We start from the raw sequence: 52,746 nt of genomic DNA on the forward strand, positions 1-52,746 counted from the left end.
TACTCGATCTTTTATTATTTCATGAATTTGTTCAACTTGTGGATCTTTTGATCCAGTTATTAGTACTTCAGGATAAAACAAACTTTCATACGCAAACTTATTACTCCCCATCTGAGCAGGTAAAGATAAAAAATGAGACAATTTCTCAATTTCTTCTTCATTTCCTAGCAATCCTTTCAAAACAGTTTGAGGAATATCTCCTGCATAAGAAATTTTTCCTTCATCAATATACCAAATACATGAAGGATCAAAATGAGCCAACACATTAATCGAATGTGTTGCAATCCATAATTGTCCATTTTTGATATGCGGAATAATTTTATCAATAACCTCAATTAAAGCTGCTGGGTGTAAGTGATTTTCAGGTTCATCCATAAATATGACTACATTTTCTAAATTAACTTCTTGCCCATAAAGTGCCATACAAAATTGCAATAGAATTATTTGACCATTAGATAGCTTTGCTTCACCAATACGTTTACCAAAAACTTCAGGATAACCATCTTTAGTTCTTTTTAAATCTGTATTCAGAAATAATTTTATGTAACTTTTTAATTTTTCATACTGAAATAATATTTCTTTCCTGTCCTCTTCACTTACATTTGAATCTTCTGGAACACTTGCTTCTACAAAATTTCTTTGAATCTTTTCAATTGCTGAAATAGCACCCATTGAGATATTGTTCATACCTACATTATAAATTAATTTAGCATGACCATCACGTTGCTGAGCAGGAATTGTATAACTATCCGTTAAATTCAAAGATTGTGGTACAAAATCAACCAAAACTTTATCTTCCTTTTCAGGAAATAAAGAAAAATAATTTATACTTTTTAATTGTTCTTCCCTCTTACTAATTTCTTCTTTGTAACTTTTAATAATCTGTTTACTTCTTTCAATTGAATCTATTGTTGAATGTGAATTATGTTGGACTCCTTCTTCACTTAATATTCCGCCATTATAATTTTTAATTTCATTCTTTAATTTTATTACTTGTTCAGTATTCGGTACAATTGCAATCTGCTCTTTAATTAATCTTAATGTTCTACTTTTTCCTGAACCATTTTTACCGGCCAATAAAACTACACTACCTAAACGATCCATGGAAATTGGCTGGAGATCTATTTTTGATGTAATCTCTTCGCCTAAATTTATTTTTTGTATCTTCATTTATATATTAATTAGATTGATTACTGAAATTGAAAATTATAAAAATAAATCTACTAAAATTAATTCTATAATAATTGATTTGAAAAAATTTAAAACAAAAAAAACTCTCATTTCTGAGAGGTTTTTCCAAAAATTTTAAAATAGTAAATTCTACATATTCCTTCTATATTGCCCACCAACTTCAAACAATGCCGAAGTAATTTGACCAAGTGAACAAATCTTTGTAGCTTCCATTAAATGGTCGAATAAGTTTTCGTTTTTTATCGCGGCTTCTTGTAGTTTGTTTAAGTGCTCGTTTACTTTTGCTTCGTGAAACTGGTGTAAGTTATCGAGCATTGTAATTTGATATTGTTTTTCTTCTTCGGTGGCGCGAATTACTTCTGCCGGAATAACCGTTGGAGAACCTTTTGAACTTAGGAACGTGTTTACACCCACAATTGGGAAATCTCCGTTGTGTTTTAGGGTTTCATAATACAAACTTTCTTCCTGAATTTTCGAACGTTGGTACATCGTTTCCATTGCACCAAGAACACCGCCACGCTCTGTAATTCGGTCGAATTCTTGTAAAACGGCAGCTTCAACCAAATCTGTCAATTCTTCGATAATGAACGAACCTTGAATTGGGTTTTCGTTTTTGGCCAAACCTAATTCTTTATTAATAATCAACTGAATTGCCATTGCTCTACGCACAGATTCTTCGGTTGGTGTTGTAATGGCTTCATCGTAAGCATTGGTATGCAATGAATTACAGTTGTCGTAAATTGCATACAAAGCCTGCAAAGTCGTTCTAATATCGTTGAAATCGATTTCCTGTGCATGTAGAGAACGCCCTGAAGTCTGAATATGATATTTTAGCATTTGTGCTCTTTCGTTGGCTCCGTATTTGTTTTTCATGGCTTTTGCCCAAATTTTACGTGCCACACGACCAATTACTGAATATTCTGGATCTACTCCGTTTGAGAAGAAGAACGATAAATTTGGTCCAAAATCGTTAATGCTCATTCCGCGGCTCAAATAATATTCCACGTAAGTGAAACCATTCGAAAGCGTAAATGCCAATTGTGTAATTGGGTTTGCTCCCGCCTCGGCAATATGATATCCCGAAATCGAAACCGAATAAAAATTACGAACGTTTTTGGTAATAAAATATTCCTGAACGTCACCCATTAATCTTAGTGCAAATTCGGTCGAGAAAATACAAGTGTTTTGCGCCTGATCTTCTTTCAAAATATCGGCTTGAACTGTTCCACGAACTTGCGATAATGTTTTGGCTTTAATATCGTTATAAACTTCCAAAGGTAAAACCTCATCGCCCGTAACGCCCAAAAGCATTAAACCAAGACCATTATTTCCTTCGGGTAAATCGCCTTGATATTTAGGGCGTTCCGTTCCTTTTTCCTTATATATTTTGTTGATTTTAGCCTCAACTTCTTTTTCCAGTTCGTTGGCTTTAATGTAATATTCGCATTGCTGATCGATCGCCGCATTCATAAAAAAGCCTAACAACATTGGCGCTGGTCCATTTATGGTCATACTTACAGAGGTTAAAGCATGAACCAAGTCGAAACCTGAATATAGTTTTTTAGCATCGTCAAGACAACAAATAGAAACTCCTGCATTACCAATTTTTCCGTAAATATCCGGACGCAAATCTGGGTCGTTTCCGTATAAAGTTACACTATCAAAAGCGGTCGAAAGTCGTTTTGCAGGTAATCCCGCGCTCACATAGTGAAAACGTTTGTTGGTTCTTTCCGGTCCGCCCTCACCCGCAAACATTCTTGAGGGATCTTCGCCTTCACGTTTAAACGGGTATAATCCTGATGCAAACGGAAATTCTCCAGGAACATTTTCCTGTAAATTCCAACGCAAAATATCGCCCCAAGCTTCATATTTAGGCAAAGCTATTTTTGGTATTTGCAAGTGCGATAAACTCTCTGTATGTGTCGCGATTTTAATTTCTTTATCACGAACTTTAAAGGTATAAACCGGATTTTTGTATTTGTTTACCTTTTCATCCCAATTCAGGATAATTTCCCAATTGTACGGATCTAAATCCATTTTTACTTTATCAAACTGATTTAGTAAAAGATTCAGAAATATTCTATTTTCGTCGTGTGCTTCGACTGCGCTTGGTAAAACGGTCGAATCGTCGATTCCTGCTTTATTAATTTGTGGTATTTTCCCTGAAACCGATTCTATGGTTTTAAAAATTCCGTATAATTTTTGTGCTACTTTTTGTTGCGAAAGGGCACTTTCGTCATACGATCTGTTGTTCTCTGCAATTTCAGATAAATAACGAGTTCTGTGAGGCGGAATCACAAAGATTTTCTCGCTCATTTCTTTCGTAATCTGAAAAGTCGATTTTAATTCAGATGCAGTTTTCTCTACAATTTTATCCATGATCGCTTTATAAAGCGTGTTCATTCCCGGATCGTTAAACTGCGAAGCAATGGTTCCGAAAACCGGCATTTCATCAGGATTTTTATCCCAAAGATTATGGTTGCGTTGGTATTGTTTTTTAACGTCACGAATGGCATCAAGAGCTCCTCTTTTATCAAATTTGTTTAAAGCTACCAAATCAGCAAAATCAAGCATGTCGATTTTTTCTAATTGTGTTGCAGCTCCAAATTCTGGTGTCATTACATATAACGATACATCAGAATGATCCATAATCTCGGTATCAGATTGTCCAATTCCCGAAGTTTCCAAAATAATCAAATCGTATTTTGCAGCTTTTAAAACCTGAATCGCTTCGGATACATATTTAGACAATGCCAAATTTGATTGTCGTGTTGCCAACGAACGCATATAAACGCGAGGATTATTTATGGCATTCATACGGATTCTGTCTCCTAAAAGTGCTCCTCCTGTTTTTCTTTTTGATGGATCGACAGAAATTAATCCGATTGTTTTTTCAGGAAAATCAATTAAAAATCGACGAACCAATTCATCAACCAAAGACGATTTTCCGGCTCCACCAGTTCCTGTAATTCCAAGAACCGGAATTTTAGAATTAGCATTGCTTTCGTGAATTTTATCAAAAACCGGTTTTGCAATTTCAGGAAAATTCTCAGCAGCCGATATTAAACGTGCAATTGCCGTTGGAACTTTATTTTCGATATGATCAATTTCTCCGTTTAGTTTATCTCCAATAGGATAATCTGAACGTTCTACCAAATCATTAATCATTCCTTGTAAACCTAAAGAACGTCCGTCATCTGGAGAATAAATTCTTGTAATACCATATTCATGTAATTCTGAAATTTCACTTGGCAAAATTACTCCACCACCGCCGCCAAATATTTTAATATGCCCCGCTCCTTTTTCATGAAGCAAGTCATACATATATTTAAAGTATTCGTTGTGTCCGCCTTGGTACGATGTCATTGCAATTGCATTGGCGTCTTCCTGAATGGCAGTATTTACCACTTCTTCGACACTTCTATCGTGTCCTAAATGAATTACTTCAACTCCAGTTGACTGAATTATACGGCGCATGATATTGATCGCTGCATCGTGCCCGTCAAAAAGAGAAGCTGCTGTGACAATTCTTACTTTATTTTTAGGAATATATGGTATTTGTTGTTCCATTTTATGAATATGATAATTTTAAGGGAGCAATTTACAAAATATTTTAATATTTGATTATCGTAATAGCTTTATGTTAACATAAAAAATAATTATTTTTTTATTATAAGGGTAACAATTTACGCAATGAGTTGATATATAGATATAAAACCTACAAACATGGCAATTTCGCAACTTTAAAACATAATCTAATAACCTGTAAAGCAGTACAGTAAAGTAATTTAGCAGTATATAAAAACCCCCAAATTTTTACTAAAACTAAAACAGAAAAGCAACAACGTAAAAATTTTAAAAAATGAAAACTTTATATTCACTTAGCCTAATTTTATCTCTTAGTTTTTTCATTTCCTCTTTTAATGGTATTGAAAAAGAGAATTTAAACAACAGATCTTCAAAATCTAATTTAGATACTTTATCTACTAAATCTACTTTAGAAGAAGAAAACAATACTGTACTTTTTAATCAGTACAACAAATTGCAAAATGCTCTAAAAAAATATAAAAAAATAGCGGCCGAAGACTCTTGGAAACCAATGACTCTTGCTACTCCTTACAAAGATATCAGACCTGACGAGAAATCAATTACGGTGGCCGAGATTAGAAATAGACTATTTATAATGGGGGATTTAAAAAATGATTCTAAAAGTGATTTTTATGATCAGGAATTAATGGATGGTGTAATGAAATATAAATTACGTAATGGTTTAAAACCAAATTATATTATTACCGAAGATCATATTAAAGACTTGAACGAAAGTATCGAGGAAAAAATAAGAAGAATCAACATTAATATGGAACGTTGCAAATCAATTTCTCAAAAATTGCTAACGAATAAAGAATACATTATGGTGAATGTGCCATCATATGAGTTGGTTTATGTAAAGAATGGCAAAATCGAACTTGAATCTAAAGTTTTTGTTGGAGCTCCTTTAACTAAAACCACAATTTTTGACGGAAACATTGACAAAGTTGTTTTTAGTCCTTATTGGACAGTTCCGCAAAGTATTGTTGACAACGAATTAAAATCTAAGATTGCCGCAGACAAAAATTATTTAGCCGACCACAATATGGAAATTATAAATGGTCAGGTGAGACAAAAACCCGGTCCTGACAATTCATTAGGTTTGGTGAAATTTATTTTCCCTAATCCAGATGATATTTATATGCACGACACACCTGCCAAAACATTATTTGATTTCGATAAAAGAACTTTTAGCCATGGTTGCGTTAACGTAAGTAAAGCCAAAGAACTTGCCATTGCGATGCTACAAGATTATCCTGAATGGACTGCTGAAAAAATTGATAAAGCTATGGAAGGTACCGAAGAAACAACTTTTAAATTGCCCAATAAAGTTCCAATCTACATTACATACTTTACAACTTGGGTAAATGATTCTGGCGAAATTTGTTTCTATCAAGATGTTTATGATAGAGATGGCGATTTAAATAAAATTACGATCTCAAAAGAAATACTTGCTTCAAACAAATTCTAAAATTAAAAAAGTCTATACTATAATCGGAAACCATTTTCACAATGAGTTTCCGATTTTTTTTATTTAAAAAATAACCTAAGTTGTTAATTTTAAATCTTTTACAGACTAAAAATAAAACCAAATCGACTGACCTTTGCTTCATAATAATACCACTAATTTTTAATTAAAATTAATTATCATGAAAACAGAGAATATAGACGGATTAACCCTTTTCGAAATAAATTTATTGATTCAGCAAGGTGGTCGATTTATAATGTTTCCAAATTTAATGACTAACGTTAAAAGTTCAACTATTTATTTTGTACGTCCCGAAGAAAAAATATTCAAATACGTCATAAAACACTTTTTAAAGAGTTTATTAAAAAGTTGGCGCACATTTCCTTTAAGACCTTTTTATGTCTCCAAATCTTTATTTTATTTAGCGATTGGCGGTAACAATAATACCTATAATATATTAGCCGATTTAAAGCAAATGAATCCTGTGCATAATCCTAATTTATATTGCTTAGAATACGTTTAAATCTTATTTTTTTTAAATTATTAAAGCGAAAATATCCTGCTATATTTTCGCTTTTTTTATTTATAAAACCCATAACTTCAAAAAAATATGTACTTTTAAATTTCAATTTCAATGGTAAACAAACTCAAGACTTTAAACTAAATTATGGAAGACTCAAACGAATTAATCGCTAGAAAAAGTTGGTGGGACAGAAACTGGAAATGGCTTGTACCAACAGGATGTTTAAGTATTATACTTCTGTTTGTTTTATTTATTGTTGGAATTTTCTTTGGCGTTACCTCAATGATGAAAGATTCTGATGTTTATAAAGAGGTTATGACCGAAGTACAACACAATACTACTATAATTGAAAAACTTGGAAAACCCATCGAAGAAGATGGAATGACGTCGGGCAATATCAGTCTTAGTAATGATACCGGAAATTGCGATTTACAAATTCCTATAAAAGGCTCTAAAGGAAAAGGAACGATTTTTATTGTTGCCGAAAAAAGAGGAACCTGGAAATACAGCGTAAAATCTGTTTATATTGAGAACACAAAAGAGGAAATTGATTTGCTGAAGAAGTAAGTAATATGAACAAATACATCATTATAACATTCTTATTGTTTCTTTCTTCTTGTAACAAAATTGAGAATCATAAAACTTTATCTCAAGATGATATTAACCGTATAAAAAGTTTAAAAATTCTAGACGACGACGAAACTATTTATCAATTTTATAGTCAGTTTAAAAATCAATTTGCGGGAAACTTTTATACGAATAAAAGAATTGCATCTTATTGGATCGACAAACGAGATGCAAAGAAAAACCAAACAGACTTTGCCTATTATAAGGATATTATAAAAATTGACACAATATACAATTCCGGATTAACTTACTCACCGTATATGTTGATTACTACAAAAGGCAACAAAACATTTCAGGTTAGTGTTGATGGCGAAAAAGACCTAATTAAATCTTTCTTTGAAAATAGTCTTCGAGAGTGGAGAAAAAGAAAAAACTGATTTACTGGTAAAACAACAAATTACTGTACCCAATATTTATGCTATTTAGTTTTTAATGAACTTCGTTTGCAACGAATAGTAAAACTATTGTTAATTATAAAACAAATTGTATCTACCGCTCAAATAAAATTGTGGCTTTGTTTTTGAATAAGTAGTATTTTTGAAACTTATAAAACTACTTAATGAAAAAGATTTTAATTTTAGCGCTTGTATTTTCCCTTGGTTCTTATGCTCAGGTAAAAGAAACTTTAACTCAAAAAATAACAAAATTATCTACGCAAATTTCTGGAGTTGGCGGTGTTGATATTGCATCTGGATTAAAAGAAGCGCTCAATAAAGGAATTACACAACAAGTAAGCAAGCTAACGGCTGTTGATGGTTTTTATAAAAATGAAGCCGTTAAAATTCTTATGCCTGCCGAATTACAAAAAGTCGACGCTACTTTACGAAGAGTTGGTTTGGGCTCATTGGCAGATGAAGGCGTAAAAGTTCTAAATCGCGCTGCCGAAGATGCTGTAAAAGAAGCTACTCCAATATTTGTTTCGGCGGTTAAAAATATGTCGTTTACCGATGCCAAAAACATTCTGTTAGGAAATCAAAACGCAGCAACAACTTATTTACAAAATAGTACCACAACGGCTTTATACGGAAAATTTAATCCGGTGATCAAAACCTCTTTCGAAAAAGTGGGTGCCGATGTGGTTTGGAAAAACATCATTAACAAATACAATACAATTCCGTTAGTTAAAAAGGTAAATCCAGATTTAACTGATTATACAACAAATCAAGCTTTGGCAGGAGTTTTTAAAATGATCGCTGTCGAAGAAAAAGATATTCGTACTAATATCAATGCAAGAACAACACATGTGCTAAAAAGCGTGTTTGCAATGCAGGATAAAAAGTAACTTTTACGAAGGTTCTAAGGGACAAAGATGCAAAGGTTCTGAGGTTGAAAAACTTTGCGAACTTTGCGTAAATCCTTGCGGACTTTGCGGTTAACTAACCAAAAAAACTTAAAATGCAAAAAATAACCATTCTGATTCATTGTAAGGATCAAAAAGCAATTATTGCAACAGTGACTACTTTTATTGCTAAAGTAGAAGGAAATATTACCTACATTGACCAACATGTTGATGTAGAGCAAAATGTATTTTTTATGCGATTGGAATGTGAATTTACCAATCCGGACACTACACTTGAAGGATTTAAAGCAGACTTTGAACAAAATATAGCTTCGACTTTTGATATGTCATGGGATTTGTACAATCAGGAACAAAAACCAAAAATGGCTTTGTTTGTATCCAAATACGATCATTGCTTGTTTGATATTTTAGGGCGTTACAGCGCAGGCGAACTTAATGTCGAAATTCCGGTTATAATAAGTAATCACAATGATTTAAGATCTATTGCAGAGCGTTTTGATATTCCTTTTCATTGCGTTCCTTTTACTAAAGATATTAAAGAAGAAGGCGAAGCAAGACAAATTGAATTATTAGAAAAATACCAAATTAACTTTATTGTTTTGGCTCGTTACATGCAAATTATAACGCCTAATTTGATTTCGCTTTACAAAAATAGAATCATCAATATTCATCATTCGTTTTTACCGGCATTTCCGGGTGCAAAACCTTATCATTCGGCTTTTAAACGCGGTGTAAAAATTATTGGTGCAACAAGTCATTATGTTACTGCCGAATTAGACGAAGGTCCAATTATCGAACAGGATATTGCGAGAGTTTCGCACATACATTCCGTTGATGATTTTATTATGAAAGGTCGTGACTTGGAGCGTATTGTTTTGGCTCGCGCTATCAAATTACATGCAGAACGTAAGACTATGGTTTATAGTAACAAAACAGTTGTTTTTTCTTAGGTTCAAAGTTACAGAGTTACAAAGGCTTTTTCTTAAATAAAACAAACCCGACAGGTTTTAAAAACCTGTCGGGTTTACTATTTAAACAATTTTTAAACTTAACTTCTTAGTAACTTAGTTCCTCAGAACCTTATTACCTAACCTTAATCAACAATCTTGGATCATCAAAAGTATTTACTTCATCCATTGTTAAGCCAAGAGCATTTGCTACACCTTCTCCATAAGCTGGATCCGCTTTAAAGCAGTTTCTAATGTGACGTATTTGAATAAACTTTTGCGCTCCTCCTACTTGTCCGGCTGTATTTTTAAACAACAATTGTTTTTTCTCATCTGTCAGTAAATTGAATAATAAACCTGGCTGAGTAAAATAGTCATCATCGTCTTCTCTGAAATTATGTGCCCAGGCATCGCCATGAAGTGCTAATGGTGGTTCTTTAAATTCAGGTTGTTCTTGCCATTCGCCAAAACTATTTGGCTCATAATGTATACGGCTTCCGTTGTTTCCGTCAACACGCATTGCACCATCTCTGTGGAACGTATTATAAGGACATCTTGATGAGTTTACGGGAATTTGATAATTGTTAACCCCTAAACGATAGCGATGCGCATCTCCATAAGAAAACAAACGCGCTTGTAACATTTTATCTGGCGAAAAACTTATTCCCGGAACAATATGCGCCGGATTAAAAGCAGCTTGTTCTACTTCGGCAAAATAATTTTCTGGGTTTTTGTTTAGTTCGAATTCTCCAACTGGAATTAGTGGATAATCTTTTTTCAACCAAACTTTAGTTAAATCAAAAGGATGGAAACGATAATTAGCAGCTTGTTCTTCAGTCATTATCTGAATAAACATTTTCCATTTTGGAAAGTTTCCTTCTTCAATAGCATCAAATAAATCTCTTTGGTGACTTTCTCTGTCGCCACCTACTAATTTTGCAGCTTCTTCATCAGAAAGGTTATCGATTCCTTGTTGTGTTACAAAATGAAATTTAACATAATGTCTTTCGTTTTGAGCATTTAAGAAACTAAAGGTATGACTTCCAAATCCGTGCATTTGTCTGTACGATCTCGGAATTCCTCTATCACTCATTACAATTGTAATTTGGTGTAAAGCTTCGGGTAATAATGTCCAAAAATCCCAATTGTTATCAGCACTTCTCAAATTGGTTTTTGGATCACGTTTTACAGCATGATTTAAGTCCGGAAATTTCATTGGATCACGGAAAAAGAAAACTGGCGTATTATTTCCTACCAAATCCCAATTTCCCTCGTTTGTATAAAATTTCAGGGCAAAGCCACGAATATCTCTTTCGGCATCAGCGGCACCTCTTTCTCCTGCAACAGTTGAAAAACGTGCAAACATTTCGGTTTTTTTACCAATTTGCGAAAACAAATCAGCTCTTGTATATTTTGTAATGTCATGAGTAACAGTAAAAGTTCCGTATGCACCAGAACCTTTGGCATGCATTCTACGCTCCGGAATTACTTCGCGATCAAAATGAGCCATCTTTTCTAAAAACCAAAAATCTTGTAATAAAACAGGTCCACGAGGTCCAGCTGTTTGAATGTTTTGGTTGTCTGGAACGGGTGTTCCTGTTGCAGTTGTTAATTTTTTCTTTGATTCCATATTGCTGATATTTAATGTTTTATCAAATATACAAACTTATCCTTAGCATATTCATAAACAAAATTGATTGTTATTATATTTTAATAACCAAAAGCTATTTATAGTCATAGAATCCTCAGAATGGCATCTTAAAAAATCTTAACTTATGTCCAACAAAGTAATAACAAAACCTTAACAGCAAAACATTCATATATGTTAGATCTTTGTAGAGTAATAAACTGGTTATTTATTATTTTGGTTTTGGTTAGTTAAATGATGCCGGCGTCTTCGAGATGCCGGCATTCTTTCTTTATATCCATTTCTGTTTTTTCATTTCAAATTTTCTTTGTGAAAGGTTAGTTACTTTGTGGTTAGTTTTATCACAAAAAGCATAAATTTTACTCATCAGAAAATATACTCTAAGTCATAAATTTAGACATTAACTTATATCCAACAAAGTAATAACAAGACCTTAACACTATTAGATTCATATAAGTCGGATCTTTGTAGTGTAATAAACTGGTTATTTATTATTTTGGTTTTGGTTAGTTAAATAATGCCGGCGTCTTCGAGATGTCGGCATTCTTTTTTTATATGCGTTTTTGTTTTATCGGGCGTAATTTAACCGCAAGGTGCGCAAGAGTTTACGCAAGGTTCGCAATGTTTTTTGATACAAAGCTTTGCGAACTTTGTGTTTTATGCAAACCCTCACATATACAAAACCTTTGGGCACTTTGCGGTTAAATTACGTTTTAATAAAACTACATTTTGGATACAACTACACGGGATTTAGATACTTTATACAAATATTACTCTCGGATCTTTGTCTCATAATTTTCAATCTAAAATTTAAAAACGAAATTATGAGTGATATTAAAAAAATGAAATTAGGAAATCAGGGACTTATTGTTCCAAATATTGGTTTAGGCTGCATGGGAATGACTCAAATTGCCGGCGCAGATATATATGGTAAAGCAGATGAAAAAGAATCAATTGCTACCATTCACCGTTCACTTGAATTAGGCGGAAACTTTTTGGATACAGCAGATTTATACGGACCACTGCACAACGAAAGATTAGTTGCAAAAGCTATAAAAGGCAATCGTAATGCTTATACTATTGCTACTAAATTTGGTTTTGAAATTGACGATAACGAACAACTTACCTGGAATTTTAATGGTAAAAAAGAGTATGTTAAAAAAGCTGTAGAACGCTCTCTTAAAAACTTAGGAACAGATTATATTGATTTGTATTATCTACATAGACTTGATCCTAATACACCAATTGAAGAAACAGTTGCTGCAATGGCAGAATTGGTTCAGGAAGGAAAAGTAGGTTATATTGGTCTGTCAGAAGTATCATCAGAGACCATTCGAAAAGCGCATAAAATTCATCCTTTAACTGCTGTACAAACTGAATATTCTTTGTTTGAAAGAAGTGTTGAAGAATTTGGAATTTTAAATACGTTAAACGAATTAGAAATTGGTTTTGTGGCTTATTCTCCACTTGGCAGAGGTTTTATTTCTGGCGATATCAAAAGTCCGGACGATTTTCCTGCTGATGATTTTAGAAGAAGATTACCGCGTTTTCAGGGAGAACAATTTCAAAAAAACATTCAATTGGTAAATGAAATCAAAAAAATGGCCGAAGAAAAACAAATTACTGCTTCTCAACTGGCACTTTCATGGATTGTTTCTAAAAACATTCTACCTATTCCGGGAACAAAAAGAGTAAAATATGTCGAAGAAAATATTGCCGCAACTCAAATTATTTTGACTAATGAAGAAATGAATCGTTTAGAAAAAATTATTCCGCTTGGTACAAAAACCGGAATGCGTTATGACGAGGCTAGCATGGCATCTATTGATCAATAAAAAGATTTCACTTCGTTCTCATTATAGTAAATAATTATCCTATAAAATTATCCTACCAAGGTTAGAGAACATTCAAAGTGATAATCAAACTCTAAATTAAACCATAGGAAAAGCTATCTTTACAGTAGCTTTTCCTGTTTGTATATTTCTTAAATATTTCACCTTTTTATCATGAAAAAAGAAACTCACATTCCACATACAATACATTCGATTTCAGAAATGCATCAATTATTAAAAATCCCAAAACCTGCGCATCCATTAGTCAGTTTCGTAGACTTAAGTCAAATAAGTTGCCGTTTTGATGATAATCTAAAAAGTGTTGTATATGGTTTTTATACTGTTTCTATAAAAAAAGGTTTTAAAGGAAAAATGAAATACGGTCAAAATTATTATGATTTTGATGAAGGAGTTATGACATTTATGTCGCCCGGACAAGTTATTTCAACAGAAGTTTCTATTGATACTTCAGTTTACGGATCAATGCTGGTTATTCATCCTGATTTTATTCAAAATTATCCTTTAGCAAAAAAAATAAAGGACTACGGTTACTTTTCGTATGCTGTTAATGAAGCTTTACATCTTTCAGACAAAGAAGAATCCATGATTATAAGTATTATGCAAAACATTGAGCAGGAATATCTTTCGTCAATTGATGCTTTTAGTCAAGATGTTATGATTTCGCATATCGAATTATTACTTAATTATTGCAACAGGTTTTACAACCGTCAATTTATTACTAGAAAATCAGCTAATAATACTCTTTTAACAAAATTAGAAACCTTGCTTTCTGATTATTTTGAAAGTGATAAAGTACAACAATTTGGACTTCCTACAGTTGCTTATCTTTCAGATGAACTGAATGTTTCTCCAAACTATCTTAGCGATATGTTACGCTCTGTAACTGGTCAAAGCACGCAACATCACATCCATAATAAAATCATCGAAAAAGCAAAGGAATTACTTCTCACAACTTCTTTAAGTGTAAGTGAAATGGCATATCAGTTGGGTTTTGAATATCCGCAATCCTTCAATAAATTATTTAAAAGCAAAACCAATGTTTCTCCTTTAGAATTTAGAAGTTCATTTAATTAAATTTTAAATTGAAGGCGTGATTTTACCGCAAAGCACGCAAAGGTTTTTCGCAAAAGTTCGCTAAGTTTTAATTCCTAAATAAGTAATCAAAGTTCGTAAAGCTATATAAACACAAAGCTTTGCGAACTTTTCCTTTTTATAGAAACTTAATAATAAAAAAACTTTGCCTGCTTTGCGATAAAATTATACTCAATGTCAATAAAAATTGGAATTTAATTTTTGAGTCTTTCGTGGAGTAATTTAAAATAAGGAAAAGCTTTTAACAATCTACTTCCGTGCCAAGAGAACATTTCTCCATCGACAAAAACAGTTTTGGCGTGATGCGTAAAACGTCCAATTTCAAATGCGTCTTCTTCTTTAAAAGGATAAGGTTCAGAAGAAAGAAAAACCAAATCAGGATCACCCTCTAAACGCATTTTTTTGAGTTCAATTTCCGGATAACGGCCTTTGTCTTCGTAGATATTCGAAAAATGATTCAATTTTAATAACTCATTAATATAGGTATCATTTCCGGCAACCATAAATGGATTTTTCCAAATAAAATATGCGGCTTTTTTTACTGGAATATCTTCAACATATTTTTTAAAATCGCTAAGGGCAAATCTCAATTTGTCGTTCCATTTTTGAGCATCGGTTCTACAATTAAAGAGTTGTCCAAAATCTAAAATCATCTGAAAATTATCTTCTATACTAACTATATTGGTTACCCAAACCGGGCAAATTGTACTTAATTGTGCCACAATCTCAGCAGTATTTTCTTCTTTATTACAAATAATAATATCCGGTTGCAGTAATTTTATTTTTTCGAAATGAATTTTCTTAGTTCCTCCAACAATTTTCTTAGTCGATTTTAATTGATACGGATGCACACAAAACTTCGTGATTCCAATAATTTTATCATCTAAACCTAAATCATACAACAATTCTGTTTGAGAGGGAACCAGCGAAATAATTCTTTTTGGAGAATTCTCAAACGAATGTAATGTACCTAATTGATCTGTTAGTTGTTTCATAGTATTCAGTCGCAGTTTTCAGTCGCAGTTTACAATCTAAGTCTGAACTGTGACTGAAAACTGCGACTGAATCTTTATTTATTAGCGATAATCTCTTCCATTTCTTGTTGTACTTTCAAAGCTTCTTCTCTTGCTTTTTCGGCAAAATCAGTTCCTTTAGAAGCGTAGATAATTGCTCTTGCAGAATTTACTAATAAACCAACTTTATCATTCATTCCGTATTTACAAACTTCAGATAAACTTCCGCCTTGAGCACCAATTCCAGGAACTAGCAAGAAACTATCCGGAACAATTTTTCTAATTTCTGCAAAATATTCTGCTTTAGTAGCTCCAACTACGTACATTAAATTATGGCTATTTTTCCATGTTTTAGAAGTTTCTAAAACTTGTTTGTATAATTCTTTTCCGTTTGTAGTTAAGGTTTGAAAATCAAAAGCTCCTTCGTTAGACGTTAAAGCCAACATAATAGTATGTTTATTTTCGAAAGCAAGAAAAGGCTCTACTGAATCTTTTCCCATATAAGGTGCAACGGTTACACTATCAAAATTCAAATCTTCAAAAAAGGCTTTTGCATACATGCTCGAAGTGTTTCCAATATCGCCACGTTTCGCATCGGCAATCGTGAAAATTTCAGGAAATTTTTCGTTGATATAATTGATTGTTTTTTGCAATGAAATCCACCCTTTTATTCCGTATGCTTCAAAAAAAGCAGTGTTTGGTTTGTATCCAACAGTCAAATCATTTGTTGCATCAATTATCGCTTTATTGAATTCGAAAATAGGATCTTCGGTTTCTAATAAATGAGGCGGTATTTTGGTTAGATCAGGATCTAATCCAACGCATAAAAATGATTTTTTTAAAAGAATTTGTTTGTGTAGTTGTTGTGTTGTCATTCTTGATTTTTTAGTTCTTCTAGTGCATCAGAAGTAATTCTTTTTTAGAAGTACGCAAAAATAAAAAAAGCCATTCAATTACGAATGGCTTTTTGGTTTTATATTCAGTTTAGGATTATAAATTACCTAAGTAAACAATTTCTGTTCTTCTGTTTTCTGCTCTTCCTGCAGCAGTTTTATTAGATTTTACTGGTTTTGTAGCACCAAATCCCTGCGAAGTTAAATTCGCTGGATTTACTCCTTTTTCAATAAGTGCATCCATAACTACTTTTGCTCTTGCTTCAGATAATTTCTGGTTTGCTTTTGGATTCCCTACATTATCTGTATGTCCGTTAATTGCAAATTTAGCATTTGGATAGTTTTTCAAAATCTCTTTAATTGCGTCTAATCTTCCTGAAGTTTCTCCTTTTCTGGCATCACTTAAAGTCGCCTTTCCTGTGTTGAAGAAAATTGATCTTGCCTCTACTTTTAATTGTGCCAATGTTGCTTTTGTTACTTTTGGACAACCTTTATTATCGGCTGGACCTGCAATTAGCGGGCAATCGTCAATATTATCAGGAACTCCGTCTTTGTCTGCGTCTAAACTAGGGCAACCTTTATTCTCTACTAAACCTGCAACTGTTGGGCAAGCATCATCTTTATCCAGAACTCCGTCTCCATCTGTATCTGGCCACGGACAACCTTTGTTTTCTATTGGACCTGCAATTGTTGGACAAACATCTACATTATCTAATAATGTATCTCCATCAGAATCTTTCCAAGGACAACCTTTATTTTCAATTGGACCTGCAACATTAGGGCAAGCATCATCTTTGTCAAAAACACCATCTTTATCTGCATCTGGCCAAGGACATCCGTTGTTTTCCGCCGGACCAGCTACTTTTCTACAAGAATCTTCTTTATCAATAACGCCATCTTCATCTGTATCTTTAAATTTCTTCTCGTAAACTGGAATTTTTACTCCAAGATGAAAATCTGCTGCTTTTGATTCTTTCGAAACTAAATTTGTCAAAATAGAACCAGAACCAATAAAGAACGCTCCTACCCTTAATCCTGAACCAACCTGCATTCCGCTATACTCCATATAGGTCAATGGAACATAAAAACTAAACCATCTTGATTCGTAACGAGGCGTTAAAGTTACACGATCTGCGATTCCGTAACCATTTAGTTTATTTCCAGAAACCATATTGATATCTCCGTTAAGATTCAAATAGAATTTTCGGTACATATTCCAATCTACATCAGCATGAATAGCAGTTGGCAAATTCACTTTTGTCCCTCTTGTCGAAGATGTTTTGGTATAATGGTCGTTAAGAAATTGATAGATATTATCAGCATCATTAATCATTTCCTGCGTGATAACCCCATTTACATTATAGGTATCCTGTCTTGCATTTTTATAATTGATTGATCCAATATCAGTAACCGATAATCCGAAACGTAATTTGTATTTGTTTAAATCTCTAAAATTATTATCGGCTGGTTTTGCTCTACTTATATCATATTGATCATAATCTGGTCTCCATTCGTAAACCAATCCAAAATCTAAACCAAATCCGTTTGCTCCAGAATCAAAATCGTAATCTTTTTTTGTTTCAAAATCCTGACTTGTTCCTACAGTAATTTGTCCATTTGATACAAGTGTTCCTTGCTCAGGATTTACTGTATTTTCGTTGTACACAACGCTAACATCTTTTCCTTTAGTATATCCGTTTACACCACCTTGCAAATATTTGGCTGTTAAACCTCCTTTTAGAAAATGTTGCTCTTTTTGATATAAAACAGCGGCATACGAAATTCCAAATTCTCCCCATGTATGCGAAGCACCATTTGGATTTCCTGCATTAAAATTAAAATCGCTTGCCTGATCTAAACCATCTTTAACCTGATCTACAAGACTTCCGTTTATGTTTCTTAAATTAGTAAGTGATCTCGCTCTTGTAAAAACTGCAATGGTATGTTTTGGTGCAATGTTAAACATAAAAGACGGCCCCATAATATCAAAATTCGCAATACCATTGTTGGCTTTTCTTGCTGTAACTACAGATTGCGTGTCAAAATCGTATCCTTTTTTGTAAACGTCAAAAAGATTAACTCCATACAAATCGTTTGCTGCTGAACCGCTGACAGAAAATATATTAACATCGGTTTTAAAACGAGAATCGGCAATAGAAGCCGGGTTAAAAAGCACACTTTGAACTCCCGCATAATTGTCATGGGTGTATCCTAAATAAGACTGCGCTTTGGCCGAAAAAGTAATTGTGATAACTAATAAACTAAGTAAAGTTTTTTTCATTAAAATTTGGTTTTAGAAGGTAAATTCGGCGGCAAAACTACACTTTTAGAATTATAAACAGGTTAAGCTAACATTGAATTCATGTAACATCTTGAACAAATTATGTAAGAAAAATAAATTGCTTGTTTTCTATTTTTGATAACGAACCCTAAATCAATAGTTTATGTCTCTACATATCGGAATTACACCAAAAAACTTAAAGAAAAGCGCTGCTATTTTGGCCACGATTTTGTCTAATGAAATGACTCTTTATGTAAAAACGAGAAAATTTCACTGGAACATTTCAGGAAATAGTTTTATGGAATTGCATAAATTGTTTGAAGATCAATACCGAATTTTGGAAGCTAATATTGATGACGTTGCAGAACGCATTAGTCAACTGGGCGAAAAAACTATTGGAACAATGAAGGAATTTGTCGAAAATTCGACGCTCAAGGAATCTCCAAACGAATATCCTTCGCAAAAGCAAATGCTTGAGGAACTTCTTGGAAATCATGAACAATTGGCAACTGAATTCCGCGCTTACATTCCGGTTTTTGAAAATGAAAATAACGATATTGGTTCGGCTGATTTTATTACGGGTTTATTACAGGAACACGAAAAAATGGCTTGGATTTTACGCCGATATCAGGTTTAAAAATTACAAATGTGAATTATGCAAAACGCAACAAAATGGATGTAACAAATAACTAATGAGTAATTTGCAATTTTACAATACTATTAATTTATTAAAATATACAATCATGAATACTACAGAAATAAAAGGAAACTGGAATGAGTTAAAAGGGAAATTGAAGCAAAAATATGCAGATCTGACTGATGATGATTTGATGTATGCTGAAGGTAAAGAAGATGAAATGTATGGTAAACTTCAGCAAAAATTAGGTAAAACAAAAGAGGAACTTCAAAAGATGCTATCAGATTTGTAACCCTTTCTTGCTCAATCGGGAATACCGTCTAATTTTTTTTTATTAGACGGTATTTTTTTGAGAACATTTACTCCTTATTTTAATACTTGTATATTCCTTATAATTATTCGATACCACAACCAAAAATAAATTAATTATCTTTAACCAAATTTTGATAAAATGAAGCTATTTATAAAGTTCGACATAAACACCATTTGCTCACTTTTTTTAAAACACAATCTAGATCAACATAATGTTAATTTTACAACATTAGGGTTTGGCGAGATTGAGATCAGTGATAATCTTGATGCTAATGCGCTCGAAGCTTTAAAAAATAAATTAAGCCCGTGCGGATTTGAAGTTGTTGAAAATCAAAAAAGCGTATTAGTTCAAAAAATAAAAGATGCTATTATTGAACTTGTTTTTATGGAAGACAACAATAATTATAAAAGTTCTGTGTTTTTAGCTGAAAAACTAAATCACAGTTACGGTTATTTATCAAATGTTTTTTCGGAAGTGACGTACTCTTCTATCGAAAATTTTATTATTTTACAGAAGATTGAAAGAGCCAAACAGTTAATTATTATTAACGAAATGAGCCTTACCGAAATTGCTTTTTTATTAAACTACTCTAGTGTTGCTCACTTAAGTACACAGTTTAAAAACACAACAGGAATTACGCCGTCGGCTTTTCAGCGAATTATTAAGAAACGTAGAGAGAATTTAAAATAAAACCCAAATACCACACTAAAATGCAAAATAACGCATTATATATCCTATTGGCTGATGACGATGAAGATGATCGCCTTTTTTTTAACGATGCTTTTGAAGAAATTAAGATTCAAACTAAAGTAGATTTTGTTCATGACGGAATGCAATTAATGGAGCATTTGATGGATACTAATAACAAACTGCCTGATATTTTGTTTCTGGATTTAAATATGCCGAAAAAAACAGGTAAAGAATGTTTAATTGAAATTAAGAAAACAGAACATCTTAAAAATATAATTATTGCAATCTACTCTACTTCATCATCTGAAGAGGATATTGAAGATACTTTTATTCAGGGAGCCAATATTTACATTAAGAAACCGAGCGATTTTAATACGCTTAAAAAAATAATTAATGAAGTCGTGACTGTAAACTGGCACTATCACACCTCTGGTTTAAACCGTGATAATTTTTTGCTACGACTAAAATAATTGTAGATCGATGAAATGGATACCCAATTTTAATTCTTCAAACTCTTTGAGAGTTATTTTTGTAGTCGCAGTTTTCATTCTGTTATTTCTTTCTTCTATTGCATATAAGCACAATCGGGATTTAGACGAATCCAGTAAAGTGGTTATGCATACGTATGAAATAAACATTCAATTAGAGCGATTAATGTCGGCGATAAAAGATGCTGAGACAGGTCAACGTGGTTATATAATTACCCGAAATGCCCGTTTCCTGACACCTTATATTTATTCGCGAGACAAGGTAAATACTTCATTTATTAAACTAAAAAAATTAACTGCTGATAATCCAAAACAGCAGCAAAATCTTCAAAAGTTATTTAAACTAATTATTCAGCGTTTTGTTTCTTTTGAAAATTGTCTAAAATATAGCGATCCCAAAACATATGATAAGCGAAAACTCGACAATCATATGTTTGGCGGTCGAATTTTGATGGAAAATATTCGTTTCCAAGTAGACGAAATGAATGACATCGAGAAAAATTATTTGGCTAATAGATTAAAAATTTATGATGCCGAAATTTCTTTAAGCCCAATATTTTCAATTTCATTGTTTCTTGTCGCTTTAAGCTTTATTTTACTGGCTTACAGACAAATTAGCCGCGATTTTGAACGCTTAAAAGTATACAATAAAAAACTTTTAATCTCGAGCGGATTAATTGCCGAATCTGAAGTTATTGGTAAATTTAGTACGTGGCAATGGGATTTAGATACTTCAAAAATTGATTACTCAGACAATCAATACCGTTTGTTGGGCTATGAGCCAAATGCTTTTGTTCCGGAAAAAGAAACGTTCCTAAATTTTGTACATCCTGACGATAAGGAAACTGTAGCAAAATCGATGGAAGAAATAATTAGCAAAAAACAATTGCCATTTGTTTATTATAAAATTGTGCTTCCTAATCACGATATCAGATATTTTAAAACAACTGGAAAACTTTTGACAGATCAACAAGGAAGTAAAATTTTACTGGGTATTAATTTTGATATTACTGATGAGCATTTACTTAATATTGAACTTCAGGAACGTAATAGTGAACTTGAAAAGAGTAATAAAGAACTAGCTTCTTTTAACCACGTTGCGAGTCACGATTTACAAGAACCCTTAAGAAAAATTCAAACCTTTGTTTCTAGAATTTCTGATGCTGATAAAGAAGTGATGTCGCAAAGCGCAAGAGATTATATTGCCAAAATTCAGATTTCGGCAAAAAGAATGCGCGTTTTAATTGATGATTTACTTTTATTTTCGAGAACAAACACTACCAAAAAAGAGTTTATTAAATCGAACTTAAACGAATTGCTCGAAAATGCAAAAGGAGAACTAACAGAGGTTATTGATGAAAAAAAGGCAACAATTACAACATCAAAATTACCAAAACTAGCCGTTATTCCGTACCAAATCGAACAGCTTTTTATTAACTTGATTGGAAATTCTTTAAAATATAGTCAGCCTAATATTGCTCCAGAAATTACAATCGAAAGTCATAAAGTAAATTCAAGCGATTATCCTGAGTTATTAGATCAGAATGTTAAGAAATTCCATAAAATCACTTTTACAGATAACGGAATGGGTTTTGATCCTCAATTTAAGGAAACTATCTTTGTTTTATTCCAACGATTACATTCTAAAACAGATTATCCAGGAACAGGAATTGGTCTTGCAATTTGTAAAAAAATTGTAGACAATCATAAAGGTCATATTATTGCCGACAGTACTCCAAATCAAGGTTCTGTTTTTACTATTTTTCTTCCAGATTAGACTTTCAAAAAAAGACTTAAACTTTACATAATTAGCGTTATATAAATCCTTTATGGGAATTATATAACGTTTCTTTTTTATGCTGTAAAGTAAAATATTCTATTCATTGCCATCTTTGTAATGTAATACTTTATGAAGTAATAATGAAAACAATGCCCGTCGTAAAAGCAATAATTTTAAGAACAATTTTTTTATTGACACTTATCGTTTTTGTTTCATCATGCAAAAAAAATAATCTGGTCGAAAGTTCAATAAAAAATGAAGCTTTTGCTAAGAATGAGAAAGAAGAAATTGAAGCCTTTTTTTTTATTGCAACCGCAAATGTTAGTCAAACTATTATATCTAAAAGTCAAATTGCACAACAAAAAAGTTCTGATAGTACATTACAAGAAGTTAGTAAGAGAATTGAAATTCAACAAAATCAATTGTTGCAGGAAGTAACAAAATTGGCCAACAAAAAGCTCATTATTATTACTGAAATCAATAGCACTCACAAAAGAGCTTTGTATGATTTGATTGATGCCGATGAAATTAGTTTTAATCAAACATATTTAAACTCTATACAAGAGTCATTGCATGAAGAAATTAATTTGCTGGAATCGATATCTAAAGAAACTAACGATCAAACTATTTTAAAATTAGTATTACAGTATTTACCAGAACAATATCAATTTTTAAGGGAAACCGAAAAAATAAAAAAAATAATCATCTAAACGCCGATACAATTATTATTAACTAAATTTTTTTAACTATGAAAATGCAAACCAATTATTTATGCGCCTTAACACTTTTTATCTCAGCTTCGTTTGGAATGCTGCACGCTCAGGACAATAATGTAAATACCGAATTTGGAGTAAAAGGAGGTTTTAACATGTCGAATTTATATTCTAATGATGCAAACGACGACAATGTTCTTTACGGTTTTAATGCCGGTGTATACGCCACATTACCAATTTCAGATTTTATTGCAATTCAGCCAGAGATTTTGTTTACGACAAAAGGTGCAGAGTTGGATTACAACAATGCTTTTGCAACAGGAAACGCAAAATTTAGATTAAATTATATTGAAGTTCCTTTGTTAGTGAGAGTAAATATTACCAAAAACTTTAATGTACATGCCGGTGGATACGCATCTTACTTGGTAAGTTCTAAAGTTACGGGAGACGGAGACATTAATTTTGATCAGGAAATCAATACTGATGATTTGAACAAATTTGATGCTGGTTTATCTGCCGGTGTAGGTGTCGACTTTAATCCGGTTAGTATTGGTTTACGTTACAATTACGGTTTAACTACTGTTGGGAAAGAAAGAACTCTTGCGGGAACAACTTATACTTTTCCAGACGCAAAAAACAGCAATTTGACTTTATACCTTTCGTATAAATTAAATTAAAAAAACAATTAATTATTAATCATAAATCATATATGCCATGTCAAATTTATTATATACAATCGCCGTCATACTAGTTATTCTTTGGGCTTTAGGATTCTTTGTTTACAGCCTTGGAAGCATTATACACATCTTATTAGTTATTGCTGTTATTGCAATATTGTTTAGACTTATTAAAGGTCGCGAAATTTAAAATCAACTAATTATTAAATACATTATTATTAAATCACTAAATCAAATATTATGAAAACGAGTAACACAATTTTAGGAATTTTAGGAGCTGCAGCTGCAGGAGCATTTTTAGGAGTTTTATTTGCACCGGACAAAGGTTCGAATACAAGAAAAAAAATCTCAGATAAATCAAAAGATTACGGAGATAATTTAAAAACTAAAGTTGACGGAATTCTAAGTACAATTTCTTCAAACGGGAAAGAAATTCTTGAAGAAGGAAAATCAAAATTCAATCAAGCTAAAGAAGACTTCAATACTATTAAAGATGAAGCAAAAACAATAAAAAGCAATTATTAAAAAGTGCTCATTTTAAACCATAAATACCCTCTATCATGGAATCAAATGCAACAACAAACGAGAATCTGAATCTTTATGAAAAAGCCGAAAATTATACTAAAACGAGCCTGGAATTAATTAAGCTCAAAACAGTAGCAGCATCGGCAGATGTTTTATCAACATTAACATCGAGAATTGCAGTTGGCGCTGTTGTTGCATTTTTTACCCTGTTCCTTAATATTGGGATTAGTTTATGGATTGGAAAAGAACTTGGAGAGTATTATTACGGTTTTTTTATCATAGCGCTCTTTTACCTAATTGTTGCCATTGTAATGCACAAATCGCAGCACAAATTAATTAAAACACCTATTGGAAACATGATAGTTTCCAGTATTTTAAAAGAAACTAAAAAAGATACCAACCCTGATTTAAATTAACGAATTGACTAAAAAAGAATGTTATGGAAGCTATTTATACCATGGACTCATTAAACGAGAAGATTCAGTTATTAGAAGATCGACAGGACACAGAATGGTGCGCTATTAAGGACGAAATCGATGAAATTAAGGACAATTTAAAACCTCTTAATCTTATTAGAAACACAGTCGAGGAAATAAACGAAACTGTGGGTTTCAAGAGTCATATAGCTCAGTCTGCCATAAGTATTGGTATTGGATATCTGGCCAAGAGATTTGTTGTTGGAAAAAGCGATTCAAAAGTCAAAAATATTTTTGGTTCCTTATTACAACTTGTTGTAACCAACTTAGTATCAAAGCCACATGAGCCCTCACGCGAGGAATCATCTTAAAAATCATCAAGAGAGTAATTGTATAACTTAAATTTATGTATTATGGAAAAGTTAACCGATATAGTATTAAAAAATGGTGTTTACATGTACTCAAATCTATATAAATGTTTTGAATTTACAAGAGTATTTCTAGGTATCTAACTTTCTTTATACGTTTTTCTATTTTTAAACAAACGGTTAAAGAGTTAATATCCTTCACTATATATTTTCTATATTTTCTATAGTTTTTAGACTCAAAGGTTCAGAGGTACATAGGTACAAAGACCTAGAGAAAAAACTTAAAAAAAAGAGACTGTTTCAAATCTGAAACAGTCTCTTTTTAATTTTATAGCTTGGTGATTTTAATTACAGAAACGAAAAACATATCGCCCTCTTAAAACCTTTGAACCTTTGTCCCTCTGAACCTATGTCCCTTTCTTAAACCTTTTTAGAAAACTTCCGAAGCCTCTTTCAATTTCTCCATATTGTTTACCAATTGTAACTCGGCAACAATTTTTTGAATATCTCCGTTCATGATGTTTCCTAGATCGTAAAGAGTCAAACCAACTCTATGATCAGTTACACGACCTTGAGCGTAGTTGTAAGTACGAATTTTAGCCGAACGGTCTCCAGAACTAACCTGAGATGTACGTTTTGTAGCATCTTCAGCCTCTTTCTTAGCCAATTCTTGTTCGTATAAACGAGAACGTAAAACCGTTAACGCTTTATCTTTATTTTTATGTTGCGATTTCTGATCCTGACATTGCGCCACTAATCCTGTTGGAATGTGCGTTAAACGTACTGCCGATTTCGTAGTATTTACAGATTGTCCTCCAGGTCCTGACGAACAGAAGAAATCTACACGAACATCGTTCATATCGATTTGTACATCAAACTCTTCTGCCTCTGGTAAAACCATTACAGTAGCTGCCGATGTATGCACACGACCTTGAGTTTCTGTTTGAGGAACACGTTGTACACGGTGTACACCAGCTTCAAACTTCAAAGTTCCGTAAACATCCTCTCCGGTAACTTCAAAAATAACCTCTTTGAATCCTCCAGAAGTTCCTTCGTTCATATCTACTACAGAAGTTCTCCAACCTTGATTTTCGCAATATTTAGTATACATTCTAAATAAATCTCCCGCAAAAATACTCGCCTCATCTCCACCCGTACCGGCACGAATCTCGACCATAACGTTTTTAGCATCTTCGGGATCTTTAGGGATCAACATAAACTTGATTTCTTCCTCAAGTTCCGGCAATCTTTCTTTTGCTTCATCTAGTTGCATTTTGGCCATCTCGGTCATATCTGCATCACTTCCATCAGCAATAATTTCGTTTGCCTCATCTATATTAGCCATCAAAAGCACATATTCATCACGCTTTTCAGCCAATGCTTTCAAGTTTTTGTACTCTTGATTCAATTGCACATAACGTTTTTGATCAGCAATAACATCCGGCTGGATAATTAAATCTGAAATCTCGTCAAAACGTTGTTTTACTATTTGAAGTCTATCTAACATTTTCTAAATCCTTTTATTGGAGTGCAAATTTACGAAATTTTTGTTGAAAATTCTAGTATTGATTTTTTGTGTTTTTTGAAGGGATTTTTTGGTGTGATTAGGATGTTTTTTTGGGAGCTATTTCCTGCTCCCTAAGCCTCGGGACGTAACAATCTTTTGTTCCGCTAATGCTTCACAAAAGGATTTCACTTCTATTAGGACTAGTTATTTGTTTCTTTAAAAAAAGGTTTACGGAAAACCGTAAACTTTTTGATTATTAAGAAGCTAGTTTTGAAAAAAATAAAACTATTTATACTAAAATACTTTAATATGAAATACACCAAAATATTAATTACATTTTTAATGTTTTCAAATATCACAATAAATTATGCTCAAAAAACAAATTCTGAGACAAGAAAATTCATTGAGAACGCCGAAATAACACAAATAAATAAAGACTGGAATATAAAAGCTGAATTTAAAACTGGATTTGGCGAAGTAGTTTCTTTCTTTCCTGTGGAAGCAATTGATTTGAAATCAAATATTAAAGTAAAATCATTACAAATGGATATGACCGTAATTTATCAAATTGCAGGAAAGAACTTTAACTACTTCAAATCTTCATGGATTGATTTAAATGAAGTAGATGAATTTACAATTTTTATCGAAAAGTATGTAATTCCAAATCTGAAAGACAAAACAGAAAGAAAACAGTCAGTAACTTATATTTTTAATTCGAGAGAAATTACATTTAGCTTTCACATTGAAAAAAGTACCCGAAGAATATCTATTTATTTAAAAAATAATGGTTCTACCGATAATGAACATTATTTCTGGACCGAATCGCAAGTAAATAAGATTCCTGAATTACTTACTATGTTGAAGGAAATTAAATAATTTAAAAAAATGTTTATGAAATATTTTCTATTTATAATTTTTATTGGAATGTATTCAAATGCACAAGATTGTCCAACAAGAATTGGTGACTTTGAGATAAATTCGACAAGTTCTTCTGATTTAAAATGGATATTGCCTTCCTATTCTTCTTACATGTCGATAATAGAAAGTTTAGATGAATATCAAAATCATATCGTTAATCATGAGGATCTCAATGAAGAATACGCAAGAGATCCATTTGCTTATGTGATAAAACCAGACTATAAAAATGTAAAAAGTTGGTATAATCTTGAAGTTGCCTCGGTAAACGACTCTACAGAAGTAATATTTATTCCTAGTTATGAAACTAATAATATCGTTATTAAAAATGTTTTATTAAAATTCTATAATGACAAATTATATTTTGTAAAAGCCAGCTTAAATAAAAATTATACTGATATTATCTTAGAAAAATATAAAGGAAAAGGGCATAAATCAGTAGAAAAGAAAACTGCGAACGCCTGTAAAAATTTAAAATTAAAAAAATACTTAAATACATTTTCTCAATATTTTTTTGCTTCTGAAGAAAATAAAATTCGAGCAATGCTAACTTTTGATTTTAAAATCAATAAATATTGCGAAACTGTAATTGATGATAGAATAGAAATATTTGATTTTGACATTTACATAAGAGAAAATAAAAAAATTACCTTCAACATGGAAAACATGCAAATGATGGAAGATGATAGAAGGAAAATTGAAAAAGAAGAGAAGCTTAAACGATTTTAAAATTGCCTAACTCCAAAGAAACATCTCCCCAGCTCTACTAAGTACTGTTATAGAAAGCTATGAAAATACCCGCTCTGCGAAGTGTTCATTTGTAAACTTTGCTGATCGCTGTGCGAAGTCTCCCGACTTCGTACCCAATCCAATAAACCATACAGAAAAATAAAATTATTCCAAACTGAATATAGCAGCGGGTGCGAAGTCGGGAGACTTCGCACAGCATCATAGATGCGTCAAACTTGGCAAATAAAGTTTATTTAAATCATCCTGTAAGAAAATATGTAAAGCTTTTTTAATTGTAAGAAAAATATATATTTTTACTTAAAAAATTTATGCAAGGTGGATATATAATAAGAGATCAAAATTTACCACACTTTATAACAGCAACAGTTGTTGATTGGGTTGATGTTTTCACAAGAAAAAACTATAGAGATATCGTTATAGAATGCTTAGATTACTGTATTAAAAACAAATCAATGATCGTATATGGATACGTAATTATGAGTAACCACATACATATTATAGTACAATCTGGCGACGGAAAACTATCCGACTTGATAAGAGATTTTAAAAAATTTACTGCTTCAAAAATTATAGAAAAAATAAAATCAGATCCAGAGAGTCGACGAGAATGGATATTAGAACGTTTTAAATTAGCTACTGAAAATCATTCGCGAAATAAAAACTATCAATTTTGGCAATACGGCAATCATCCAGAAGAAATCTATAGTACAAAATTCATGTGGTCAAAGTTAGACTACATTCACCTTAATCCTGTTCGCGCTGGCATTGTAGAAAAAGCATCTCATTATATTTATTCTAGTGCCAGCAACTATGTTTGTAATAAAGGAATAATAGAAATCGAAAAAGCCGATCTCCCAATTGTTGATGTCTTGAATCTGAGCAACTTCACAAAATACAATGAATATTAAATTTTAAAAAAGTTGTTACTTAATATTGTCACGGGCACGAAGTCGGGAGACTTCGCATAGCGCTGCTACTCAGATGGCTGTAACTTTACGTATTTTTCATCATCTTGAAACCCCCCCGCTCTGCGAAGTGTTCATTTGTAAACTTTGCTGATCACTGTGCGAAGTCTCCCGACTTCGTACCCAATCCAATAAACCACAAAGAAAAATAAAATTATTCCCCGCTCTACGAAGTGTTTATTTGTAAAGTTTGCTGATCGCTGTGCGAAGTCTCCCGACTTCGTACCCAATCTAATAAACCACAAAGAAAAATAAAATTATTCCAAACTGAATATGGCAATGAGTGCGAAGTCAGGAGACTTCGCACAGCATCATAGACGCGTCCCGCTCTACGAAGTGTTCATTTGTAAACTCTGCTAATCGCTGTGCGAAGTCTCCCGACTTCGTACCCAATCCAATAAACCACAAAGAAAAATAAAACTTTTCTAAACTGAATATAGCAACGGGTGCGAAGTCAGGAGACTTCGCACAGCACAATAGCCTAGTCAAAATTGCCAAATAAAGTTTATTCAAATCATCCCGTAAGAAAACACATAAAGCTTTTTAATTGTAGGAAAAATATTTATTTTTACTTAAAAAATTTATGCAAGGCGGATATATAATAAGAGATCAAAATTTACCACACTTTATAACTGCAACTGTTGTTGATTGGATTGATGTTTTTTCAAGGCAAAACTATAGAGATATAGTTGTTGATTGTTTAGATTTTTGTAGAAAAAATAAATCTATGATTTTATATGGCTATGTAATTATGAGTAATCATATACATATGATTGTGCAATCTGAAAAGGGAGAATTATCAGATTTATTAAGAGATTTTAAAAAATTCACTGCTACAAAAATTATAGAAAAAATAAAATCAGATCCAGAGAGTCGACGAGAATGGATGCTAGAACGTTTTAAATCAGCTACTGAAAATCATTCGCGAAATAAAAACTATCAATTTTGGCAATACGGCAATCATCCAGAAGAAATTTATAGTTCAAAATTCATGTGGTCAAAGTTAGATTACATTCATCTTAATCCTGTTCGCGCTGGCATTGTAGAAAAAGCATCTCATTATATTTATTCTAGTGCCAGTAATTATGTTTATGATAAAGGAATATTAGAAATCGAAAAAGCCGATATCCCAATTGTTGATGTATTGAATTTGAATAACTTCACAAAGTACAATGAATATTAAAATTAAAAAAAAGTTGTAACTTAATATTGTCACGGGTACGAAGTCGGGAGACTTCGCACAGCGCTACCAGATAAATGTCTCTGACTTTATGTGTTTTTTATCATCTTACAACTATAAATTTGATAATAGTCTATTAAAAAAAAAACTCCCTAAAACATCTACATAAAAAAAACATCCCAAAAAAGAAAACTCTTTTGGGATGTTACTAATCTTAAAGCGAAAACAAACTAATATTATGCCTCTGCTTCTACTTCTACTTTTAGAATTTCTAATTTTAGATTTCCTTTTTTAGCAGGCCATTCTACAAGATCGCCCACTTTGTAACCAACCATTGCGATACCTTCATCAGAAAGAACCGAAATTTTGTTTTTGTTTGGTTTTGATTTTTCCGGACCAACAAGAAGAATCGTTTTCTCTTCGTTATTATTGTGGTCTTTATAGGTTACTCTTCGGTTAATCGAAACTATATCTTCTGGTAGGTTTCTTCTCAAAACCTGTTTTGCATGTTTTAATTCGCTCAATAACAACTCTTCTTCTTGTGGTGTTACTTTTTTTCTTCTTACGTGATCTTTAATTAAATCGTATGTTCCTGTTGTTAAAATAATATTTTCTGACATAACTTTCTTGTTTGCTTCATTTTGCATCGACGTTGCTATACAACTCTTCAATGAATATATTGTAGTTCGATTTAATTCAATGATATAACATACCCAATGAAAATGAAGGTTTAATAAATGAACTATTTACGATAAGAGTGTCCCTGTCTAGAGTTGCGACAGGGCAAAATGAATAAACTCTTTTGAGCTTTTTAAGAAAGTATCATCATGCAAATACAATAACGTGCACATTAAGCACATCAAACAGCTATTTATTAAATAAAAATTGGCAGTTACCATTATTGTAATTTTAATCTTTGGCAATATACGCATTTTTTTTCTTACAAAAAGAAGATTCTAGAGAGATAACGCTTTATCTGCTTACTCGGTAAATTTCTCCGCTCGTGAAGACAATCAAAATCAATTCCTTAAACTTTTCGGGCACGAGCGGGACGCTCGCGCTAGTCTGAGAAATTTATTCAACATCTAAATAAGGATTTAAAACTTCGGCTAATTCATTCAACCAATAAAAACTATTTTCTAGATTTACTATATTGTTTTGAAGTGTTTCATGTTCTCTCATTAATCCTAAAGCAATTATATAATTTAGTTGCCTTATTGACTTAGCCATTACTTTTGGCTCAACCGACCTATTGAAAAAATCGATTAGTTTCTTTTCAGTTTCTTTTGAAAAGGTGTTTGTATTATCAACTGTTTCCATTATTGAATTGTATTTATTCTTGTCGTTTATTTTCATCGAAACAAAACTACAAGTAATACTTTACTTTTAAGTGATCGTATACAACTGATTGTATACAACCGAAAATCCCGCTCATGAAAGCGATCAAAAACAATCTCAAATAATCTTATTGTCTTTAGCAAAAGAAAGCGCTTCGGTGAAATTTTTAACTTCAAAAGCTTCAAAAATTTTTCTTCTGTAATATTTTATCGTATCGGGAGAAACAAACATTTTTTCGGCAATCTGATTTATGGTTAAACCCTGAGCATATAACCGAAGTATTTCTAATTCTTTGTCTTTTAATTTTGATTTATTTTTTGCAATCCAGACTTTATCAGATAAATCAAATTTCCACAAAGTATCTGAACCCTGCTTATTTATAATAATGTTTCCGGCTTTTTTATTGTGTGAGATAGAAACCAGACACAAGGATTTCCAAACTGCCCCTTGCTGATTAAGAAAAAGAGGCGTTAGTTTATGATTAATAAGAATAGGTTTGTCGTATTTCCCTTTTAAATGAAAATCATAAGATATGCTGTATAATTTTCGTTCGTCATTATTAGGTAGTTTATCATAAAAATCAAATCCGGCATTGTTGATCGTGTTTAATAACTGTAGATCTTCTGTTGGAACATTCTTAAAATAGAATTCATACCCCATTTCAAGAACTTCTTCTGCAGAAAACCCACATAAAAACAAAGGATTATTAGACACGTATTCGAACTTCATTTCTTCATAATCGATTACATAAATACTTTGATACGTTATTTTTGCAAAAGATTTTACCACTTCCAAATAATTACCAAACTGAAATTTGTCAGCCTCTGATGTGGCTTCAATCTTGTTGCGGTTGAGTAAAGATTTTTTTTCATTTTCCATCTTATAAAAATACTAAAAACTACACAAAAGTGTAAAATGAATTTAAAATCTATTACTTTTTTTTGCATTAAGTTTCAACTTTTTCATTATGAGAAATAAATCAGTATCAGATTCTAGTTTAAAAGAACTAATTAAGAATAAAAAAGCGTTAAAAATAATTAGTATCGGGTTAGGCATTTTATGGATTCTTATTCTGACTTGGATCGTTAGTATACCAAAATACAAGTTAATTTTTACGCTGTTGACGATTGCCATTACAACGATAATCCCAATTTTAATTTTTATAAGTCAAATAGATTCCGAAATTAAAAAACGTAATTCGCAGAACAATTAATGAATCTTCGTAAGATTTAATCTGACCGCTTGCGCTCACTCAACAATAAAACACATACTACATTAAACCTGCAAATGCAGTTTATGCAAATCGTCTAATATCTCCATTTCATCTTCGGGAAGTAGTTGCAATGCAATTTCGAGTAAAGTCATTACATTAATATCCGATACTTTTGTTGTGTTAGACAAATTTCTAACATCGTCGTTGAGCAAAATAATACTTGCTTTAAGCAAATCTGAAACCATTAAATTTAATTCGTTGTAACAAGATACTCTTAGTGTTACGCTAAGCGAATTATCATTACTATTTTCTGGTTTTAGTTTAGTGAATTTATTAATTCTATTCATCGATTCTAAAAATTCCGTGATTTGTTCTTTATGTTGTATTTCCATGATTGAATTTTAGTTGATCGTTAATCTTTTACTCTGATTTTTCATCGAAACGAAATTACACGTTATAGATTACTTTTAAGGGATTGTATACAACCGAGTGTTTACAACCGACATTCATAATTATAGATTTATTCAAAAATTTGTGATCGGTTCCATCAAGCATTCTCTCTTAAAAAGTCACGAACGCAGACGAAATCTCCCTCCTTTTTTATGTGCAAAATTCAATAAATATTAAAAATAAGAAAAATCCTATTTTATTAATTTATTGACGTATATTCGAATAAACCGTAAATCTCTTTATTATGAAAACTATTAAACGTTTATTAGCTATTGCAATAGCTTATATTTTCTCGGGATTGTTATTTCAAAATTTTGTAGTTTTTACAATGTCGTTAGGATCGCTTTGGATCAATATTCAGTATTATTGGATATTATTTATTGGTCTGTTTCTTTCCATAATTAATTACTTTTTACCGCGTAAAGTTTTGCTTTATGTTTATGGTTTTATATTTACTTGTTGTCTTTGTTTTATGGCAATTTCGGCTATAGAATCGCTTCAGAATTTAAAACATATGTCACTATTAGTTTTCATCACAATATTTGCAGGAACAACATTTGCCATAAAAAAACGGGAATGATTTAATACGAGATTTATAAATTCATGCACGAAAAAGCAAAACAAAAAAGCTACAAGAAAATATTTTTGTAGCTTTTTAATATTTATAAAAAGAAAAAAACAATCTTTGTGTAAGCAGTTTAAAATATGATAAGAATCTCTAACCAAGACAATTCAATAGAAATAAAACCAAAACACAAAATGAACAAATTTGACTTTAATAATAAAAGTTTTGCTCTTATTCAAAACTCCGAAAATGGACAAGTAAACACCGAAACCATTTTTAATTACAAACAAGACGACAATCTTGTAACTGCCGATTATTTTGGAGGTTCTATAAAATACGGAAAAATTATTGCCGAATTAAAAGACGACAAATTAAACATGCTTTATCAATGTTTAACAACAGATAATGAATTAAAAGCCGGCAAAGCATTAGCCCAAATTGAGTTAACAGAAAATGGCAAAATCAAATTGTCTTTGGATTGGGAATGGCTAACGAACGGAAGTGAAAAAGGAAAATCTGAATACATCGAAATTGAATAAAACAAAGATGCTGTAACAGAATTAGACAATTATATTTAGCATTACGATATTTATAAAGAAACAAATCGTTAAAAATGGATTTTATAGCATTATTATCTGGTCGGATTTTATTGGAGTTTTTAGGAGCTTCAACTAGATTTCTTTATGTGAACTTAGCATGCTTACTAAACGATAACGAATTTACAACATTTTCGAGCATATGGTCGCCAACCGGAAATGCTACAAAAAAGGACGAAAACAGCTCTCGAAATCATATGATTGGTGTACTATCGTTTGGAGTAATGATATTTTTGCTAATCATTTTTAACACCTAATCTTTACCGAAAAAACTTCGCACCAGAGCATATAAGATTAAGACTTATAATATGATAATTATTTTATAGAATAATCTAGATTTGCAATCAATAATGACAAATATTACTAATTAAAAACATCATGAAAAAAATATACCTAAATCTTTTATTATTAACGCTTATTCCGTTGCAAGGCTTTTGTCAACTAAAAAAAGTTGATCCTCCGCCGATTAAAGAGGAGCTAATAATTACAGATCAAGAAGACGGGAAAATTGAAGACGGCAAATATAAATGCAACTTATTTGATTGGCAAATCGAAATTCCGGAAGGCTTTACTATAACCTCAAAAGAAAGAACAAAAGAGTTAGAAGATAAAGGCTACGAAGCGATGAAAGAACATAGTTCGCAAGGAAAAAATATTAGCCGCGCTACTACAACTTTAATCAGTTTTGAAAAAGACAAATACAATATTTTTAGTGCCAACTACGAGTCTTTAGTGGGCAAAAAAAAGATGACTTTTGACGAGTACAAAGCTTTCATGCTTAAGTTACTCGACGAAACTTATTCTGGCAAAGGAATGAAATTTGACATTAAAAGTAGTGATATGAAATTAGGGAAATATGATTTTAATAAAATTATAGTCCATTTGTACCATCCTAAAACCGATGCACTAATTTTAACTCAGGAATTTTACAGCTCTTACATCAACAATCATCTTTATACGGCAGGTCTTAATTATCAAGACGAAAATTTAGGCTATATTATGAGTTACAATTTTATGAAATCTTTTAAATAAGTTCTAAGCTTGTTCTTAGTTAAAATACTTTTTGAAACAAATAAAAATCCTTTGTCCTATCCTAAATAATGAACCTAAAAAACCATAAGTTTTTCCAGAAATATAAATATCTCAAGTATATATTATTGGCGCATCTGGCGTTTTCTATACTTCTCCTAACTTCGACCTTGGTACATGGCTTTACAAATCATGATGTTGTTGGAATTTTTAAAGCTCCTTATCAAAATTATAAAGCTTTAAACAATCCCGAAAAATACCTTCAAAAAGTGTTTTTTGTAGTCGATACCGCTTATATCGAAACACAAATATCACCAAATCGAGGCTCGGCACCTAGTCATAAAGATTACACTATTATTAAAGGTAATCTCTTGAACTCTAAAGCAAAAAGAGAAATAACATGTACATATGACGTTCTGGATAGAATTTACAGATCTCGTTACAACTATAATACTGGCGAAATAATCGTTAAAAAAGTAAAAGGAATTAATGTATGGAAAAGTACAATTAACGATGAAGTTTTTTTAGGTAATGAGAAAGCTATGAGCGCCGAAAGAGATAACGCTATCGGACATATTTATTTTCAAGTTACATTGATACCGCTTCTTATCATTTTGTTTATTTTAAAGAGAAAATCTGAAGAACGAGAACCACGAGAAAAAAAGCCATTAACAAATTAAAACCATAACTATGAAATTAACCATCACCGCTTTACTTTTAATTTTTAACCTTACTTTATTTGCGCAATCTAAACAAATTGCTGGCAATTATACACGCTCGCTTAGTGAAGAAGGAAAACACACTATTGAATATAAACTGACTTTAAATGAAGACGGAACTTTCGAATTTCATTCCTACACAAAGTTGCAAGGCGGAACTCCACCTGAAGTAAACAAATATGGAAAAGGAAAATGGAGCGTAAAAAACAATGTAGTTACTTTTTCTTCAGACAAAAAAGAGGATTTAAACTCAAAATATACTTTAGATTTTAGCAATTCTACTGCAAGATTTATTACCAAAAAACCTAGAGACAAAACAGATCAAATCGTAAAAACCAGACTTACGTTTCTTGATTCTAAAATGTTCTGGTTAAAAGGAATTGATATTTTTAAAATATAATTTCAAAGATATTCCATTAGCTTTTTGTTTAATTTCGATATCATTATAAAAGAATTTTAAATTTACTTTGTAATTCAAAGTACTTTCTTTATATTTAAAATATAATCTTAATCTTTATTAAGATGGAATCAAAATCATTTAGCATTGTTACCTCGATTTCGATAGTATTGGCAGTTACAGCAACAATATTTAGTCTAATTGGTATTACAATTACTGGTTTTTATCCAGGAATTATTGTTTTACTTTTAGTCACATTGATTGCAGTTGCTTCTAAGTTTTACGGCAAAAAAATAAGCAATCACTCTCAGGACTTTCAGAAAAATTACTACACGATCTTAACAATAATTAATGTACTTCTAATTGTAATTATTTTATGGATGTCGTTTGTAATTGTTCATGATCGTATTCTTCACGACTGTTGTTAATTTCTATTTAGACAGCGATATCTAATAAGCAAAATGGCTGAAAAACAGTAAAAAACATATGCGGAAATTTATTTTTACAATTTTAATTTCAATTATATTAATCTCCTGTTTTGGTTTATTTGATAGTGATTCAGATACTATTGTTGATGATTATAAAGTGAGCTGGATTGATATACGTGAAACAAGATCTTTAAATAAAGGAGAAAGATTAGTTCCACCTTATGTTTATGCCGTTGGACATAATTCAAAATATATTTATGCCAAACAACATCCTCTTCTTGAAAATACAAAAGAAAAAATAGATCTAAAAATAACGTACTACTATATTTTAGAGCGTACAAAAAATACTTTTCAAGATAAAACAATAATTGGACCTTTGAGTAAAATTGACTTTGAAAAAAGATGCAGAGAACTTGCTATAAAAGATATTGAGTTTGATTTAACTTATCCTACTAATTTATACTTCTGACTATGAGATTGCTTCGTTCCTCGCAAAGACTTATTAGATCGCGCATTCGTAATTGCTTAAGATTTCATTTCGATACCAAATTCTAAATCCTTAATTTCGCCTTTAATTAAGAAGGAGAAAAATGAAGGTCTGTATTGCTGAAAAACCAAGTGTAGCACGAGAAATCGCATCCGTTTTGGGAGCCAATACCAAACACGATGGCTATTTTGAAGGAAATGGTTATGCGGTAACCTACACTTTTGGGCATTTATGTACCTTAAAAGAACCTAACGATTACAAACCACACTGGAAAAGCTGGGATTTGAACAATCTACCTATGCTTCCCGAAAAATTTGAAACCAAAGTAGTTGAAAATTCAGGAATTCAGAAGCAATTTAAAATTGTAAAAAACCTATTCGACAAAGCCGAAGTTGTTATAAACTGCGGGGATGCCGGGCAAGAAGGAGAATTGATACAGCGTTGGGTAATGAACGAAGCCAATTACAAAGGCGAAGTACAACGTTTATGGATTTCGTCCTTAACAACGGAAGCCATAAAAGAAGGTTTTGATAACCTAAAACCCGCTACAAACTACGATAATTTATTTTATGCAGGATTTTCAAGAGCCATTGGCGATTGGCTTCTTGGTATGAATGCAACGCGTTTATATACCGTAAAACATGGCGGTTATAAACAAGTTTTATCTATTGGACGTGTACAAACGCCAACTCTGGCAATGGTTGTTGATCGCTGGAAAGAAATTGAAAATTTTAAACCTCAGCCTTATTGGGAATTACAGACTTTATACAGAGAAACTCTTTTTAGTTATGAAGAAGGTCGTTTCCTAAAAAAAGAAGACGGAGAACTTCTGGCCAATAAAGTAAAAGAAAGTGATTTCGAAATTGTTTCTGTCGATAAAAAAAACGGAAACGAATACGCACCAAAACTATTTGATTTAACGGGTTTGCAAGTGTATTGTAACACTAAGTTTGGATTCTCGGCAGATGAAACCCTTAAAATTGTACAAACGTTGTACGAACAAAAAGTAGTTACATACCCAAGAGTTGATACTACTTTTTTACCAAATGATATTTACCCAAAAGTACCGGGAATTCTGCAAAAATTAACCAAATATGCAACGCTAACGCAACCACTTTTAGAAAAAAAGATTAAAAAATCACCTAAGGTTTTCAACGATAAAAAAGTTACAGATCACCACGCGATTATTCCAACCGGAATAGAAAGCAATTTGCAATACAATCAGCAGCAAGTATACGATATTATTACAAAGCGTTTTATTGCTGTATTTTATGATGATTGTTTAGTTGCCAATACTACAGTAATTGGAAAAGCTGCCGAAGTACATTTTAAAACCACCGGAAAAGAAATCCTAAAAAAAGGATTCCGTGTTGTGTTTGAAGATCCAAATGCCAAAGAAAAAGAAGCCGATTTGTTACCCAGTTTTATTGTGGGAGAAAAAGGTCCGCATGAGCCTTCGTTTCTGGAAAAAGAAACCAAACCACCCAATCAGTTTACAGAGGCTACTTTACTGCGTGCCATGGAAACCGCAGGAAAACAAGTCGATGACGAAGATTTACGCGAATTGATGAAAGAAAACGGTATTGGACGTCCGTCGACACGTGCAAATATTATCGAAACACTTTTTAAGCGTCAATATATTGTTCGAAACAAAAAACAGGTTTTACCTACTCCAACAGGAATTCAGCTAATTGATACGATTCAGAATGAGTTAATCAAATCGGCGGAATTAACGGGTTCTTGGGAAAAGCAGTTGAAAGATATCGAAAAGGGAACTTTTACTGCGGGAGCTTTCATTAAAAACATGAAACGAATGGTTGAAGCTTTGGTTACAGAAGTACGAAGCGAAACCAGACGCGCCAATATCTCGCATGCAGCAACTGTTGAAAAAGAAGTTGTAAAAGTAGAGAAAAAGAAAGCCGCAGGAATTTTAGCAGAAACTTGTCCAAAATGTAAAAAAGGAACACTTATAAAAGGAAAATCTGCTTACGGATGCAGCGAATACAAAGCTGGTTGTGATTTTCTGTTGCCTAATACTTTTGAAGGAAAAAAGATTTCTGAAAGTCAATATTTGCGATTGGTTCAAAAAGGATCAACTGTAAATATAAAAGGTTTTAAAATAGATTCAGATACGGTAGAAGGTTTGATTCGCTTTGAAGAAAATTACAAACTGAAATTAGAACCCAAGAAAACAACTCCAAAAGCAAAACCAGAAGCTACATCTGATGCTTTAACGTGTCCGAAATGTAAAAAAGGAACCGTAATGAAAGGAAAAACAGCTTATGGTTGTGGCGATTATAAATTGGGCTGCGATTTTAAAGTTTCTTTTGATGATGTTAGAGCCAAACTAAAAGATCAAAAACCAACCAAAGAATTGGTTTATTCTATTTTGCAGGAAAGCATTTAAGTTTTTTTAGCCACTGATTAAAGGATTGAAATGATTTTTTGTCGCAAATTTTACAAATTTTCGCGAATTATTTTTTTTTCGGATTCTGCAAGATTTGCGTAATTATTTAAATCTGCATTCGACCGCTTTAATCTTTTTAAATACTTATGAAACAAAAATCTTTTTAATCCTTTAATCTGTGGCATATTTTTTCATTCGCATAAAACAATTAATTCGTGAAAATTTGTGAAATTCGTGGCAAACTTTTTTTTCATACTTTAGTACAATCAAAACTCATAAATATGTTTCAGAAAATTACTCTTTTAATGCTTGTATTAGCAGTTGTTTCTTGTCAAAAAAAGGAATCTGTCGAAAAAGATAAAATCAAAATAGCCGACTGGTTAATAGGAAATTGGGAAAACACTTCGACAGATGGCGTACTTACTGAAAACTGGCAAAAACTAAACGATAGTACTTTTAGCGCTGCATCATATTTTATAAAAGGAAAAGATACCATTCATTTCGAAAGTATTGTTTTATCTCAAAAAGGTGAAACATTAACTTATATCGCTACTGTAAAAGGTCAAAATGACGATAAACCAGTTGAGTTTCCATCAACAGCCGAATCTGACAAACAATTGGTTTTTGAAAATCCTAAACACGATTATCCGCAAAAAATCACTTATACAAAAGGAGCTAATAATACTTTGACGGCTGAAATTTCTGGTAATTTACAAGGAAAACCGAGTTCTGAGAAATTTGTAATGACGAAGAAGTAAATGTCAAGTATTAAAAAAATACTTTTGACACCTATATTTCTCTTGTTTGTATATTGTGGACAAGGTCAAATAAAAACTCCAATTGGTGCAATGAAAAAATTTGAGGCATTTAAAAATAAAGAAAAGTTTATCGCAGATAATACTATTTTTTATCCCGGAATTGGTGATCCAAAATTAAAACCGATTTTAACGGAAAAAATTAATTTGGCTTCAGATGATTTCAAAAAGGTTGCCGAATCAAATAATGCAACAGATAAAGATTATCAAAATGCTATTAAAAAAGGGCTACAAAGATTTTCTGAAATTTATCTTGATCTAGATACTGAAAACAGAGAACGCATTTGTAGTTATTTTGAAGAACTCATGGATATCGTTGGACTTGAAATCTCTAATGGTCTATTAAATGATTTTATGTATGATTTTGATCCTCAGAAAAATTAAAAGAATCCTCAAAACAAATATCTAAAACAAAAATGCAAAGAATAGATAAGCAAATTAAAGCCCTTGGAATTTATCAAATTGTAGGTGGTATCATTGGAATTATCTTAATTATGTATTTTGCAGGCAAAGCAAGTATTTTTAATATTTCAATAGTAAAAATAACGCTCCTCTTCTTAGCTCTTTATTCATTTTCAATCTATTGCGGATTCTTATTACTTAACAAAAATTATACTAGAGGTTTTAATTTATCAATTTTTAATCAGGCACTGCAAATAATCAGTTTTTCAGTTTTAGGATTCACTTTTCAATATGCATCTGGAATCTACCTCAGCTTTGGTTTGAATTTAACTACTGATACTTTAATTACTTATAATTCGGGATTAACAGCTTTTAATTATAAAATAAATTCTGATCCGGAAGTTGCTGCATTTAGTCTAAATATTATCGCTCTAATTTTGATTAACTTCTTTTTTAATTTGAAAGAAAAAATTATAAGACAGAAAGACGAATTATCTGAAATTGGACAATCATAATTTAGAAAAAAAACTAAGAAACTCAGCAACTTAAAAAATTAACCTACTCGTTCTCTCCGATTTTATTCACCATAAAAATCATAAGTAATCCTAAAAGCGCCATTACTAAAAATGCCCATTTCATACTTAAATATTCGGAGATAAAACCTACCATTGGCGGAACCAATAAAAAACCAAGATAACCAATTGTAGAAATTGAAGTTAAAGCAGAACCGCTGCTTAGTTTTGATGATCTTCCGGCAATACTAAACACTAACGGAACTACACACGAAACTCCAAACCCGATTAAAACGTAACCAAAAATAGTTGGGTAAGCATATGGCAGAATAAAACAAATACCAAATCCTACGGTAATTAAAATTCCGCTGTAAAATAGTATTCGTTTCGTACCAAATTTCATTACACCATAATCGCCAAACAAACGTCCTAAAGTTACGGCCGATGCAAAAAAGACAAATGCAGCACTGGTTAACTTGGGAGAAGCTTTTAATATGTTTTCGAAGTAAATACCGCTCCAATCGTACATGGTATTTTCGCAAGCCATAGACACAAAACAAATTAGGGCAAACTTAACCAGATTTTTTTCCGGCATCGAAAAGAACTTCTTTTTAACGGGTACTGGCTGATTGTGAATACTCAGCGGATAAAAAAAAGCCGTAAGAGCCAGCATAAAAACACTTACTCCCAATAAATGATGCGATGGCGCAATATGTTGTGTTACCATTACATAACCCAAACCTGCTCCGGCAAAAACCGCTATACTCCAAACCGCATGAAAACGGGTTATAATAGAATGCGGATATAATTTTTGAACCTCTAGAGATTGAGCATTAATTGATAAGTTGAAAATATTTCGAGAAGCACCAAAGATTAAAAGTACAATAACCAACTGCCATACAAAAGCTACTAAACCAGGCAAAGACAATACAATATTGAACATGATTGCTCCAAGCAACATGACGTAACGGCTACTATATTTATTTAATAGCTTTCCTGTAAAAGGCATTGTAAGCATTAAACCAATTGGAAATGCAAATAAAACTGCCCCAAACTCAGCTTCGGATAAATGCAATTGTGCTTGTATATGCGGAATACGAGATACCCAAGACGAATATCCAAATCCCGAAAGAAAGAAAAATACAGTATTGGCTAAACGGAATCCTTTTGGCGAATTCTGGAATTTTTTCAGGAATGGTAAAATCATTTGATAAGTTTCATTTTTTCAGATTGCAAAATTAAGGTTTTAAACCCAATCTATCAGAAGATTGTCCTTTCAAATTTTTATATCTATTTTACTTTCACGTAAACAACTATTTGTATTTATTCTAAATAAATATTGTAAAATTAATTTTAACCTTTACATTTGTCTAAATAAATATTAACCCATTAAATCCATATTATGAAATTTAAAACTTTAAAATCAATAACATTTTTACTTTTAATGTTAGTTGCAAGTCCTTCAATATTTGCTCATGCGCTTTGGATTGAAACTAAAGCAACTGGTACAAAAGGAAAAGCACAGGAAATTTCAGTTTTCTTTGGAGAATTCTCAGATAACGATATTACTGCATCTGCAAAATGGTTCTCAGATTTAAAAGATTTTTCGTTAGTTGTTATTAGTCCTTCAAAAAAAGAGACTAAACTTACTGCTAAAGCTTTAGAAAATAAGTATCAAGCTTTTTTTACTCCTGATGAAGATGGGGTTTACACTATAGCAATGCATCATACTGTAAAAGATGTTTACGGAACTATGAAATTAGATTATAATTCTAGTGCGACCGTAACAGTTGGCAATGCTACAAAAGGAAACGAAGCGACTGTAAACTCAAATATTATTAGTTTATTTTCTAAAGAAGCAACAACTGCAAAACAAAAAACTACTATAAATGTAAATGCGCTTTATGAGGGAAAAATTGCCGACAAGCAAAAAATAAAAGTAATTGCTCCAAATGGCTGGGAAAAAGAATTATGGAGTAATGATAAAGGCGAAATCTCATTTACACCACTTTGGTCAGGAAATTATATGGTAGAGTTTGCTTACACCGAAAAAGCTCCGGGTGAACATAACGGCAAAAAATACGATGAAGTATGGAAAATGGCTACTTACTTAATTTCTGTTAAATAGTATATCAAACTTCTTACTTTAAATAAAAATATTGCCAATCAAACCTTGTTCAGAAGAACAAGGTTTTTTTATTACAATCCGTTTTCACTTTATATAAGTCTATTTTTATTTAGAACAACTCTAGTTAATATATGTTAAAAACGAGAATTGCAAAATTCTAATGTAATCTTAATGATAAATTAAGACAATATTAAGGAATAAAACTTCTTAATAAATTTTGTTAAAGCATAAATGTGACCTTATATTTGCAAAAAGTTATTTTTATTAAATCTAAATAAATACCATGAAATATAATTTACTTTTAGCCTTATCGTTGATAAGTTTTGCATCTTATAGTCAGGATTATGCAAAAGCAGAAAACACTTCAACTTTAAATGATACTGTAAAGAACAAAAAAGGTGAAACTTTAAACGAAGTTTTAATTACTACAAATAAACCAAAAAAGCCAATCGAAGCGGCTCGTTCAGGAATTAAAGTAATGGATTTACCGCAAAGTGTTCAAATTATTGGTAGTGAAATAATAGAAGAACAACAAGCAATTAGATTAAGCGAAGTAGTAAAAAACTTAAATGGAGTTTATGTTGGATCTGCTCGTGGTGGTGCTCAGGAATCTTTCTTTTCAAGAGGATATGACATGAGTGCAAACAATATGTTTAAAAATGGTTTTCGTTATAATGCAGGGTCTATTCCTGAAGTTTCATCTTTAGAAAAAGTAGAATTCTTAAAAGGGGGTTCTGCTTTATTGTACGGAAATGTTGCGCCAGGAGGAATTATGAACTTGGTTACAAAAACACCAAAATTTACACAAGGTGGCGAATTATCAATGCAAATGGGAAGTTATTCTTTCTATAAGCCATCTTTGGATATTTATGGCCCATTAAACAAATCTATTGCTTATAGATTTACAGCTTCTTACGAAAATTCAGAAAGCTTTAGAGATTTTGTAAAAAACGAACGTATTTATATTAATCCTTCGTTCTTATTTAAACTTAGCGATAAAACTCAAATTACATTACAAGGAGATTATCTAAGTGCTGACTGGACTCCTGATTTTGGAACTGGAATTGTTGGTAAAACAATTTTAGACTTACCACGTAACGAATTTTACGGAGCACTTTGGTCTACAGCAAATACAAAATCATCTAGTGCATCGATGTTATTTAACCATGATTTTAATTCTAATTGGAAATTAAACTTTAATTCTTCTTATCAATCATACCGCAGAACGCAAACTTCTACAGCACAATTAAGTACTGTTGAGGCTAACGGAAACTGGAAACGTGGTCTAACAAGATCTGACGGTGCAGAACAAATTTTTGCTGATCAATTGAGTTTGCAAGGAACTTTTAAAACTGGAAGCATCAAACATCAAATTTTTACTGGTGTTGATTACGAAAATTCAATAGCTCCAAGTTACACTTATGGTTTTTATGCAACACCAACTTCTACAACAGCAATTACAACTGAGGCCACAGCAATAAACCTTTTTAATTACGATTATAGCACACAAAGCCTTAATGTACCTTACCCAACCAGAGCAACTCAATTGGCTACTACAAACACACAACGTTTTGGAGCATATGCTCAGGATTTAATTTCTGTTACAGATTATGTAAAAGTTTTAGCAGGATTACGTTGGTCATGGCAAGAAAGTGATGTTACAACATCTAAAGAAGTAATAGGAAAAGTCAATGGTGTAGATGCTATTACAACTTCACTTGATAATTCTACACCAGTTACAACCCCTAAAACATTAAACAGAGCATATTCTCCTAAAGCAGGTTTGGTAATTCAGCCAAGTAAAGACATGTCTTTGTTCGCAAGTTACTCTAACTCTTTTACACCAAATACAGGAACAACAGTAGACTTAAAACCTTTAGATCCATCTATTATTGATCAATATGAAGTGGGTATCAAAAAAGATTTTTGGAAAGGTCTTTTGAGCACAAACGTTACTTTGTACCAAATATCTAATAATAATTTAGCGCAAACGGCACAATTCTTAGCAGATGGTGTTACACAAAATGCTACTACTACTCTTAAAGAATTAGTTGGAGCAACAAAAGGAAAAGGAGTTGAGATAGATATTACAGCTCAACCTGTAGAAGGATTAAACATTATGGCTGGTTATAGCTTTAATGAAACTAAAGTATCTAAATCATCTGGAACAAACGGTAGTTTAGTTGTTGGCGATATTTTGGCAAGAACTCCAAGAAACACAGCTAACTTGAGCTTTTTCTACAAATTGCCAAGTGGTTTATTAAAAGGTTTGGCCTTTGGAGCTATTGCAAATTATGTGGGTGATCGTACTGGAGGTTGGAATGATGATTATTTATGGACAGAAGTTAAACCAACTCCTGCAAATCCAAACCCAGATCCTAAATACATTGTAACAATTAGAGATCGTGATATTCCATTAAAAGGTTACACAACTATCGATGCTTCATTAGGATACGAATGGAGAAAAATTTCAATCTTATGCAGATTATCAAACATTACAAATGAGTTGAATTACACTGTTCACGAAAATTATAGTGTAAACCCTATCGCACCTCGTCAAATTATGACAAGTTTGAGATACAAATTCTAAAACATTGAATTAGATTATATAATACCGCAAGAAAACCTCGTTTAGCAATAGACGAGGTTTTTTATTTTAAAAAAGAAAATGCTTTAATTGTGTTACTTTTATAGTCTTAAATAATTCCAAACAAAATTCTTAAAATATGTCAGATTCCAAAAAGAACCAATTACAAAAAACTTTAGGATTCAGCTTTAATATTGCTGTATTAATTGGAGGAACTATTGGAGTTGGAATTTTGCGAACTCCTGGCGAAATCGCCGCCATGTTAGACAGTTATTGGCTGATTATTGCTTCTTGGCTCTTTGGTGGTTTATTTGTGTTAATAGGTGCCAATTCATACGCTGAACTGGCAACAATGTTGCCTAAAGCTGGAGGATCTTACAATTATATTAAAAAGGCCTTTGGCAATTATGCCGGTTTCCTTTCGGGTTGGTACGATTATATTACCAATGCCATTCCACCTGCTTTTTATTGTATTGTAATTAGTGAATATATTATTATTTTATTTCCGAGTCTTAAAAACTATTCGACCGAAATGGCTATTTCTCTACTAATCGCTTTTGTGTTTTTGCATTTAAGCGGAGTAAAAAACGGAAGTACGATTCAACAAATTACCAGTTTATTAAAAGTTATTTGTTTTTTTGCCTTAGTCGTCGCTTGTTTTATGTATTCGGGCGTGAAATTAGAACCAATTCCAAAAAATGATACAGCGGTTCAAATTGGTTTAATCTTTGGCTTTTTTAAATCACTTCAGCTTATCATCGGAACTTATAATGGTTGGAATGCTGTTTGCTTTTTTGCCGAAGAAAATGATGATCCGGGCAAAAATATTCCGAAATCTTTGTTTAGCGGAGTTTTACTGGTTATTGCCATTTACGTTTTAATAAACGTTGCTTTTTTTTGTATTCTGCCAGTCGAAAATGTAGCAAAATCTAATTTGGCTGCCGCCGATGTTGCCAATATTATCTTTGGAAAAAATGGTGCCATTATCGTTACGGTAATTTCAATTTTCTCTTTAATAAGTATTCTGAATGCTTTTATGATGATTCCGCCAAGAATTTTGTACGGATTAAGTCGTGATGGCTTTTTTATTAAAAAAGGAACAACAGTAAACAAAGGCGGAACTCCAATTGTAGCGCTATTGATTTCTTCTTTATTTAGTTTGTTTTTGATTTGTATTGGTTCATTCAAAATCCTTTTTTCATTCGCCGCTTTTACCTCTATTATTGTTTGGGGATTAGCTTATTGCTCTCTTTTAAAATTAAGAGTTTCAGAACCTGATTTACCTCGACCATATCGCTCGTTTTGGTATCCATGGACCACTATTCTGGCTATTATAGTTTCATTAGCATTACTTATTGGATTTATTTTTAGTGATCCTCAAAACTTCATGATTATTATAGGTATTACGGCAATTTCTTATCCTTTGTTTTTGGTATTAAAAAAAAGGAAGTAACACCTATTTTGTCATTTCGACGAAGGAGAAATCTTCGCAAGTAGCTCGACAAAGATTGGCGACAATATTGAACGCGGATGACGCGGATTCGCTTTGCGAAAACGCAGATTAAAACGGATTTTATCAGTTCAATCTTGTCATTTCTCCTTTTAATCGAAATAACAAAACCTTTATCCTTAATAAATCTCAGAACTGTGCCGTTGCAGGAGATTTGTTCATCATAGCGTTCCAGAGGAACAAATTATATTGTAGGGATGGATTTCAATCCGTCCTTCGCAATCAAAATCGTCAATCTTTGTCGAGCTTCTTATGTGATTTCTCCTTCTTCGAAATGACAAAAGTCTACAAAAAAAGCTGTCCATTTGGACAGCTTTTATATTTAAAAAGAAAATCTAATTCTTATTTCAAACCAGCAATACTTTGCTCGATTGTAGCAATTTTTGCTAAAGCATCAGCCTCTTTTTGTTTTTCGTTTGCTAATACTTTTTCTGGTGCTCCGCCAACAAATTTCTCGTTTGATAACTTTGCCTGAACAGATTTTAAGAAACCTTGTGTATAAACTAACTCTGCAGTTAATTTTGCAACCTCAGCTTCAACATCAATGTTTCCTCCAGAAATCGGAATGAAATATTCATTTGATTTTACACGGAACGATAATGCTCCATCAACTTTTGCTGAAACGTATTCGAAAGCTGAAATATTTCCTAATTTCGTTACGATTGAATCAAAATAAGTCGAGATATTCTCGCTGTTGATTGCTTTTAATTCGATAGCATCTTTAAACGGAATATTTTTATCTTTTCTAATGGTTCTAATTCCTGAAATTACTTCGATTGTATTTTCAAAATCAGATATTAAAGTTGCATTAAACGATTTTAATTCTGGCCAAGTCGAAACAATCAAAGCTTCTTCCGGAGTTCTATCGGCAATTAAATGCCAAATTTCCTCCGTTAAGAAAGGCATAAAAGGGTGAAGTAATTTCAAGTTGCTTTCAAGCATTTCGATAGCTTTATCAAACGTAGCTTTATCAATTGGTTGTTGGTAAGCTGGCTTGATCATTTCAAGGAACCAAGAACAGAAATCATCCCAAACCAATTTATAAATCGCCATTAATGAATCTGAAATTCTGTATTTTTCAAAATTATCTTCAATGTCAACCAAAGTTTGCTGCAATTTAGCTTCGTACCATTCTATTGCTACTTTTGATGATTCTGGTTGCGCGATAGTTTCAGAAACTTCCCAACCTTTAATCAATTTAAAAGCATTCCAAATCTTGTTTGAAAACGCTTTTCCTTGATTACATAATTCTTCATCAAACATAATATCGTTTCCAGCAGAAGCGCTCAAAAGCAATCCTACACGAACACCATCTGCACCAAATTTCTCGATCAAGTCTAAAGGATCAGGAGAGTTTCCTAATGATTTAGACATTTTACGACGTTGTTTGTCACGAACTAAACCTGTTAAATATACATTTGTAAATGGTTTTTCGCCTGCATATTCATAACCTGCAATAATCATTCGGGCAACCCAGAAAAATAAAATATCTGGACCTGTAACTAAGTCATTTGTTGGATAGTAATATTTGTAATCTGCACTTTCCGGATCCATGATTCCGCCAAAAACTGACATCGGCCAAAGCCAAGATGAAAACCAAGTATCCAAGGCATCAACATCTTGTCTTAAATTGTTAATGGTTAATTGTGAATTGTTAGTTCTTTCTTGTGCTAATTTTAAAGCGTCTTCGATATTTTCTGCAACAACGAAATCTTCTTTTCCGTCTCCGTAATAGTAAGCAGGAATTTGTTGTCCCCACCATAATTGACGAGAAATATTCCAATCGCGAATATTGTTTAACCAATGCGCGTAAGTATTTTCGAAACGTTTTGGGTGCAATTTAATATCGCCGTCAACCAAAACCGATTTAATTGCCGGTTTTACTAAATCTTCCATTTTCAAAAACCATTGATCTGATAATCTTGGTTCGATTACAGCTTTGGTTCTTTCAGATGTTCCAACTTTATTTAAATGGATTTCGGTTTTTGCCAAAGCTCCAATTTCTTCTAACTCTTTTGCAATTTCAGTACGAACCACAAAACGGTCTTTTCCTTGATAATGCAATCCGAAACTATTTAATGTAGCATCTTCATTAAAAATATCAACGATTTCAAGATTGTGCTTCTCTCCTAGCGTTTTATCATTCATGTCGTGCGCCGGAGTTACTTTTAAACATCCGGTTCCGAATTCTACATCAACATATTCATCTTCAATAATAGGAATTACTCTACCACAAATAGGAACGATCGCTTTTTTACCTTTTAAGTGTGCAAAACGCTCGTCGTTTGGATTGATACAAATAGCAGTATCTCCAAAAATAGTTTCCGGACGCGTTGTTGCAATGGTTAAAAATTCCTCGCTTCCCTCAATTTTATAATTAAGGAAAAATAATTTCCCTTGTTGTTCTTCATAAATAACTTCTTCGTCAGACAAAGTTGTTTTTGCTTCAGGATCCCAGTTTACCATACGGTAACCTCTATAGATTAATCCTTTATTATATAGGTCTACAAATGATTTAATTACAGATGCCGACATATCAGGATCCATTGTAAATTTAGTTCGCTCCCAGTCGCAAGAAGCTCCCAGTTTTTTAAGCTGATCCAAGATTACACCACCGTATTTATCTGTCCATTCCCAAGCGTGAGCTAAAAATTCTTCGCGAGTTAAATCATTTTTATTGATTCCTTCTGCTTTTAATTTTGCTACAACTTTTGCCTCAGTCGCAATAGATGCGTGATCTGTTCCCGGAACCCAACATGCATTGAATCCTTTAAGACGTGCGCGACGAATTAAAACATCCTGAATTGTATTGTTCAACATATGCCCCATGTGAAGGACTCCAGTGACGTTTGGCGGAGGAATTACAATTGTATAAGGCGTTCTATGATCTGGCTCAGAATGAAAATAATTGTTTTTCATCCAGTAATCATACCATTTGTTCTCGATCGTTTTAGCGTCAAATTGTGCTGGAATACTCATTTATTAGGATTGTTTATTCGTTAATTTGTTTAACTGTTGAATCGTTTTTTTGTTTAACTGTTTTTGCTTTGCGAACAATGCTTACCTATCATCAATCGATTAAACGAATTAACGATTAAACAATTAAACAAAAAATTGGTTCAATTTTTGTAATTATAACTGACAGCAAAAGTAAATAATTAAGTACAGTATAAAAAGAGAAATAATAATTTGTGTATTAATTAAAACAAAGTATATTTACTTACAACTTAAAAACAATTTCAAATGAAAAATGTAGCCTCTTTTATTGTAATCGCATTGTTTTGTACAATAGGTTATGCTCAAAACGGCCCAAAAATTGAATTTGCAGCCCAAGACAATACAATTGATTACGGAAAAATCTCAAAAGGTGACAATGGAGTTCGCTCTTTTGAATTTACAAACACGGGCGATGCGCCTCTTTTAATTACAGGTGCAGAATCTACAGTAAGTTCTATTGTTGTTACTAAACCTGCCGACGCAGTTATGCCAGGAAAAAAAGGTAAAATTGATGTAAAATACAACATGGTTACTGGCCCAATTCGTAAAACAATTACGGTTGAAACTAACGCCGTAAACTATCCTGATGGTAGAGTTGCCTTAAAAATTAAAGGTGAAGTTTTATAAAAAAACAAAATCATAAATATAGCAAAAGCCGTTTCTAATTTAAGAAACGGCTTTTTTTTTAGCTTATGGTTACAAAAATATAATTGCTAATTAATTGTTTACTGTAATTTTAAAAGATGACAACTGATCGTTCCATCTTATTTTTTTAGGAAACCTGTTCTTTAAAGTATAGTTTCTTAAATTCGTGACATTAACTTCCAATTCATCAAGAGGAAAAGTTACTGAAGCTCCTTCAAAGTTTTTATCTCTAAATAGCGTTACATTATATTTATTTACCTGATCTACTTTGGCTAAGAACGAACTTATTTTATCGTTAAATCCGTTATAAATCGAAATATCAGGAACTTCTAATCCATCTTCAAATATTGGAAACCCCGCACTAGTCCCTAAATTATTAATATCGTGATAAAAGATAATTTTATTATTTTGATTCGCTGATTTTGAAGTCGAATTATTTTTTTTAGTCAAACTCAACGTTTCTTCCAAATCTTTATAACTGTCGTAAAAAGTAAGACTTCCATCGGCATTTACATAAGTAGCTAAATTTGATAAATTTTGTATTTTTTGATATTGGGCAGCCGCAGTTTGATTGTCTAATACAAGAGTTCCATCGTTGTTCAATTTATAATTAGACTCGTATGATTTTCCGTTATATAAAAACTTTACGGAAGCATTCTTGTCAAGATTTGAAGATGCAACTTCATCATTACTACTACAAGACCACAATAAGCTTAAAGCTATAATACAAAATAATGTTTTTTTCATTTTTTAACTGACTTAGATTAGAGACAAATATAATAATCTCATAATTAACAACACTTGTTTTCTTACAGAATCACCTGAATTAAAAAACAAGAAAAGCCGTTTCTAAATAAGAAAACGGCTTTTGATATTATAAAAATATAGTAAGATTAAAAAAAACTTCAGCTCTACTCAAAGTAACCACAGCCATTGTCATTTCGACGAAGGAGAAATCTCCGCAAGTAACTCCGTAACGAAAACCTAATCTTTGTCGAGCTTCTCGCGGAGATTTCTCCTTCGTCGAAATGACAAAGATTGCAACCCTTATTTTATTTTTTACATTCTGTTGGATCGAATTTATACTTTACATGATCAAAATCAATTGGTTTATCTTTTACAATATAGGTCACTCCCATTGTTGTTTGCATCGTTCCGTTTCCTAAAATAAGT

Annotated in this window: 53 protein-coding genes (1 of these 53 only partly in view); 39 read left to right on the plus strand and 14 right to left on the minus strand. The window is 32.1% G+C overall.

Annotated features, from left to right (window positions below):
- Both IW18_RS17915 and IW18_RS17925 read right to left on the minus strand, forming a co-directional pair.
- Positions 1-1,170 carry the 5' portion of an AAA family ATPase gene (locus IW18_RS17915; protein WP_084607985.1) on the minus strand. 720 nt of this gene lie to the left of the window's left edge, so the window shows 1,170 of its 1,890 coding nt (coding positions 1-1,170); it begins with the start codon at positions 1,168-1,170; its stop codon lies off the left edge, out of view.
- A 150-nt stretch (positions 1,171-1,320) separates the two neighbouring features.
- Positions 1,321-4,761, minus strand: a complete 3,441-nt coding sequence (locus tag IW18_RS17925) for a methylmalonyl-CoA mutase family protein (RefSeq protein ID WP_041519398.1) — start codon at positions 4,759-4,761, stop codon at positions 1,321-1,323.
- 292 nt (positions 4,762-5,053) lie between these two features.
- Here IW18_RS17925 and IW18_RS17930 point away from each other — a divergent pair, with 292 nt between their 5' ends.
- From IW18_RS17930 to purU, 6 genes are all read left to right on the plus strand, one after another.
- A complete protein-coding gene (locus IW18_RS17930) occupies positions 5,054-6,250 on the plus strand; it encodes a L,D-transpeptidase family protein (RefSeq protein WP_052480216.1) in 1,197 nt (398 codons plus the stop codon).
- 178 nt (positions 6,251-6,428) lie between these two features.
- Complete coding sequence (locus IW18_RS17935) at positions 6,429-6,770, plus strand: hypothetical protein (RefSeq protein ID WP_052480217.1); 342 nt, start codon at positions 6,429-6,431, stop codon at positions 6,768-6,770.
- 144 nt (positions 6,771-6,914) lie between these two features.
- Positions 6,915-7,337 carry a cytochrome c oxidase assembly factor Coa1 family protein gene (locus IW18_RS17940; protein ID WP_041519402.1) on the plus strand — a complete coding sequence of 141 codons (423 nt, stop codon included), beginning with the start codon at positions 6,915-6,917 and terminating at the stop codon, positions 7,335-7,337.
- A 5-nt stretch (positions 7,338-7,342) separates the two neighbouring features.
- Positions 7,343-7,774, plus strand: coding sequence for a hypothetical protein (locus tag IW18_RS17945; RefSeq protein WP_041519403.1), 432 nt, complete (start codon positions 7,343-7,345; stop codon positions 7,772-7,774).
- Positions 7,775-7,956: 182 nt separating this feature from the next.
- Positions 7,957-8,679 carry a DUF4197 domain-containing protein gene (locus IW18_RS17950; RefSeq protein ID WP_041519405.1) on the plus strand — a complete coding sequence of 241 codons (723 nt, stop codon included), beginning with the start codon at positions 7,957-7,959 and terminating at the stop codon, positions 8,677-8,679.
- Between the two features lie 113 nt (positions 8,680-8,792).
- Positions 8,793-9,647: a formyltetrahydrofolate deformylase gene (gene purU / locus IW18_RS17955; RefSeq protein WP_041519406.1), complete on the plus strand. Its 855-nt coding sequence runs from the start codon at positions 8,793-8,795 to the stop codon at positions 9,645-9,647.
- A gap of 133 nt (positions 9,648-9,780) precedes the next feature.
- On the opposite strand, the gene IW18_RS17960 is transcribed toward purU, so the two are convergent.
- The gene (locus IW18_RS17960; RefSeq protein WP_041519408.1) at positions 9,781-11,274 is read right to left on the minus strand and encodes a catalase; all 1,494 of its coding nucleotides are present in this window, start codon (positions 11,272-11,274) and stop codon (positions 9,781-9,783) included.
- 842 nt (positions 11,275-12,116) lie between these two features.
- Between IW18_RS17960 and IW18_RS17965 the strand changes: the two genes are divergently transcribed.
- Positions 12,117-13,127, plus strand: a complete 1,011-nt coding sequence (locus IW18_RS17965) for an aldo/keto reductase (RefSeq protein WP_041519410.1) — start codon at positions 12,117-12,119, stop codon at positions 13,125-13,127.
- A gap of 171 nt (positions 13,128-13,298) precedes the next feature.
- Positions 13,299-14,219, plus strand: a complete 921-nt coding sequence (locus tag IW18_RS17970) for a helix-turn-helix domain-containing protein (protein WP_041519411.1) — start codon at positions 13,299-13,301, stop codon at positions 14,217-14,219.
- A gap of 212 nt (positions 14,220-14,431) precedes the next feature.
- On the opposite strand, the gene IW18_RS17975 is transcribed toward IW18_RS17970, so the two are convergent.
- The 3 genes from IW18_RS17975 to IW18_RS17985 form a co-directional block, all read right to left on the minus strand.
- Positions 14,432-15,232, minus strand: a complete 801-nt coding sequence (locus IW18_RS17975; RefSeq protein WP_041519413.1) for an ABC transporter substrate-binding protein — start codon at positions 15,230-15,232, stop codon at positions 14,432-14,434.
- Positions 15,233-15,306: 74 nt separating this feature from the next.
- A complete protein-coding gene (pyrF, locus tag IW18_RS17980) occupies positions 15,307-16,125 on the minus strand; it encodes an orotidine-5'-phosphate decarboxylase (RefSeq protein WP_041519415.1) in 819 nt (272 codons plus the stop codon).
- 115 nt (positions 16,126-16,240) lie between these two features.
- A complete protein-coding gene (locus tag IW18_RS17985; RefSeq protein WP_041519417.1) occupies positions 16,241-18,424 on the minus strand; it encodes a DUF5723 family protein in 2,184 nt (727 codons plus the stop codon).
- A gap of 163 nt (positions 18,425-18,587) precedes the next feature.
- Here IW18_RS17985 and IW18_RS17990 point away from each other — a divergent pair, with 163 nt between their 5' ends.
- From IW18_RS17990 to IW18_RS18035, 11 genes are all read left to right on the plus strand, one after another.
- Entirely contained in the window at positions 18,588-19,061 is a 474-nt protein-coding gene (locus IW18_RS17990; protein ID WP_041519418.1) for a Dps family protein, read from the plus strand.
- Between the two features lie 106 nt (positions 19,062-19,167).
- Positions 19,168-19,353 carry a CsbD family protein gene (locus IW18_RS17995; RefSeq protein WP_041519420.1) on the plus strand — a complete coding sequence of 62 codons (186 nt, stop codon included), beginning with the start codon at positions 19,168-19,170 and terminating at the stop codon, positions 19,351-19,353.
- Between the two features lie 159 nt (positions 19,354-19,512).
- Positions 19,513-20,064 carry a helix-turn-helix domain-containing protein gene (locus IW18_RS18000; RefSeq protein WP_041519422.1) on the plus strand — a complete coding sequence of 184 codons (552 nt, stop codon included), beginning with the start codon at positions 19,513-19,515 and terminating at the stop codon, positions 20,062-20,064.
- A 20-nt stretch (positions 20,065-20,084) separates the two neighbouring features.
- The gene (locus IW18_RS18005; protein ID WP_041519423.1) at positions 20,085-20,534 is read left to right on the plus strand and encodes a response regulator; all 450 of its coding nucleotides are present in this window, start codon (positions 20,085-20,087) and stop codon (positions 20,532-20,534) included.
- A 10-nt stretch (positions 20,535-20,544) separates the two neighbouring features.
- Entirely contained in the window at positions 20,545-22,329 is a 1,785-nt protein-coding gene (locus IW18_RS18010) for a sensor histidine kinase (RefSeq protein WP_041519424.1), read from the plus strand.
- 143 nt (positions 22,330-22,472) lie between these two features.
- Positions 22,473-23,042 carry a DUF4142 domain-containing protein gene (locus IW18_RS18015; RefSeq protein WP_041519426.1) on the plus strand — a complete coding sequence of 190 codons (570 nt, stop codon included), beginning with the start codon at positions 22,473-22,475 and terminating at the stop codon, positions 23,040-23,042.
- A gap of 38 nt (positions 23,043-23,080) precedes the next feature.
- The gene (locus tag IW18_RS18020) at positions 23,081-23,722 is read left to right on the plus strand and encodes a porin family protein (RefSeq protein WP_041519428.1); all 642 of its coding nucleotides are present in this window, start codon (positions 23,081-23,083) and stop codon (positions 23,720-23,722) included.
- A 37-nt stretch (positions 23,723-23,759) separates the two neighbouring features.
- A complete protein-coding gene (locus IW18_RS23070; protein ID WP_115098685.1) occupies positions 23,760-23,912 on the plus strand; it encodes a lmo0937 family membrane protein in 153 nt (50 codons plus the stop codon).
- 50 nt (positions 23,913-23,962) lie between these two features.
- On the plus strand, positions 23,963-24,247 hold the full coding sequence (locus IW18_RS18025) for a YtxH domain-containing protein (RefSeq protein WP_041519430.1): 285 nt from the start codon (positions 23,963-23,965) through the stop codon (positions 24,245-24,247).
- A gap of 35 nt (positions 24,248-24,282) precedes the next feature.
- Positions 24,283-24,663 (plus strand): hypothetical protein, encoded by a 381-nt coding sequence (locus IW18_RS18030; RefSeq protein WP_041519432.1) that lies wholly within the window; start codon positions 24,283-24,285, stop codon positions 24,661-24,663.
- A 41-nt stretch (positions 24,664-24,704) separates the two neighbouring features.
- Positions 24,705-25,034, plus strand: a complete 330-nt coding sequence (locus IW18_RS18035) for a hypothetical protein (protein ID WP_240475579.1) — start codon at positions 24,705-24,707, stop codon at positions 25,032-25,034.
- A gap of 427 nt (positions 25,035-25,461) precedes the next feature.
- On the opposite strand, the gene prfA is transcribed toward IW18_RS18035, so the two are convergent.
- Positions 25,462-26,538, minus strand: a complete 1,077-nt coding sequence (gene prfA, locus IW18_RS18040) for a peptide chain release factor 1 (protein WP_041519434.1) — start codon at positions 26,536-26,538, stop codon at positions 25,462-25,464.
- Positions 26,539-26,847: 309 nt separating this feature from the next.
- On the opposite strand from prfA, the gene IW18_RS18045 reads away from it, so the two are divergent.
- The 4 genes from IW18_RS18045 to IW18_RS18060 all read left to right on the plus strand — a co-directional run bounded on the left by IW18_RS18045 (position 26,848) and on the right by IW18_RS18060 (position 30,351).
- Positions 26,848-27,414, plus strand: a complete 567-nt coding sequence (locus IW18_RS18045; protein WP_041519435.1) for a hypothetical protein — start codon at positions 26,848-26,850, stop codon at positions 27,412-27,414.
- 15 nt (positions 27,415-27,429) lie between these two features.
- Positions 27,430-28,182 (plus strand): hypothetical protein, encoded by a 753-nt coding sequence (locus IW18_RS18050; RefSeq protein WP_131676009.1) that lies wholly within the window; start codon positions 27,430-27,432, stop codon positions 28,180-28,182.
- A gap of 329 nt (positions 28,183-28,511) precedes the next feature.
- The gene (locus IW18_RS18055) at positions 28,512-29,111 is read left to right on the plus strand and encodes an REP-associated tyrosine transposase (protein ID WP_041519437.1); all 600 of its coding nucleotides are present in this window, start codon (positions 28,512-28,514) and stop codon (positions 29,109-29,111) included.
- A 640-nt stretch (positions 29,112-29,751) separates the two neighbouring features.
- A complete protein-coding gene (locus IW18_RS18060; protein ID WP_041519438.1) occupies positions 29,752-30,351 on the plus strand; it encodes an REP-associated tyrosine transposase in 600 nt (199 codons plus the stop codon).
- Positions 30,352-30,584: 233 nt separating this feature from the next.
- Here IW18_RS18060 and IW18_RS18065 read toward each other — a convergent pair whose 3' ends face one another.
- The 4 genes from IW18_RS18065 to IW18_RS18085 form a co-directional block, all read right to left on the minus strand.
- Positions 30,585-30,968 (minus strand): GreA/GreB family elongation factor, encoded by a 384-nt coding sequence (locus IW18_RS18065; RefSeq protein ID WP_041519488.1) that lies wholly within the window; start codon positions 30,966-30,968, stop codon positions 30,585-30,587.
- Positions 30,969-31,422: 454 nt separating this feature from the next.
- Positions 31,423-31,668: a hypothetical protein gene (locus IW18_RS18070; RefSeq protein ID WP_041519490.1), complete on the minus strand. Its 246-nt coding sequence runs from the start codon at positions 31,666-31,668 to the stop codon at positions 31,423-31,425.
- A gap of 135 nt (positions 31,669-31,803) precedes the next feature.
- Positions 31,804-32,565, minus strand: a complete 762-nt coding sequence (locus IW18_RS18075) for a response regulator transcription factor (RefSeq protein WP_041519439.1) — start codon at positions 32,563-32,565, stop codon at positions 31,804-31,806.
- 396 nt (positions 32,566-32,961) lie between these two features.
- A complete protein-coding gene (locus tag IW18_RS18085) occupies positions 32,962-33,291 on the minus strand; it encodes a hypothetical protein (RefSeq protein ID WP_041519442.1) in 330 nt (109 codons plus the stop codon).
- 302 nt (positions 33,292-33,593) lie between these two features.
- Between IW18_RS18085 and IW18_RS18090 the strand changes: the two genes are divergently transcribed.
- The 12 genes from IW18_RS18090 (at position 33,594) to IW18_RS18145 (ending at position 41,709) form a co-directional block, all read left to right on the plus strand.
- Positions 33,594-33,929: a hypothetical protein gene (locus IW18_RS18090; RefSeq protein WP_041519443.1), complete on the plus strand. Its 336-nt coding sequence runs from the start codon at positions 33,594-33,596 to the stop codon at positions 33,927-33,929.
- A 179-nt stretch (positions 33,930-34,108) separates the two neighbouring features.
- Positions 34,109-34,453 (plus strand): hypothetical protein, encoded by a 345-nt coding sequence (locus tag IW18_RS18095; RefSeq protein ID WP_041519492.1) that lies wholly within the window; start codon positions 34,109-34,111, stop codon positions 34,451-34,453.
- A 74-nt stretch (positions 34,454-34,527) separates the two neighbouring features.
- The gene (locus IW18_RS18100; protein ID WP_041519444.1) at positions 34,528-34,767 is read left to right on the plus strand and encodes a hypothetical protein; all 240 of its coding nucleotides are present in this window, start codon (positions 34,528-34,530) and stop codon (positions 34,765-34,767) included.
- A gap of 121 nt (positions 34,768-34,888) precedes the next feature.
- Positions 34,889-35,542, plus strand: coding sequence for a hypothetical protein (locus tag IW18_RS18105; RefSeq protein WP_041519446.1), 654 nt, complete (start codon positions 34,889-34,891; stop codon positions 35,540-35,542).
- Between the two features lie 68 nt (positions 35,543-35,610).
- Complete coding sequence (locus IW18_RS18110; RefSeq protein ID WP_123902577.1) at positions 35,611-36,219, plus strand: hypothetical protein; 609 nt, start codon at positions 35,611-35,613, stop codon at positions 36,217-36,219.
- Positions 36,220-36,229: 10 nt separating this feature from the next.
- Positions 36,230-36,658: a copper resistance protein NlpE N-terminal domain-containing protein gene (locus IW18_RS18115; RefSeq protein WP_041519449.1), complete on the plus strand. Its 429-nt coding sequence runs from the start codon at positions 36,230-36,232 to the stop codon at positions 36,656-36,658.
- 122 nt (positions 36,659-36,780) lie between these two features.
- Positions 36,781-37,083: a hypothetical protein gene (locus tag IW18_RS18120; protein ID WP_041519451.1), complete on the plus strand. Its 303-nt coding sequence runs from the start codon at positions 36,781-36,783 to the stop codon at positions 37,081-37,083.
- 58 nt (positions 37,084-37,141) lie between these two features.
- Complete coding sequence (locus IW18_RS18125; protein ID WP_041519453.1) at positions 37,142-37,552, plus strand: DUF3997 domain-containing protein; 411 nt, start codon at positions 37,142-37,144, stop codon at positions 37,550-37,552.
- Between the two features lie 121 nt (positions 37,553-37,673).
- Positions 37,674-39,977 carry a DNA topoisomerase 3 gene (locus IW18_RS18130; protein WP_041519455.1) on the plus strand — a complete coding sequence of 768 codons (2,304 nt, stop codon included), beginning with the start codon at positions 37,674-37,676 and terminating at the stop codon, positions 39,975-39,977.
- A gap of 281 nt (positions 39,978-40,258) precedes the next feature.
- The gene (locus IW18_RS18135) at positions 40,259-40,735 is read left to right on the plus strand and encodes a DUF6265 family protein (protein ID WP_041519456.1); all 477 of its coding nucleotides are present in this window, start codon (positions 40,259-40,261) and stop codon (positions 40,733-40,735) included.
- A 24-nt stretch (positions 40,736-40,759) separates the two neighbouring features.
- A complete protein-coding gene (locus IW18_RS18140) occupies positions 40,760-41,176 on the plus strand; it encodes a DUF4844 domain-containing protein (protein WP_240475580.1) in 417 nt (138 codons plus the stop codon).
- A gap of 32 nt (positions 41,177-41,208) precedes the next feature.
- A complete protein-coding gene (locus IW18_RS18145; protein ID WP_041519458.1) occupies positions 41,209-41,709 on the plus strand; it encodes a hypothetical protein in 501 nt (166 codons plus the stop codon).
- 43 nt (positions 41,710-41,752) lie between these two features.
- Here the strand turns inward: IW18_RS18145 and IW18_RS18150 are convergent, their stop codons facing one another.
- Positions 41,753-42,913: an MFS transporter gene (locus IW18_RS18150; RefSeq protein WP_041519459.1), complete on the minus strand. Its 1,161-nt coding sequence runs from the start codon at positions 42,911-42,913 to the stop codon at positions 41,753-41,755.
- A 195-nt stretch (positions 42,914-43,108) separates the two neighbouring features.
- Here IW18_RS18150 and IW18_RS18155 point away from each other — a divergent pair, with 195 nt between their 5' ends.
- The 3 genes from IW18_RS18155 (at position 43,109) to IW18_RS18165 (ending at position 47,874) form a co-directional block, all read left to right on the plus strand.
- The gene (locus tag IW18_RS18155) at positions 43,109-43,834 is read left to right on the plus strand and encodes a DUF4198 domain-containing protein (RefSeq protein ID WP_041519461.1); all 726 of its coding nucleotides are present in this window, start codon (positions 43,109-43,111) and stop codon (positions 43,832-43,834) included.
- Positions 43,835-44,117: 283 nt separating this feature from the next.
- The gene (locus IW18_RS18160) at positions 44,118-46,424 is read left to right on the plus strand and encodes a TonB-dependent siderophore receptor (RefSeq protein WP_041519462.1); all 2,307 of its coding nucleotides are present in this window, start codon (positions 44,118-44,120) and stop codon (positions 46,422-46,424) included.
- A gap of 136 nt (positions 46,425-46,560) precedes the next feature.
- A complete protein-coding gene (locus IW18_RS18165) occupies positions 46,561-47,874 on the plus strand; it encodes an APC family permease (protein WP_041519463.1) in 1,314 nt (437 codons plus the stop codon).
- A gap of 399 nt (positions 47,875-48,273) precedes the next feature.
- On the opposite strand, the gene IW18_RS18170 is transcribed toward IW18_RS18165, so the two are convergent.
- Positions 48,274-50,910 carry a valine--tRNA ligase gene (locus IW18_RS18170; RefSeq protein WP_041519464.1) on the minus strand — a complete coding sequence of 879 codons (2,637 nt, stop codon included), beginning with the start codon at positions 50,908-50,910 and terminating at the stop codon, positions 48,274-48,276.
- A gap of 264 nt (positions 50,911-51,174) precedes the next feature.
- Here IW18_RS18170 and IW18_RS18175 point away from each other — a divergent pair, with 264 nt between their 5' ends.
- Complete coding sequence (locus IW18_RS18175) at positions 51,175-51,555, plus strand: DUF1573 domain-containing protein (RefSeq protein WP_041519466.1); 381 nt, start codon at positions 51,175-51,177, stop codon at positions 51,553-51,555.
- Between the two features lie 90 nt (positions 51,556-51,645).
- Here the strand turns inward: IW18_RS18175 and IW18_RS18180 are convergent, their stop codons facing one another.
- Entirely contained in the window at positions 51,646-52,320 is a 675-nt protein-coding gene (locus tag IW18_RS18180; RefSeq protein ID WP_041519467.1) for a hypothetical protein, read from the minus strand.
- Between the last annotated feature and the right edge of the window lie 426 nt (positions 52,321-52,746).

Source organism: Flavobacterium hibernum (assembly GCF_000832125.1).
Taxonomy (GTDB): Bacteria; Bacteroidota; Bacteroidia; order Flavobacteriales; family Flavobacteriaceae; genus Flavobacterium; species Flavobacterium hibernum.

Excerpts from the sequence above, each read along its gene's own strand:
- IW18_RS18035 (WP_240475579.1), top strand. The coding sequence starts at position 24,705 with ATGGACTCATTAAACGAGAAGATTCAGTTATTAGAAGATCGACAGGAC.
- IW18_RS18150 (WP_041519459.1), bottom strand. The coding sequence starts at position 42,913 with ATGATTTTACCATTCCTGAAAAAATTCCAGAATTCGCCAAAAGGATTC.
- IW18_RS18005 (WP_041519423.1), top strand. The coding sequence starts at position 20,085 with ATGCAAAATAACGCATTATATATCCTATTGGCTGATGACGATGAAGAT.
- IW18_RS18135 (WP_041519456.1), top strand. The coding sequence starts at position 40,259 with ATGTTTCAGAAAATTACTCTTTTAATGCTTGTATTAGCAGTTGTTTCT.
- IW18_RS18020 (WP_041519428.1), top strand. The coding sequence starts at position 23,081 with ATGAAAATGCAAACCAATTATTTATGCGCCTTAACACTTTTTATCTCA.
- IW18_RS18160 (WP_041519462.1), top strand. The coding sequence starts at position 44,118 with ATGAAATATAATTTACTTTTAGCCTTATCGTTGATAAGTTTTGCATCT.
- IW18_RS18045 (WP_041519435.1), top strand. The coding sequence starts at position 26,848 with ATGAAATACACCAAAATATTAATTACATTTTTAATGTTTTCAAATATC.
- IW18_RS18110 (WP_123902577.1), top strand. The coding sequence starts at position 35,611 with ATGAACCTAAAAAACCATAAGTTTTTCCAGAAATATAAATATCTCAAG.
- IW18_RS17995 (WP_041519420.1), top strand. The coding sequence starts at position 19,168 with ATGAATACTACAGAAATAAAAGGAAACTGGAATGAGTTAAAAGGGAAA.
- IW18_RS18180 (WP_041519467.1), bottom strand. The coding sequence starts at position 52,320 with ATGAAAAAAACATTATTTTGTATTATAGCTTTAAGCTTATTGTGGTCT.
- IW18_RS17975 (WP_041519413.1), bottom strand. The coding sequence starts at position 15,232 with ATGAAACAACTAACAGATCAATTAGGTACATTACATTCGTTTGAGAAT.
- IW18_RS17985 (WP_041519417.1), bottom strand. The coding sequence starts at position 18,424 with ATGAAAAAAACTTTACTTAGTTTATTAGTTATCACAATTACTTTTTCG.
- IW18_RS18095 (WP_041519492.1), top strand. The coding sequence starts at position 34,109 with ATGAACAAATTTGACTTTAATAATAAAAGTTTTGCTCTTATTCAAAAC.
- IW18_RS17950 (WP_041519405.1), top strand. The coding sequence starts at position 7,957 with ATGAAAAAGATTTTAATTTTAGCGCTTGTATTTTCCCTTGGTTCTTAT.
- IW18_RS18075 (WP_041519439.1), bottom strand. The coding sequence starts at position 32,565 with ATGGAAAATGAAAAAAAATCTTTACTCAACCGCAACAAGATTGAAGCC.
- IW18_RS18025 (WP_041519430.1), top strand. The coding sequence starts at position 23,963 with ATGAAAACGAGTAACACAATTTTAGGAATTTTAGGAGCTGCAGCTGCA.
- IW18_RS18155 (WP_041519461.1), top strand. The coding sequence starts at position 43,109 with ATGAAATTTAAAACTTTAAAATCAATAACATTTTTACTTTTAATGTTA.
- IW18_RS18055 (WP_041519437.1), top strand. The coding sequence starts at position 28,512 with ATGCAAGGTGGATATATAATAAGAGATCAAAATTTACCACACTTTATA.
- IW18_RS18085 (WP_041519442.1), bottom strand. The coding sequence starts at position 33,291 with ATGGAAATACAACATAAAGAACAAATCACGGAATTTTTAGAATCGATG.
- IW18_RS18065 (WP_041519488.1), bottom strand. The coding sequence starts at position 30,968 with ATGTCAGAAAATATTATTTTAACAACAGGAACATACGATTTAATTAAA.
- pyrF (WP_041519415.1), bottom strand. The coding sequence starts at position 16,125 with ATGACAACACAACAACTACACAAACAAATTCTTTTAAAAAAATCATTT.
- IW18_RS18175 (WP_041519466.1), top strand. The coding sequence starts at position 51,175 with ATGAAAAATGTAGCCTCTTTTATTGTAATCGCATTGTTTTGTACAATA.
- IW18_RS18170 (WP_041519464.1), bottom strand. The coding sequence starts at position 50,910 with ATGAGTATTCCAGCACAATTTGACGCTAAAACGATCGAGAACAAATGG.
- IW18_RS18050 (WP_131676009.1), top strand. The coding sequence starts at position 27,430 with ATGAAATATTTTCTATTTATAATTTTTATTGGAATGTATTCAAATGCA.
- IW18_RS17940 (WP_041519402.1), top strand. The coding sequence starts at position 6,915 with ATGGAAGACTCAAACGAATTAATCGCTAGAAAAAGTTGGTGGGACAGA.
- IW18_RS18105 (WP_041519446.1), top strand. The coding sequence starts at position 34,889 with ATGAAAAAAATATACCTAAATCTTTTATTATTAACGCTTATTCCGTTG.
- IW18_RS18120 (WP_041519451.1), top strand. The coding sequence starts at position 36,781 with ATGGAATCAAAATCATTTAGCATTGTTACCTCGATTTCGATAGTATTG.
- IW18_RS17990 (WP_041519418.1), top strand. The coding sequence starts at position 18,588 with ATGTCTCTACATATCGGAATTACACCAAAAAACTTAAAGAAAAGCGCT.
- IW18_RS17925 (WP_041519398.1), bottom strand. The coding sequence starts at position 4,761 with ATGGAACAACAAATACCATATATTCCTAAAAATAAAGTAAGAATTGTC.
- IW18_RS18090 (WP_041519443.1), top strand. The coding sequence starts at position 33,594 with ATGAAAACTATTAAACGTTTATTAGCTATTGCAATAGCTTATATTTTC.
- prfA (WP_041519434.1), bottom strand. The coding sequence starts at position 26,538 with ATGTTAGATAGACTTCAAATAGTAAAACAACGTTTTGACGAGATTTCA.
- IW18_RS18030 (WP_041519432.1), top strand. The coding sequence starts at position 24,283 with ATGGAATCAAATGCAACAACAAACGAGAATCTGAATCTTTATGAAAAA.
- IW18_RS18125 (WP_041519453.1), top strand. The coding sequence starts at position 37,142 with ATGCGGAAATTTATTTTTACAATTTTAATTTCAATTATATTAATCTCC.
- IW18_RS18010 (WP_041519424.1), top strand. The coding sequence starts at position 20,545 with ATGAAATGGATACCCAATTTTAATTCTTCAAACTCTTTGAGAGTTATT.
- IW18_RS18130 (WP_041519455.1), top strand. The coding sequence starts at position 37,674 with ATGAAGGTCTGTATTGCTGAAAAACCAAGTGTAGCACGAGAAATCGCA.
- IW18_RS17945 (WP_041519403.1), top strand. The coding sequence starts at position 7,343 with ATGAACAAATACATCATTATAACATTCTTATTGTTTCTTTCTTCTTGT.
- IW18_RS18015 (WP_041519426.1), top strand. The coding sequence starts at position 22,473 with ATGAAAACAATGCCCGTCGTAAAAGCAATAATTTTAAGAACAATTTTT.
- IW18_RS18100 (WP_041519444.1), top strand. The coding sequence starts at position 34,528 with ATGGATTTTATAGCATTATTATCTGGTCGGATTTTATTGGAGTTTTTA.
- IW18_RS18000 (WP_041519422.1), top strand. The coding sequence starts at position 19,513 with ATGAAGCTATTTATAAAGTTCGACATAAACACCATTTGCTCACTTTTT.
- IW18_RS17970 (WP_041519411.1), top strand. The coding sequence starts at position 13,299 with ATGAAAAAAGAAACTCACATTCCACATACAATACATTCGATTTCAGAA.
- IW18_RS18060 (WP_041519438.1), top strand. The coding sequence starts at position 29,752 with ATGCAAGGCGGATATATAATAAGAGATCAAAATTTACCACACTTTATA.
- IW18_RS17960 (WP_041519408.1), bottom strand. The coding sequence starts at position 11,274 with ATGGAATCAAAGAAAAAATTAACAACTGCAACAGGAACACCCGTTCCA.
- IW18_RS17930 (WP_052480216.1), top strand. The coding sequence starts at position 5,054 with ATGAAAACTTTATATTCACTTAGCCTAATTTTATCTCTTAGTTTTTTC.
- IW18_RS17965 (WP_041519410.1), top strand. The coding sequence starts at position 12,117 with ATGAGTGATATTAAAAAAATGAAATTAGGAAATCAGGGACTTATTGTT.
- IW18_RS17935 (WP_052480217.1), top strand. The coding sequence starts at position 6,429 with ATGAAAACAGAGAATATAGACGGATTAACCCTTTTCGAAATAAATTTA.
- IW18_RS23070 (WP_115098685.1), top strand. The coding sequence starts at position 23,760 with ATGTCAAATTTATTATATACAATCGCCGTCATACTAGTTATTCTTTGG.
- IW18_RS18165 (WP_041519463.1), top strand. The coding sequence starts at position 46,561 with ATGTCAGATTCCAAAAAGAACCAATTACAAAAAACTTTAGGATTCAGC.
- IW18_RS18145 (WP_041519458.1), top strand. The coding sequence starts at position 41,209 with ATGCAAAGAATAGATAAGCAAATTAAAGCCCTTGGAATTTATCAAATT.
- IW18_RS18070 (WP_041519490.1), bottom strand. The coding sequence starts at position 31,668 with ATGGAAACAGTTGATAATACAAACACCTTTTCAAAAGAAACTGAAAAG.
- purU (WP_041519406.1), top strand. The coding sequence starts at position 8,793 with ATGCAAAAAATAACCATTCTGATTCATTGTAAGGATCAAAAAGCAATT.
- IW18_RS18115 (WP_041519449.1), top strand. The coding sequence starts at position 36,230 with ATGAAATTAACCATCACCGCTTTACTTTTAATTTTTAACCTTACTTTA.